The 57,671-nt window shown below is 35.5% G+C and carries 43 protein-coding genes, 3 tRNA genes, 3 rRNA genes and 1 pseudogene (2 of these 50 only partly in view); 18 read left to right on the plus strand and 32 right to left on the minus strand.

Annotated elements, in window-relative coordinates; genetic code table 11:
• Window positions 1-206 carry the beginning of an aldose epimerase family protein gene (locus tag CJF12_RS11060; RefSeq protein WP_034688258.1) on the minus strand. It extends 754 nt beyond the left edge of the window, so the window shows 206 of its 960 coding nt (coding positions 1-206); its start codon is at window positions 204-206; the stop codon falls past the left edge of the window.
• Window positions 207-311: 105 nt separating this feature from the next.
• On the opposite strand from CJF12_RS11060, the gene CJF12_RS11065 reads away from it, so the two are divergent.
• Window positions 312-1,310 carry a GntR family transcriptional regulator gene (locus tag CJF12_RS11065; protein WP_034688256.1) on the plus strand — a complete coding sequence of 333 codons (999 nt, stop codon included), beginning with the start codon at window positions 312-314 and terminating at the stop codon, window positions 1,308-1,310.
• 225 nt (window positions 1,311-1,535) lie between these two features.
• On the opposite strand, the gene rrf is transcribed toward CJF12_RS11065, so the two are convergent.
• The 8 genes from rrf to CJF12_RS11105 form a co-directional block, all read right to left on the minus strand.
• Window positions 1,536-1,643 (minus strand): 5S ribosomal RNA (rrf, locus tag CJF12_RS11070).
• A 147-nt stretch (window positions 1,644-1,790) separates the two neighbouring features.
• Window positions 1,791-4,553 (minus strand): 23S ribosomal RNA (locus tag CJF12_RS11075).
• A 208-nt stretch (window positions 4,554-4,761) separates the two neighbouring features.
• A tRNA-Ala gene (locus CJF12_RS11080) sits at window positions 4,762-4,835 on the minus strand.
• A gap of 91 nt (window positions 4,836-4,926) precedes the next feature.
• Window positions 4,927-5,000: transfer RNA gene (locus CJF12_RS11085), tRNA-Ile, on the minus strand.
• Between the two features lie 210 nt (window positions 5,001-5,210).
• Window positions 5,211-6,727, minus strand: a 16S ribosomal RNA gene (locus tag CJF12_RS11090).
• Together the 16S, 23S and 5S rRNA genes with 2 tRNA genes alongside form the textbook arrangement of a ribosomal RNA operon.
• Window positions 6,728-7,261: 534 nt before the next feature.
• Complete coding sequence (locus CJF12_RS11095; RefSeq protein ID WP_084675703.1) at window positions 7,262-7,672, minus strand: VanZ family protein; 411 nt, start codon at window positions 7,670-7,672, stop codon at window positions 7,262-7,264.
• Window positions 7,614-7,991 carry a glycine cleavage system protein GcvH gene (gcvH, locus tag CJF12_RS11100; RefSeq protein ID WP_034688313.1) on the minus strand — a complete coding sequence of 126 codons (378 nt, stop codon included), beginning with the start codon at window positions 7,989-7,991 and terminating at the stop codon, window positions 7,614-7,616. The genes CJF12_RS11095 and gcvH overlap by 59 nt, the downstream gene beginning before the upstream one ends.
• A gap of 134 nt (window positions 7,992-8,125) precedes the next feature.
• Window positions 8,126-10,729, minus strand: coding sequence for a T9SS type A sorting domain-containing protein (locus CJF12_RS11105; RefSeq protein ID WP_034688315.1), 2,604 nt, complete (start codon window positions 10,727-10,729; stop codon window positions 8,126-8,128).
• Between the two features lie 166 nt (window positions 10,730-10,895).
• Here CJF12_RS11105 and istA point away from each other — a divergent pair, with 166 nt between their 5' ends.
• Complete coding sequence (gene istA / locus CJF12_RS11110; protein ID WP_228423498.1) at window positions 10,896-12,554, plus strand: IS21 family transposase; 1,659 nt, start codon at window positions 10,896-10,898, stop codon at window positions 12,552-12,554.
• 41 nt (window positions 12,555-12,595) lie between these two features.
• The gene (gene istB, locus CJF12_RS11115) at window positions 12,596-13,339 is read left to right on the plus strand and encodes an IS21-like element helper ATPase IstB (RefSeq protein WP_034681199.1); all 744 of its coding nucleotides are present in this window, start codon (window positions 12,596-12,598) and stop codon (window positions 13,337-13,339) included.
• A gap of 312 nt (window positions 13,340-13,651) precedes the next feature.
• Here istB and sov read toward each other — a convergent pair whose 3' ends face one another.
• From sov to CJF12_RS11145, 6 genes are all read right to left on the minus strand, one after another.
• A complete protein-coding gene (sov, locus tag CJF12_RS11120; RefSeq protein WP_051887371.1) occupies window positions 13,652-20,695 on the minus strand; it encodes a T9SS outer membrane translocon Sov/SprA in 7,044 nt (2,347 codons plus the stop codon).
• 60 nt (window positions 20,696-20,755) lie between these two features.
• Entirely contained in the window at window positions 20,756-21,340 is a 585-nt protein-coding gene (gene ruvA, locus CJF12_RS11125; RefSeq protein ID WP_034687013.1) for a Holliday junction branch migration protein RuvA, read from the minus strand.
• A gap of 140 nt (window positions 21,341-21,480) precedes the next feature.
• Window positions 21,481-22,779 (minus strand): carbohydrate porin, encoded by a 1,299-nt coding sequence (locus CJF12_RS11130; RefSeq protein WP_084675679.1) that lies wholly within the window; start codon window positions 22,777-22,779, stop codon window positions 21,481-21,483.
• A gap of 501 nt (window positions 22,780-23,280) precedes the next feature.
• Entirely contained in the window at window positions 23,281-25,578 is a 2,298-nt protein-coding gene (locus CJF12_RS11135; protein ID WP_034686977.1) for an NADP-dependent malic enzyme, read from the minus strand.
• Between the two features lie 12 nt (window positions 25,579-25,590).
• Window positions 25,591-26,442: a BadF/BadG/BcrA/BcrD ATPase family protein gene (locus CJF12_RS11140; RefSeq protein WP_034686979.1), complete on the minus strand. Its 852-nt coding sequence runs from the start codon at window positions 26,440-26,442 to the stop codon at window positions 25,591-25,593.
• A gap of 80 nt (window positions 26,443-26,522) precedes the next feature.
• Window positions 26,523-26,789: a hypothetical protein gene (locus CJF12_RS11145; RefSeq protein WP_034686982.1), complete on the minus strand. Its 267-nt coding sequence runs from the start codon at window positions 26,787-26,789 to the stop codon at window positions 26,523-26,525.
• A gap of 231 nt (window positions 26,790-27,020) precedes the next feature.
• Between CJF12_RS11145 and CJF12_RS11150 the strand changes: the two genes are divergently transcribed.
• The 8 genes from CJF12_RS11150 (at window position 27,021) to CJF12_RS11185 (ending at window position 36,995) form a co-directional block, all read left to right on the plus strand.
• A complete protein-coding gene (locus CJF12_RS11150) occupies window positions 27,021-27,479 on the plus strand; it encodes a GtrA family protein (protein ID WP_034687016.1) in 459 nt (152 codons plus the stop codon).
• 3 nt (window positions 27,480-27,482) lie between these two features.
• Window positions 27,483-28,211, plus strand: coding sequence for a lysophospholipid acyltransferase family protein (locus CJF12_RS11155; RefSeq protein WP_034686984.1), 729 nt, complete (start codon window positions 27,483-27,485; stop codon window positions 28,209-28,211).
• Window positions 28,212-28,252: 41 nt separating this feature from the next.
• Window positions 28,253-29,698, plus strand: a complete 1,446-nt coding sequence (locus tag CJF12_RS11160; RefSeq protein ID WP_034686986.1) for an MFS transporter — start codon at window positions 28,253-28,255, stop codon at window positions 29,696-29,698.
• Complete coding sequence (locus CJF12_RS11165; RefSeq protein WP_316930831.1) at window positions 29,688-30,755, plus strand: DUF3810 domain-containing protein; 1,068 nt, start codon at window positions 29,688-29,690, stop codon at window positions 30,753-30,755. Before CJF12_RS11160 ends, CJF12_RS11165 begins: the two co-directional genes overlap by 11 nt.
• A 569-nt stretch (window positions 30,756-31,324) precedes the next feature.
• Window positions 31,325-32,830: a vitamin K epoxide reductase family protein gene (locus CJF12_RS11170; protein ID WP_034686987.1), complete on the plus strand. Its 1,506-nt coding sequence runs from the start codon at window positions 31,325-31,327 to the stop codon at window positions 32,828-32,830.
• A 348-nt stretch (window positions 32,831-33,178) separates the two neighbouring features.
• A complete protein-coding gene (locus CJF12_RS11175; RefSeq protein ID WP_034686989.1) occupies window positions 33,179-35,371 on the plus strand; it encodes a peptidase domain-containing ABC transporter in 2,193 nt (730 codons plus the stop codon).
• Window positions 35,372-35,419: 48 nt separating this feature from the next.
• Entirely contained in the window at window positions 35,420-35,626 is a 207-nt protein-coding gene (locus tag CJF12_RS11180) for a hypothetical protein (protein WP_034686991.1), read from the plus strand.
• A gap of 67 nt (window positions 35,627-35,693) precedes the next feature.
• Window positions 35,694-36,995 (plus strand): HlyD family secretion protein, encoded by a 1,302-nt coding sequence (locus CJF12_RS11185; protein ID WP_034686993.1) that lies wholly within the window; start codon window positions 35,694-35,696, stop codon window positions 36,993-36,995.
• Between the two features lie 256 nt (window positions 36,996-37,251).
• Here the strand turns inward: CJF12_RS11185 and CJF12_RS11190 are convergent.
• The 7 genes from CJF12_RS11190 to greA form a co-directional block, all read right to left on the minus strand.
• Window positions 37,252-37,325, minus strand: a tRNA-Met gene (locus CJF12_RS11190).
• Window positions 37,326-37,369: 44 nt separating this feature from the next.
• Window positions 37,370-38,656 carry a TlpA family protein disulfide reductase gene (locus CJF12_RS11195; RefSeq protein ID WP_034686995.1) on the minus strand — a complete coding sequence of 429 codons (1,287 nt, stop codon included), beginning with the start codon at window positions 38,654-38,656 and terminating at the stop codon, window positions 37,370-37,372.
• A 60-nt stretch (window positions 38,657-38,716) separates the two neighbouring features.
• Window positions 38,717-38,932: a hypothetical protein gene (locus tag CJF12_RS11200; protein ID WP_034686997.1), complete on the minus strand. Its 216-nt coding sequence runs from the start codon at window positions 38,930-38,932 to the stop codon at window positions 38,717-38,719.
• A gap of 5 nt (window positions 38,933-38,937) precedes the next feature.
• Window positions 38,938-40,917 carry a T9SS type A sorting domain-containing protein gene (locus CJF12_RS11205; RefSeq protein ID WP_051887372.1) on the minus strand — a complete coding sequence of 660 codons (1,980 nt, stop codon included), beginning with the start codon at window positions 40,915-40,917 and terminating at the stop codon, window positions 38,938-38,940.
• 77 nt (window positions 40,918-40,994) lie between these two features.
• Window positions 40,995-42,182: an ATP-dependent Clp protease ATP-binding subunit ClpX gene (gene clpX / locus CJF12_RS11210; protein WP_034686999.1), complete on the minus strand. Its 1,188-nt coding sequence runs from the start codon at window positions 42,180-42,182 to the stop codon at window positions 40,995-40,997.
• A 69-nt stretch (window positions 42,183-42,251) separates the two neighbouring features.
• Window positions 42,252-42,641 (minus strand): HIT family protein, encoded by a 390-nt coding sequence (locus tag CJF12_RS11215; RefSeq protein WP_034687002.1) that lies wholly within the window; start codon window positions 42,639-42,641, stop codon window positions 42,252-42,254.
• A 48-nt stretch (window positions 42,642-42,689) separates the two neighbouring features.
• Window positions 42,690-43,160, minus strand: a complete 471-nt coding sequence (gene greA, locus CJF12_RS11220; RefSeq protein WP_034687004.1) for a transcription elongation factor GreA — start codon at window positions 43,158-43,160, stop codon at window positions 42,690-42,692.
• A 109-nt stretch (window positions 43,161-43,269) separates the two neighbouring features.
• Between greA and CJF12_RS11225 the strand changes: the two genes are divergently transcribed.
• The 6 genes from CJF12_RS11225 to CJF12_RS11250 all read left to right on the plus strand — a co-directional run bounded on the left by CJF12_RS11225 (window position 43,270) and on the right by CJF12_RS11250 (window position 49,388).
• Window positions 43,270-43,728: a hypothetical protein gene (locus CJF12_RS11225; RefSeq protein WP_034687006.1), complete on the plus strand. Its 459-nt coding sequence runs from the start codon at window positions 43,270-43,272 to the stop codon at window positions 43,726-43,728.
• 4 nt (window positions 43,729-43,732) lie between these two features.
• Window positions 43,733-44,182: a D-aminoacyl-tRNA deacylase gene (dtd, locus tag CJF12_RS11230; RefSeq protein ID WP_034687008.1), complete on the plus strand. Its 450-nt coding sequence runs from the start codon at window positions 43,733-43,735 to the stop codon at window positions 44,180-44,182.
• Window positions 44,183-44,241: 59 nt separating this feature from the next.
• Window positions 44,242-45,936, plus strand: coding sequence for a S8 family peptidase (locus CJF12_RS11235; protein ID WP_051887373.1), 1,695 nt, complete (start codon window positions 44,242-44,244; stop codon window positions 45,934-45,936).
• A 322-nt stretch (window positions 45,937-46,258) separates the two neighbouring features.
• Complete coding sequence (locus CJF12_RS11240) at window positions 46,259-46,879, plus strand: hypothetical protein (protein WP_051887374.1); 621 nt, start codon at window positions 46,259-46,261, stop codon at window positions 46,877-46,879.
• Between the two features lie 93 nt (window positions 46,880-46,972).
• A complete protein-coding gene (locus CJF12_RS11245; RefSeq protein WP_051887375.1) occupies window positions 46,973-47,941 on the plus strand; it encodes a S8 family peptidase in 969 nt (322 codons plus the stop codon).
• A gap of 109 nt (window positions 47,942-48,050) precedes the next feature.
• Complete coding sequence (locus CJF12_RS11250) at window positions 48,051-49,388, plus strand: IS1182 family transposase (RefSeq protein WP_095591141.1); 1,338 nt, start codon at window positions 48,051-48,053, stop codon at window positions 49,386-49,388.
• 142 nt (window positions 49,389-49,530) lie between these two features.
• Here CJF12_RS11250 and CJF12_RS11255 read toward each other — a convergent pair whose 3' ends face one another.
• From CJF12_RS11255 to CJF12_RS11295, 9 genes are all read right to left on the minus strand, one after another.
• A complete protein-coding gene (locus CJF12_RS11255) occupies window positions 49,531-50,043 on the minus strand; it encodes a hypothetical protein (RefSeq protein WP_034688225.1) in 513 nt (170 codons plus the stop codon).
• A 48-nt stretch (window positions 50,044-50,091) separates the two neighbouring features.
• Complete coding sequence (locus CJF12_RS11260; protein WP_034688228.1) at window positions 50,092-50,631, minus strand: hypothetical protein; 540 nt, start codon at window positions 50,629-50,631, stop codon at window positions 50,092-50,094.
• Between the two features lie 5 nt (window positions 50,632-50,636).
• Window positions 50,637-52,010, minus strand: coding sequence for a DUF4153 domain-containing protein (locus CJF12_RS11265; protein WP_034688231.1), 1,374 nt, complete (start codon window positions 52,008-52,010; stop codon window positions 50,637-50,639).
• Window positions 52,011-52,017: 7 nt separating this feature from the next.
• The gene (locus CJF12_RS11270; protein WP_034688234.1) at window positions 52,018-52,503 is read right to left on the minus strand and encodes a Coq4 family protein; all 486 of its coding nucleotides are present in this window, start codon (window positions 52,501-52,503) and stop codon (window positions 52,018-52,020) included.
• A 13-nt stretch (window positions 52,504-52,516) separates the two neighbouring features.
• Window positions 52,517-52,816 carry a hypothetical protein gene (locus CJF12_RS11275; RefSeq protein ID WP_034688237.1) on the minus strand — a complete coding sequence of 100 codons (300 nt, stop codon included), beginning with the start codon at window positions 52,814-52,816 and terminating at the stop codon, window positions 52,517-52,519.
• 6 nt (window positions 52,817-52,822) lie between these two features.
• On the minus strand, window positions 52,823-53,662 hold the full coding sequence (locus tag CJF12_RS11280) for a metallophosphoesterase (protein WP_034688240.1): 840 nt from the start codon (window positions 53,660-53,662) through the stop codon (window positions 52,823-52,825).
• A gap of 62 nt (window positions 53,663-53,724) precedes the next feature.
• Complete coding sequence (locus CJF12_RS11285) at window positions 53,725-54,015, minus strand: winged helix-turn-helix domain-containing protein (RefSeq protein WP_034688244.1); 291 nt, start codon at window positions 54,013-54,015, stop codon at window positions 53,725-53,727.
• A 51-nt stretch (window positions 54,016-54,066) separates the two neighbouring features.
• The gene (locus tag CJF12_RS11290) at window positions 54,067-54,684 is read right to left on the minus strand and encodes a hypothetical protein (RefSeq protein ID WP_034688248.1); all 618 of its coding nucleotides are present in this window, start codon (window positions 54,682-54,684) and stop codon (window positions 54,067-54,069) included.
• Window positions 54,685-54,794: 110 nt separating this feature from the next.
• The gene (locus CJF12_RS11295; RefSeq protein ID WP_034688249.1) at window positions 54,795-55,559 is read right to left on the minus strand and encodes an enoyl-CoA hydratase/isomerase family protein; all 765 of its coding nucleotides are present in this window, start codon (window positions 55,557-55,559) and stop codon (window positions 54,795-54,797) included.
• 379 nt (window positions 55,560-55,938) lie between these two features.
• Between CJF12_RS11295 and CJF12_RS11300 the strand changes: the two genes are divergently transcribed.
• The gene (locus CJF12_RS11300) at window positions 55,939-57,276 is read left to right on the plus strand and encodes an IS1182 family transposase (RefSeq protein WP_034681241.1); all 1,338 of its coding nucleotides are present in this window, start codon (window positions 55,939-55,941) and stop codon (window positions 57,274-57,276) included.
• Between the two features lie 135 nt (window positions 57,277-57,411).
• Here the strand turns inward: CJF12_RS11300 and CJF12_RS11305 are convergent.
• Window positions 57,412-57,671: pseudogene (locus CJF12_RS11305) on the minus strand (SMUG2 DNA glycosylase family protein) (its annotated part continues 412 nt past the right edge of the window); the annotation flags it as partial.

Consider the following 57,671-nt stretch of genomic DNA (forward strand, 5'->3'; position numbering starts at 1 on the left):
CCAACCACTGCACCCAGAAATGGTTTAGCATGAAGATCAAAAGATCTTTGGTAATCTTCAACGTTATCAAAACCCAATACAATATCAAGTTTATCTTCGTTGACCGGAATTTTAAATGAAGAAATTGCAGCACCAAAACTACAGAAGGTAACTTCAAAACCGTGAGTATTGGTTAATGTCCTGAAAAATGACTGATCATGGCTCATATCAATAAAAATATAGCTATTTAAAAATTATATTGGATAAGATATAAAGATTGAATATATTTAACCTACTAATACCTACCAGTTTTTAATTATATACTACCAGTTTTGAAAATTATTACGATTAATAAAGAAAGTACTGTTCCCATTTATAAACAGATCGTAGGAAGTATAGAGGAAGCCATAATTACAAAAAAACTATTTCGAAATGACAGACTTCCTTCGGTGAAAAAAATATGTATTGAACACCAGATTTCCAGAGACACTGTTTTAGTGGCCTATAGCCTATTGAAGCAAAAAGGTATTATTCATGCCATCCCGGCTAAAGGATATTATGTACGCACTGAAGACTTCAGCTATGATACACGATATTTTTTATTATTTGATGAACTTAACTCATTTAAAGAAGATATACTCAATTCATTTCGGAAACACATTAGCTCTAAAGGCCATGTTGATGTGTTCTTTCATCATTTCAATTATTCTATGTTTAGAAAACTGATATATGATTCTAATGGAAATTATTCAAAATATATTATCATGCCCGGAAATGTAGAAGGCATTGAAGAATTCCTTACTATATTACCTCAAACAGATGTATACATTATTGATCAGATGCGAGATACTTTAAGACATTATTCCGGAGTGTATCAGAATTTTGTAAGAGATATTTTTGAAGCAATGAATTCCTATGCCCATCTACTGGAAAAATATACACATTATATCATTGTCTTCCCCGGAGAAAAGGAGCCTATTGATATGGTTAACGGTTTTGTAAAATATTGTCAGGCTTACAATAAAAAATATTCGATAATACCCAACTTTAAAACACATGATTTTACAAAAGGACAAGTATTTTTGATTCCTAACGATCGAGATTTGGTAGAGGCTGTAGAGAAATGTAAAGAAAATGATCTAAAGCTAGGAGAAGATATCGGAATTATATCCTATAATGAGATTCCATTAAAAAAAGTTGTTGAGAATGGTATTACTACCTTATCAACAGATTTCTCACTGATGGGTAAAACACTTGCAGAAATGGTTTTGAAAAATGAAAAAATCCAGATTGAGAATCCTTCACATTTATACTTAAGAAAGTCATTATAAATTAACTGAAAAAGTTGAGTGTTGCTAGTTTTTAGTTACATTCATTTATTACCTAAATCCTAGGCCCTAATCCCTAATTCCTCCTACCTGATACCTATTACCTATGATCTGCCACCTACCTTTTTCTAGTATATAGTATTACTAATAGTAGTGGTGGTAGTAGTTCGTCTATGTCAATAACAAAAAAAGTCTCATACAAATAAATGTATGAGACTTTTTAATAAAAACTGGCGGCGACCTACTCTCCCGCTTTCGCAGTACCATCGGCGCTGGTGGGCTTAACTTCTGTGTTCGGAATGGGAACAGGTGAGCCCCACCGCTAAAACCACCCTAAAGGCTTTATATAAGAGGTTAGACTTTAGTCATTAGAGGTTAGATCATTCTCTAACTTCTAAATTCTATTTGCTAACTTCTGGTTTTAATCGATAAAAACGTTCACAAAGACAAAACCTTTACTGCGCAACTAAGTGCTGCCAATTAGGCTATAAATCTACGGGTAATTAGTACTACTCGGCTATGCTGTTACCAACTTTACACCTATAGCCTATCAACGTGGTCATCTCCCACGACCCTTAAAAGATGTCTCATCTTGAGGCGAGTTTCGCACTTATATGCTTTCAGTGCTTATCTCTTCCAAACGTAGCTACTCAGCGGTGCACCTGGCGGTACAACTGATACACCAGAGGTTTGTTCAATTCGGTCCTCTCGTACTAGAATCAAGCCCTCTCAAACATCTAACGCCCGCAATAGATAGAGACCGAACTGTCTCACGACGTTCTGAACCCAGCTCGCGTGCCACTTTAATGGGCGAACAGCCCAACCCTTGGGACCTTCTCCAGCCCCAGGATGTGACGAGCCGACATCGAGGTGCCGAACCTCCCCGTCGATGTGAGCTCTTGGGGGAGACTAGCCTGTTATCCCCGGAGTACCTTTTATCCTATGAGCGATGGCCCTTCCATACGGAACCACCGGATCACTATGTCCTGCTTTCGCACCTGATCGACTTGTAGGTCTCACAGTCAAGCACCCTTATGCCATTACACTCTACGCACGGTTACCAAGCGTGCTGAGGGTACCTTTGAAAGCCTCCGTTACTCTTTTGGAGGCGACCACCCCAGTCAAACTACCCACCACGCAATGTCCTTCTAAAAGAAGTTAGGCTCCAAGTAAGTAAAGGGTGGTATTTCAACGTCGACTCCACCAACACTAGCGTGCCAGCTTCATAGTCTCCCACCTATCCTACACATTACTTACTCAAAGTCAATACGAAGTTATAGTAAAGGTTCACAGGGTCTTTTCGTCCCATTGCGGGTAATCGGCATCTTCACCGATACTACAATTTCACAGAGCTCATGGTTGAGACAGTGCCCAGATCGTTACACCATTCGTGCAGGTCGGAACTTACCCGACAAGGAATTTCGCTACCTTAGGACCGTTATAGTTACGGCCGCCGTTTACTGGGGCTTCAGTCAAACGCTTCGCTTACGCTAACGCCCTTCCTTAACCTTCCAGCACCGGGCAGGTGTCAGACCCTATACAGCATCTTTCGATTTAGCAGAGTCCTGTGTTTTTGATAAACAGTCGCCTGGGCCTCTTCACTGCGGCCACCATTGCTGATGGCGTCTCTTCTTCCGAAGTTACGAGACTATTTTGCCTAGTTCCTTAACCATGATTCACTCTAGCACCTTAGGATTCTCTCCTCGACTACCTGTGTCGGTTTTGGTACGGGTTGCTTCACTTCGGCTTTTCTTGGAAGCACTTTCCCTGCAGCAGCTTCGCCCGAAGGCTAGGCCTTGACTATTCCGTCAGTCTCCAGCAAGTACGGCACTCCGTCCCCTTTTTAGTGTGAGCAAGTATGGGAATATTAACCCATTGTCCATCCACTACCCCTTTCGGGTTCGCGTTAGGTCCCGACTAACCCTCAGCTGATTAGCATGGCTGAGGAAACCTTAGTCTTTCGGTGAGGGGGTTTCTCGCCCCCTTTATCGTTACTTATGCCTACATTTTCTTTTCTATCCGCTCCACAATACCTCACGATACTGCTTCGGCGCAAATAGAATGCTCCCCTACCAGATATAATTCTAAATTATAAATCCATAGCTTCGGTAATATGTTTATGCCCGATTATTATCCATGCCGGACCGCTCGACTAGTGAGCTGTTACGCACTCTTTAAATGAATGGCTGCTTCCAAGCCAACATCCTAGCTGTCAATGCAGTCCAACCGCGTTGCTTCAACTTAACATATATTTGGGGACCTTAGCTGTTGGTCTGGGTTCTTTCCCTCTCGGACATGGACCTTAGCACCCATGCCCTCACTGCCGTAGAACATTTATTAGCATTCGGAGTTTGTCAGGAATTGGTAGGTGGTGAAACCCCCGCATCCAATCAGTAGCTCTACCTCTAATAAACTTATATACGACGCTGCACCTAAATGCATTTCGGGGAGTACGAGCTATCTCCCAGTTTGATTGGCCTTTCACCCCTACCCACAGGTCATCCGAAGACTTTTCAACGTCAACCGGTTCGGTCCTCCACTCTGTGTTACCAGAGCTTCAACCTGCCCATGGGTAGATCACAAGGTTTCGCGTCTAATCCTACTAACTATGCGCCCTATTCAGACTCGCTTTCGCTCCGGCTCCGGACCTGAAGTCCTTAACCTCGCTAGTAAAATTAACTCGTAGGCTCATTATGCAAAAGGCACGCCGTCACCCAACATGTGGGCTCCGACCGCTTGTAGGCGTACGGTTTCAGGTTCTATTTCACCCTTCTATTCGAAGTGCTTTTCACCTTTCCTTCACAGTACTTGTTCACTATCGGTCTTTCAGGAGTATTTAGCCTTGGAGGATGGTCCCCCATATTCAGACAGGATTTCACGTGTCCCGCCCTACTCATTTATCATCAAAATATGCCTTTCAAATACGGGGCTATCACCCTCTATGGCTGTTCTTTCCAGAACATTCTTTTAAACATATAATGACTTTTGGGCTAATCCGCTTTCGCTCGCCACTACTTACGGAATCTCTTCGATTTCTTTTCCTCCGGGTACTTAGATGTTTCAGTTCTCCGGGTTTGCTCTCTAAATAAATTTAGAGTGACATGTCTTCAACATGCCGGGTTGCCCCATTCGGACATCTGCGGATCAATTCGTGTGTGCCAATCCCCGCAGCTTTTCGCAGCTTACCACGTCCTTCTTCGCCTCTGAAAGCCTAGGCATCCGCCATACGCCCTTAACGATTTCTTTCCTAATTATTAATTAGTTTAGTTTTTTTTATGACATATTACTATGTCAAAGTATTTTTGTAAACTCAAACGCTTAGTTGCGCTCGGTTTTCTCTTTGTGATATTTTTACCGTTAATGTCAATGATCTTAATGTCTTTCTGCTTGTATGATAAATGGATATTTGTTTTGGCTCTATCCATTATACTTTTAAATCAAACGCGCAAAACTGTGGAGAATAAGGGAGTCGAACCCTTGACCTCCTGCGTGCAAGGCAGGCGCTCTAGCCAGCTGAGCTAATTCCCCCTCTAGTTGAGTTGGTGAATGATTGTGTTAGAAAGTCCCGAGCGTTAACTCATTCTCTCTAATACTCTCAAACTCCTATACTCAAAATTAGTAGTCTCGGGCAGGCTCGAACTGCCGACCTCTACATTATCAGTGTAGCGCTCTAACCAGCTGAGCTACGAGACTCTTTATGAGTGATGGGTAATGAGTAATTTAGTAATCTATATACTGCCTTATCATTGTTCTCTCTATCGCTCCCTTCCCGTTTACTAATTTCTAGTGGGTTTGTATTTTTTTATATATAATCAACCAAATAAAAAACTAAAGCTTCTCTTTAAGTAAGTACATGGTACATTGAAGTACCTTAATTTTGTTTATCGTCTTTAAGACGCTCTAAAATGAGATGTTCCAGCCGCACCTTCCGGTACGGCTACCTTGTTACGACTTAGCCCTAGTTACCTGTTTTACCCTAGGCAGCTCCTGTTACGGTCACCGACTTCAGGTACCCCAGACTTCCATGGCTTGACGGGCGGTGTGTACAAGGCCCGGGAACGTATTCACCGCGCCATGGCTGATGCGCGATTACTAGCGATTCCAGCTTCATAGAGTCGAGTTGCAGACTCCAATCCGAACTGAGACCAGCTTTCGAGATTAGCATCCAGTCACCTGGTAGCAGCCCTCTGTACTGGCCATTGTATTACGTGTGTGGCCCAAGGCGTAAGGGCCGTGATGATTTGACGTCATCCCCACCTTCCTCTCTACTTGCGTAGGCAGTCTCACTAGAGTCCTCAACTTAATGGTAGCAACTAGTGACAGGGGTTGCGCTCGTTGCAGGACTTAACCTAACACCTCACGGCACGAGCTGACGACAACCATGCAGCACCTTGAAAATTGTCCGAAGAAAAGCCTATTTCTAAGCCTGTCAATTCCCATTTAAGCCTTGGTAAGGTTCCTCGCGTATCATCGAATTAAACCACATAATCCACCGCTTGTGCGGGCCCCCGTCAATTCCTTTGAGTTTCAAACTTGCGTTCGTACTCCCCAGGTGGCTAACTTATCACTTTCGCTTAGTCTCTGAAGCCGAAGCCCCAAAAACGAGTTAGCATCGTTTACGGCGTGGACTACCAGGGTATCTAATCCTGTTCGCTCCCCACGCTTTCGTCCATCAGCGTCAGTTAAGACATGGTAACCTGCCTTCGCAATTGGTGTTCTAAGTAATATCTATGCATTTCACCGCTACACTACTTATTCCAGCTACCTCTACCTTACTCAAGACCCGCAGTATCAATGGCAGTTTCATAGTTGAGCTATGAGATTTCACCACTGACTTACGAGTCCGCCTACGGACCCTTTAAACCCAATAAATCCGGATAACGCTTGCACCCTCCGTATTACCGCGGCTGCTGGCACGGAGTTAGCCGGTGCTTATTCGTATAGTACCTTCAGCTTCCCACACGTGGAAAGGTTTATCCCTATACAAAAGAAGTTTACAACCCATAGGGCCGTCGTCCTTCACGCGGGATGGCTGGATCAGGCTCTCACCCATTGTCCAATATTCCTCACTGCTGCCTCCCGTAGGAGTCTGGTCCGTGTCTCAGTACCAGTGTGGGGGATCACCCTCTCAGGCCCCCTAAAGATCATAGACTTGGTGAGCCGTTACCTCACCAACTATCTAATCTTGCGCGTGCCCATCTCTATCCACCGGAGTTTTCAATATCAAATGATGCCATCTGATATATTATGGAGTATTAATCTTCCTTTCGAAAGGCTATCCTCCTGATAAAGGTAGGTTGCACACGTGTTCCGCACCCGTACGCCGCTCTCAATTATCCGAAGACAATCTACCGCTCGGCTTGCATGTGTTAGGCCTCCCGCTAGCGTTCATCCTGAGCCAGGATCAAACTCTCCATTGTATGTTTGTCTGACTCACTCAAAGTTTTGACGCTTTAGTTTTTCCTTACTTGGTTGTTATATTGTATGTCAATGATCTTTATATCTTCCGCTTTTTAATGAAGCAATCTATCTGTCAGTGTCGCTCCATATTTGCGAGTGCAAAAGTAATTAATTATTTCCAAATGACCAAATGTTTTTTAAAGAAATTTTAAAGTCTTTTTTTCTAACCCTAAACTCTTTCTAAACCTTAACCACTCTTCTTCTGCGCTCCCTTAATTGGGATTGCAAAGATACAAACTTTTTCTTATTATCAAAATAAATTCTCATTTATTTTTTAAGCCTGCTTCCTAATGTTTACCGTTCTCTGCGCTACCTACTATCTCTCGTTTTCAGTGGTGCAAAATTACCACTATTTACCCCACCCCTCCAAATATATTTAACATAAAGTTTAGGATTGGGGAAAAGTATTCTGGTAAACATCTGATATCACATGGGTTGAATAGCATTTGTTATTTATCCACATTAAGGAAGCGGATATAAAACGTAAGCTAAAGCTATAAATAAAGCTTTTTAAATACCTTATATATATAGTATCCTAATAAGCATCCAATGATATCTGCTACAATATCCAGGGATTCCATAGATCTTCCTAAACCCATCTCTTCCTGCAGTATTTCTGTAAGAAAGGCATATATAAGGATGATTTGAAAAAAATAAGAAAATTTAATTCTCGGGAACGCTGCAATAAAAGAAAATCCCAGCGCTGCAAATATACTTATATGAACAATTTTATCGATTCCATTGAACATAAACCAGTATTCATGGTTCTCTTCTCCCGGTTTGAGAAGCATATAAGTAAGAAATGCCCAATAAATGGGCAAGATCTTACTAAATATTTTTGAAATTTTATCCAATGATTGCTTGGTATTCTTCTGCAGAAAGCAATTCAGACTGGTCAGCACCATCAGCAATCTCTACTTTGATGATCCATCCATTACCATAAGGATCAGTATTTAATAATTCAGGTTGATCTTCCAATTCTGAATTAAATGCTGTAACCTTTCCCGCTACAGGTAAGAATAGATCAGAAACAGTCTTTACCGCTTCAACACTTCCAAAAACAGCTCCGTTATCAAGATCATCATCTACAGTATCTACATCTACGTATACGATATCTCCCAATTCTCCTTGTGCAAAATCAGTAATCCCGATTGTAGCAATGTTTCCTTCTATTTTGATCCACTCGTGATCTTTAGTGTACTTTAATTCTGATGGTGTGTTCATTTTTTAATTTTTATATTCTACAAATTTATTCAAAATTCTATAAGGTTCAAAGGTTTAATAGACATCTTAAGTAAATTTTAAAATCCTAAATAAAAAACCACTAATATGGTAGGATTTTTTTTATAAATGCTGACTTATTTTTTTATGATTTTATAAGGGTATGATTTCCCATCTTTATCTATTACTTTAAGAATATATATTCCGGTAGGATATTGTGATAAATTAACTTCAATCTTGCCCTTATTAGCAGAGGATAAGCTTTTTGTTATGACTTTTTTAGCATCTACAGAATAGATTTCTAGGCTATTAAAATCCTTTACATTACCATTAAAGTCTACGTACAAAATATCTTTAGTCGGATTTGGATATACTTTTATATTTTTATTTATTGTATTTTCCACATTGGAGTTCTCTTCTCCACCATTTATAGTAATTTCACCATAGTATGGCTGGTCTTTTATTACAGCTTGCCTCAAATACAATGAATTATTAGGTGTTTCTGTTATTTTTGGATTGAGCATGTCATCAAAAGTAAGAGAACATTCTGGAATATTCGATGGTAGAGGTTGTTGTGCTATTGCATGAAACTCTATACCAGTTGCAGAAGAAACATGAAAGCCAGATTTCATGATAACAGAGTATTTTCCATAGATAAATACATTTTTATTTCCAGTCAATTGCTGTGTTTTATTATCCAGGATAACTGTTTTTACATCATATGTTGTAGAATTATAATCATTTCCAAGATTAAGAGATCTAAATAAAAATTTGTTTAAACTAGTCCCTGCTAAATTTTTAAATACTTCTTTTCCGTTTACAACAATACCTTCACTAAAATAATAATTATCCAATTTCTTTGGACGATGGTATGCAGATGAATACATTACCATTTCATCGTATATAGTGTATGGATGCGCTAAATAATCAACTTCTCTTATACTGAATATTCTTCGTCTAGTATTATTCCCATAGTAATGATAGTAATCCGCACTTATTATAAATTGATCATTAAACCCTCCAATATCATTCCATTTAAGAAAAGTTATTTTATCCTTCATCCAATTTCCATTAACGTTCTTCTTAAAATTTGCATAACCATAATTTCCATATTCACTGCCCGGAGAACTTCGCCAAGGAAATTTACTTAACTTAATAATTTCATCATTTTTTATAATAAAATTCGAAGAATACTGAATATTCTTAAAATCGTTAGGCATAGTAATGTGGGAAGAATTGATAGAATTATTAGATAAATCCAATTGCATAAGCTCAAAAGAACCTATCCCGTTCATATTTTTATAAATAATATCATATAAGTTATTAGATCTTTCAGATATAAATAAACGATCATAAGAGCCATTTCCTCCAGGGACAGATAAAAATTGATTTGACAATGATCCCCTCAAACCAAGAGTAGGTAAATTTGAAGCAATGTTATAAATATCAATCTTATTTTGCCCTAGCGGTTGTATAAAAACTTTGTTACCAACAATTTTTGTAAATACATTTGAAACTCCATATGTTATTGGATTTGTATCCATTAACCAATTACCATTCTGTTCATTATAATAGCACGAATATATTTTGCTAGAATTACCTGAATTTTGACCTACAGATAGCATTAAGTGCCCATTATCAAAATCATAATACTTTCCCATATTAATATTCTGCTGATTATAAAAAAGTGTTTTATAGCTTTCAAATACAAGTTCATTATTTATTATTTTGTAGGTTTGAATCTCATAGGTTTTATACGTACCATTTCCGTTTTTTCTCCATTCTTCAATAAGAATATGAACTCTATTATCACTTACCCCTACAACATCTATCACATAGTCACTAACCTGACCAATTGTTCCAGGATTCTGGATTGTTATTTTTGCAGGTTTAATGTACTTAATTTTATTGCAGTCAATTATTTTATATATTCCCCAAAGTTGTAAATTAGATAAATAATTATTTATATTATAGTTGTATATATTGTATATGTTTTCACTAATAGCAAATGTACTTTTATTAGGTGCAATGATTGATCTATAATAATTAAAATTCATGTCTATCTCTTGCGGATAATTTGCCGACCCACTATATTCGTTCAAATAAAGTTTTTTGCCCCATGTATTAGCAGGGTGAACAACTTCTCCATTTATGTCAATAGGTACATCTTCCCAAACCGTTGGTTCAGGGTTACCAGTTCCAGGATTAGTAATACTTATTGGTGCACCAATTTGAATAGAATTATTTGGACAATATGGCCCTATAGATTGTACGTTAGAGCCATTGGGGTTTAGCCATGGAGACATCGTAAAATAATTATTAGAAAACCTTGAATAATAAGTAAACCATTTATTATTATAAATATCTGGATTGTCACAATTAAAATAATTTGGCTTCGGGCCTGTTGATAAAGACCCAATTAATCTATCGAAACTATTAAATAATGGAGATCCTGAAGATCCCTTCTCCACTATACCACTTCTCCATGAGTTTTGTAAGAATGTTCCTTGTGAATTTAATTGATGCGCAATACCATAATATCCGAACAATCCTGATTGTATCATTGGTTCGTTACTCATTACAGGATATACTGTATCTACATAAGATATTTTCTTTGTATCGCCTTTAGGATGATGAACACCATATGCATTAGTAGAATTTACAGAATATGAGTTGGGATTATTATCCCAGCCTGCATAGCAGACTTTATACTGAGCTAAAGCATTCGGAGTAGTGCTCAATTTTAATAAGGCAAAATCATTTGCATTCTGTGAACTCTCAGTTAATACAGAGCATCCTTTAACAGAATTATTTGATGGAGCATCAGTACCCTTACTTGTACATGTTCTAGCTTCATAGTGTAGAATCCTTCAAAATTGACCATCTCAATCCTGTGAAAATGATCAGTTGATTCCTGAGCAAATTGACCATGGTATTCCTGAGCAAATTGACCCCCAAAAAAAAGTCAGAAAACGTGTCTTGAATAACTTAGCCAAAAAATACCAAATGGCTAACAAAAGAATAGACATGTTGAACATTAAACAATTATTACGATTATACACCCAGGGGGTAAGTAAATTGCGGATAAGCAAACAACTGGGTATCTCACGCAATACTGCTAAAAAGTATATCAGCCTGTTCCATGAACACCAGCTTACATATGACGAGCTGATAGAGCTGAGTGATGAAGATTTAGATGATTTATTCGAGACTCCGCCAACCGATATAAGGGATAAGGACAATATTAAAAAACAACTTGAATCGTTGTTTCCTTACATATCCAAAGAACTAAAACGTGTTGGGGTCACCCGTTATCTGCTATGGGAAGAATACATAGATAAATACCCTTCAGGCTACCAATATTCCCGCTTTTGCCATCATTACCGGGAATGGTGTAAAAAGGTGAACCCTTCCATGCATATTGAACATAAGGCTGGGGATAAACTTTTTGTGGATTATACAGGAAAAAAACTTCACATTATTAATAAAGAAACAGGAGAACAACAGGAAGTTGAGGTCTTCGTATCCATACTTGGAGCCAGTGGCATGACCTTCGTAGAAGCTACAAGAACCCAGGGGAAAGAAGATTTTCTTGGAAGTCTTACCAAAACCCTGCATTATTATGGAGGAGTTCCCGCAGCTATTGTTACCGATAACCTGCGTACAGCCGTAAAAAAGAGCCATAAGTACGAACCTGTCATCACTGATTCTCTTCTGGATTTTGCTTCCCACTATAGCACTACAATACTTCCTACGCGTACCTATCATCCCAAGGATAAGGCTTTGGTTGAAAATGCGGTACGCATTGTGTATACCCGCATTTTTGCTCCATTGCGTAAAGATCACTTCTTTAGCCTGGAAGCATTGAACAAAGCTATAGAAAACCTGCTGGAAGGATATAATGAAGCTCCCATGAAAAGAAAGAAGTATTCCAGGGCTGATGTTTTCCGTGAGGTTGAAAGACATGCATTATCCCCACTACCAGCTATGATGTACCAGCTCAAGCATTCTGCACGTGCTACCGTTCATAAGACCAGCCATGTATATTTAAGTAAAGACCAGCATTATTACAGTGTTCCGTTCAGCTATATTGGTAAAAAAGTAAACATTATTTTTAGTAAAAATACAGTCGAGATTTACTATGACCAGCGCAGAATAGCATTCCATAACAGAATCCTGGCTAAATATCAGTATACGACTGTAAAAGAACATATGCCTTCATCTTATCAGTTTATGACTGAATGGAATCCCTCCCGGTTTATCTCTTGGGGAAGGTCTGTCGGGGAATATTGTGAGCAGTACATCATCAAAATCCTGGAAAAGAAACAGCATCCTGAGCAGTCCTATAAAACCTGCCTGGGAATCCTTTCATTATCAAAAAAGATCGGCAACATAAGACTTGACAATGCCTGTAAAAGAGCGTTGGGATATGAAAAATACAGCCTTGCCATGATTAAAAGTATTCTGGAAAGAGGGCTGGATAATCTAACCGATGACGATGCATTTTTTGAAGAAAAGAAACTGCCTAAACACAAAAACATAAGGGGCGGAAAATACTATCAGTAACATCTACAATCATTAACAATTAAATCATTAATACAAAACCTATGAATCAGGCAACATTAGAAAAAATGAAACATTTAAAGCTCCACGGGATGCACAGGGCGTTTTCCACAACAATGGAAACAGGAAGTATCTCCTATACCAATGATGAACTTATAGCCTACTTGATTGAATCCGAGTATGACGACAGGGAAAGCAGAAAGGTAGAAAGATTGATTACCACAGCTAAGTTCAGATACAGGACATTTATGGAAGAGATTACGGCCTCTTCTTCCAGAAATATTGATAAGAATACTATTGGAAGATTATCTTCCTGCGATTTTATATCACAGAAACAGAATATTCTTATTACAGGCAGTACAGGAGTTGGAAAAAGTTTTATCGCAACTGCCATTGGATACAAAGCCTGTACAATGGGATATAAAGTCATGTACTTCAGCATCAACAAACTCTTCTCAAAGCTTAAGATGGCTAAGGCAGACGGATCTTACCTTAAAGAGATAGACCGAATAGAAAAGCAGGATCTTATTATCCTTGATGATTTTGGATTACAATCCCTGGATAATCTTAAACGTCAGGATTTTATGGAGATTATAGAAGACAGACACGGAAAACGTTCCACTATTATTGCTTCGCAACTGCCTGTAAGTGCCTGGCATGAAGTCATTGCGGAACAAACAATAGCCGATGCAATACTTGACAGAATGGTTCACAACTCCCTGAGAATAGACCTTAAAGGAGAATCGATGAGAAGAAAAAAAGCTGATCAGAAAATCAGCTCAGAGTAAAGATTTATTTTATATTTTTAAACCATCTTTTAGACACCTTTTTTGACTTCATTCTTAGTGGTCAATTTAATCAGGAATTAGGTGGTCAATATCACTGGAATTTACAAATAAATTAAACCGAGTTTAGACCTGTCATTAATGAGGAATATTTTTATAAAAAGATAGTCCAACATTATTATCTCCCATTTTTTCCTTTCATTGGCTAAAAAGGCTACCCTGCCAAATTAAAAAATCAATATTTTGATCCAATTCATATAAATTAAAATCCCCCTCCAATAAGGAAAGGGATCATATAATAATTATTTTACTATTTTAGAAACCTCCGGAATCTCCGAATGTAAATGTAGCAGAAATCCCAGCTCTGACTGTTGATAATGGGAATGCTGTAGAGATTTTATATTTAGAAGTCATCTGTTCATAAAATACTCTTAGGTTTAAATTATCTGAGACATTATAATCTGCTGATATTTTAACATTCAATAATCGTTGTCCGCCTGTAATCTGGGAATCCTCCAACAATATATTCGTTATACTTGTTTGGCTATCTCTTAAAGAGAAATCTCCCCTGATATTAAGATCACTTCCTTTTCCTTTTCCTCTTCTTCTTACATCTGTCATTCCCAGTCTAAAGTTACGGATAATATAACCCAGTCTTACTACGTATTCTGTGTTAGCATCTTCAGTAAGTGTTTGATTGAGTAACCCCAATAACAACATTCTGTTTCGGTTATATTGTACCCCAAACTGCATATTATTTCGCATAGTAACATCTACTCCAATCAATGGTGAAAATGATTCAACATACCCTACCTGAGAGAATGTAAACGGATTGATCCGATTCCCGTTAATATCCAATGGATTATCCGCTCCTAGTGAAATTGCATTAAAATAATCAATACTCGATTGAATCCCAGTTGCTGTATAAGTTGCATTATAGCTGTGTAAAATATCGAACTTCGCGAACTGACCATTAATAATAGGAACATTTCTTAATCCTGAATAGATGACTTTCCAATTAGGTATAGGTAATCCCGCTTTTTTGGCATTACCAATATCCTTAGGAGACTTACCTTCAACTGCAGCCCTAAATGCGGGTATTAAAACGTAAGCATTAGCAATACCATACCCTTTAGTAAACCCTTGGTTATCTATAGTTGAAATATCACCCAGCCTCTGAGAAATTGCTCTTGCATTCTGTCTGATTGTCTGATATACTGCCTGTCCATCTTTGAAAGATGTTTTAAGAAGTACAACCGAATTAGAATAAGTCGTTAAATCATTGGCAAAAGTATAATCATGATTAGGTCTATTTAGATTAAATCGATTATTAAATCCAGATTGTGAGAAGTTTCTATTATAATTCTGCAATACACTTATGTCTATTCTCAAATCATTCATTGGGACTACTTGCAAATTAGCCCGCAATTCTCTGGTTGACATTCGCACATATGGATCTGTCATATAATCGGAACCACTTACCCAACCATTTTCTATAACCGTTCGTCTGATATCAGCCTGTGATCCTAATAAGAATCCTATACTCGGACCTCCTAAGCTTTGGCCATATCCATACCAATTAGGGGCAGACAATAACCCTGGAAGTACTGTCCCGTTATTTTCAGAGTAGTTAACATCTAATTGTTTGAAAGAAGTCAGGAAAAATGCGGCACTTTGTAAAACTGTTAATCTATTTTTAAATTTATAATTCTTAAACTTAAATCTTTTCTTTTCCCATTGCTGAGTATATACATTGTTTAATGAATCAATTTCCTGCTTACGTTTTTGAAGTTTGGTCGAAATATTTTTGAAATATTTAAACTGACTAAAGAACTTAGGAAAATCAGCTGTGGCTGTTGCTTGAATAACATTGGTATTTTGGCCTATTGACCCCAAGCTTTCAATTCTCTGACTTAAAGGATCAACAAAGTTATATAAAGCAGTACTTCTTGCATTCCAGTTATAAGTAAATCCATAGCCTAATTCTGCATCGATAAAGTCGAGATAAGGCAAATACTGGAATGGAAGCTTATAATTCAGCTGTACCCTGTGATTATATAATACAGGTCTTCCTGCTCTGAATACATTTCCAAATATTGAAGAGTTGTCCATCGTATTCACATCAATATTATCATTTAATGTTCTCGTTGCGGAGTTGATTTCAAGTTTCAGTGATTTTGTAAAATTAAACCCTAAGCCATACTGCCATCCAAAAAAGAAGTTCCTATTTCTTATAGCTGCAAAGTCCTCATTAAAAGTACCATTGATAATAGCATCAATATTTCTGAACTCAAGCTCATTATAATTTCTGTCCACTTCTGTTCTGAATGAGAATCTCGTTGGAACAGGGTTAATATTAAACTCTTTTACCCAGCGTAGATATTTCGTTGATTTTGCTGTATCACTGATCATCTTATTAAAAGGTTTGATGACCCATGGTTTAAATGTATAGTTATAATCTATGTATCCTTTAAGGTATTGCCTGTAATTTCTTTTGGTATAAATATCTCTAAAGAAATCATCATTATATACTGCTGTAAGGGAAAGGTTTTCTACATCATAAAATTTAGGTTTCTTATTAGGATTCATCCTTTCTTTATGCATATTAACCACCCCTAAACTTCTTTGCTGAGTATAAGTCCTTGCTACTTTTTTTAATTCTTCCCTGTTTGCCGCTTTCTTAAACTCAACATCGGTATCTAACGGATTATATTTCGGATCTTCTATCGTTTGGGAATAAGAGTAGTTGACAGGAATTTTAATACCACTCTTTTCAGGAAGAAATTTATCTAAATTGATTGAAGTATTAATACTCAATGCCGATTGTGTAGACTGATTTCTCTCTGCCGGTTTAGAATCAATATTTCCAAATCCAACAGACGTGTAGGATGCATTAGCATTGACTACTGCAAAATCACCAAGATTAAAATTTAAGCTTGCATTTCCAGCATACCCTCCTTTATTATCAATTTCAGAGAGACGAATTTCATTCACCCATAATACCCTGTCAGGAATAGGTGCTCTCGCATCCCCATTTCTAATACCAATTACTATCGTTGTAATATTTCCTAAACTAGGACGCCCTTTGATATAAATATTTTTAAGATTATCTGCCTCTCCAAATACAACATCTCTAATTCTTTTTGAAATCTCATTAGGTGTACTTTTATCTCTTCTAATTTTTGCATCTACAAAGTTTTGAATTTCTAAATCTACATTATTCTCCATTGGCCATATTTCCATTGGAGTAGTGGCTGTACTTGGTGTTAACTTCATTGACGCTTCATATTCATAATAATTGTCTGTAGCATCACTTCCAAAACGAATAAAAAATTTAGTTTTTGGATCCATAAACCCTGAAGGGTTTCTTATATCTGGATCTTCAGCATGTACAAAAAGTTTTAATTTTTTGTACCTTCTCATATCCAATGTCGTATTCTTAAACACTCCTCTCGACTGGCCAGCTGGAAGTCGATTGGCTCTTAAATATAATGAACTTTCATTTTGTCTTTGTACTCCTGCGTTTCCGCTTAAAACCTGTCTGTCAATTCCTGGAGGTAACACATAAGGAGGCTGATTCAAAGCATTTTCTTCAATATTCACACTACCTACTACAAAATCAGCTAGCTCAGTATTAGTTAAATCTTTAACCCCTTCATCCCCAAGATCTGAGGCACCCTCTTCCCCAGTCGCAGCAATCTTCTTGGGGTATTTTCTCCAGTCTGACCTTACCAAATCAAATGTTCCAAATCTTAAAGTAGAAGTCTGATCAAAACCAGTCAACAACATTCTTGCAAATCTTACATTATTAAGAATTCCAGCCTCTTTATCCCCCCCATCAGCTTTAGCATAATCGGCAACAGGAATTCTGAATAGATACCATTTTACCTGAGACGTCTGCCCGTTCTGGAACTGAGCCTGAACCGTCTTCATATCAACGATATTATTTTGTCCTAATGTTAAACTTCCCGGATCAAGTTTGATCTGGTATTCATTGTAGTTTTCAGTTTGGTCAAGATTGTAATCTTTATTGATGTCTTCAACATCTGGAGTCTGGGAGGCTACCTCTAATGAGTTACTTTGTGAATTTCCTTCAGGTCCCCTGAAATATTTATATCTCTGAACAAGTGATGATGCCTGACTTCCTGTAAATCTTGCAGACATATAGAATACAAAATCATCTACCGCAGGATCCGCAATATTGGTAACCGGATTAACGAATGTATTTCCAAATCTCATGGATTCCTGATCAGAACTCAATCCATCATACCCAAGATCCTGCATCGTTCTTTCCTGCCCTTCACTTGAAAAAGCATATAAAATAGGAGGTTGCTTAGGTTGTACTCCCCAATTAGAATTAGTCGTTGTAGATGGCGCAGATGGTGTTGGTAAACCATTCTCATACTGCATGTATCCATCTTTTAAAATATCTTCAGACACATTTCCTAAATGAAGCAATAACTTGGGATCAGTTCCTAAATTATTTCCATCAGCATAGGGGTCCATCATCCAGAATTCTACATATTCAATATTTGAATTTACGAAATTGGAAACACTGATAGGCCTCATAATCCCAGCCCATCTTTGTTGTGTAGCTTCATTATTCGGGTTGACATTGTAAGGTCCCTTTTCTTGCGGATAATAGGAAATATCGAATGTATTAGTGAATGTTTGTTCACCGGCAACAAAGTCTCTGTTATTATAAATTTCAGAGTATTGTACTCTTCTGGAGGCGTGATTAGAAACCGATTGTGGGGTAATTCCTGCTGGAGCTCTTCCTCCTACACCCCAGAATCTAGGGTCAATATTATACCATGATAATAATCCCCTTCCATATCCATTGGTAATATCATTGCTTGCACCAGCTCCCTGAAATACTCCACCTGACTTTTCCGGTTTAGAAGCTAAGCTCCATGCCGCAGGCTCTTTTAATGATATTTTTGAGGTAGTCTGTTCAAAGTCATCAATATAAGACTGATCATTAGTCCCTTTATTAAGCCCTGGAAGTAGATAAGCACCTTCCATTTTAAAGTTCAGATTAGAAGGGGCTTCAGTTTTTATTAAGGGGATCTTATTCGTTAATCTTGTCAAAAATGGAAGTTGGTTATTATACATTAAATTAACACCTGCCATGGTATTATTAATCGCTTCCTGTCCATAATTCACTTTCTGGGTCAACGGAGATTCTGAATAATTAACAACGGTTCCTCCTAAAATAAAGTTCTCATTGAACCTTCGTTCTAGGTTTAATCCCAAAAATCTTTTTCTTTGGGTATTAAAAGTTAACTGATTTTCTAATGAAATATTGATCGCCTGCCCTGATTGCTTGACATTTTCATTAATAATAGTAACAGTCCCCAGCATGTAGTCTACCGTATAGTCTATCCCTTCTGTTAATTGCACACCATTGGCAGAAACCTTTACAGAACCTTGCGGAACATTAACTGCCCCCAAAGAGATTCCTTGTCCGGCTGTCCCTTTATAACGTCCTTCTAGGGTATATCGTTTAGGAATAGGTGTTGGAAGTGCCTTCTGTCGATCATAAATATCTTTTTGGACATACTGTGGATCACTACTTCCCAATACACTTTCCATATATCTACCAAAGGGTTCTGTTTTTGTAAAAATAATTTTCCCAGCTTCAGGCCTGATGGTAATTCCATTAACAAAGTCAAAAATACCGTCCCCCCTAGTTCCACCACTATTATTTTGTAAATCCCCATTCATATTCAGACGATCCCAGTTGAGTAATTTTAATAAATTTGTGTCCTGAACAGGAGTGTTTGGAAGATAATTAACCTTACCTCCTGTTTGGGCATCTCTAAAGAATACGTTAAGGATAAATCCATCCTGATTGACCTGCCCCGCATCTAATGAATAAATATTTTTCATCATTAATTGCCACATAGGAGAGGACACATTTACCCTGATATTAGATCTCAACATCTTAGTTACCAAAACCGGACTTTCTTCCGAAAACTCCCCTACTTTATAGACTCTATTAGATCCATCTGTATAAGAATAAGAAACTGCTAATAGTTGATTATCATTCAATTTCTGGTTTAGGGAAATATACCCTAGCTGCGGCTGTAAGGTATACTCACTGGCATTTAATCTTCTTGCTTTTTTATTATAAATATATTGCTCTCCATTATCATAGATTTCTGTACCTCCTGATGCATTAGGAAGTGTTTGTCCTTGGATTAGGTCCGCATAGTTGACACCCGGATCACGAGGTATCGCCCCCATAGTGGTAGAGATTGTTTGATAAAGGTTGTTATTGGGATTATTCGGAAGTGCTCCTGCTTGATCTCCCAAATCTCTAACCCCTACAATACTTTTCTGTGCAGCCAGGTTACTGTTTCCCTGATCCAATACCCATACTTCTAATCTTGTAATATTAATCTTTGAGTTAATCTGAGGATAATTGATAAGTGCCTGATCGTAATTATCTAGAAAATAGTGCCCCAAAAAGTAGTGTTGGTTATCCTCATAATCTATCGCATCTATCTTAAAGGTATTAACAGCTCCTCCACCCTGAACAACAATATTACGGGCTTCACCCTGTTGTTGGGAAAGCACTACTGTTCCATAAGTTTTTCCTAATTGAAACTCCGTTTTAACGCCGAATAATGATTGAGAACCCCGGATCAAACTGGTCGAAAGAGGCATATTTACGTTACCGAATTCTACTCTTTTGATAATTTTATCCTCAGAGCCTGCTCCAGGTGAGTTGACATCTCCAAGTCCTTTTGTCTGGAGGTCTTTCCAGCTTCCTTTAGACTGCCAGACTAAATTCATTCTATTCTCAAAAGCAAAACCACTCTGGGTATCATAATTTGCTTTTAACTGAAGATTCTCACCCACTTTACCCAATAATCCAAGCTGAATCCTTTGGTTGATATCAAAGGTAAAGCTTGTTCTGTTTTGAGGTAAAATCAAGGGATTATCTATCTTCTGATAGAGTCCTGCAAAGTCAAAGGATGCATATCCGTTAGGAATGATTTCAATCTTATTGCTTCCGAAAATAGATTCAAAAAGCTTGTTGCGGATCGTTAATGCAGGAATTAGCCCTTTTCTTTGGGCATCACTTTTATCCTTTCGGAAAAGTAAATTATATTTATCGGATTTATCTTTATAATAGGCTTTTGTCTGACTCGCCAGCATAAATTCCTTATACTCTTGCGGAGACATTGCTGTAGGTGGTCCTGTTACTGTATTTCCAATTTTAGGATATACATAATACATTCCGGTTTTTATATCATAGAAGGCTTCATACTGAGTGGGGTCAGCCAATTCATAGTCTTTCTTGATAATGGCAGTATCCCGTACCTGTTGTGCAAAAGTACTTACTGACATACATAGGAACGACAGGAACAAAAATATATTGAGATACTTATTATTATTTGCCACCAAATGTTAAAGGTTTTTTAAAATTTGTTTCACCAGTTCTTCTACTGAAATACCTGGATTTTGTTTTATCATGCGATCCGCTGTCTTCTCGCTCATGCGTTTTGGAATTCCCAAAACTTCTAATGCAGATAACGATTCTTCCTTAATTTTATTATCTACGAACGCAGAAATATTTTCTTCGGGATTGCTGAATTTTTGGACTTTATCTTTTAAATCAACAATAATTCTTTCCGCTGTTTTAGTCCCGATTCCTTTAGCCTTCTGGATCAATGCACTGTTGCTTGAAAGGATAGCTGAAGCAATCTCATCAAGACTTAAGGTCGACAATAAAATAAGTGCAGAAACAGCCCCAACACCATTAACGCTTATTAACAAATTAAACATTTCTTTTTCTAAACGAGTGTTAAATCCGAAAAGCAAATGTGCATCTTCACGGATAATTTGCTGGATAAAAAGGAAAGTTTCCTTTTGAAGTATAAGGGTTTGTGAGGTCATTAGGCTAATACCTACATAGTAACCAACTCCATTGACGTTGATTACAGCATAAGTCGGCGTAAGTTCTTGAACAATGCCTTGTAAAGAAAATATCATCATTAATTTTTAAAACTCCCAAATATAGTAATTTAAACTAATTAATGTTTTCATTTCACGCACTAATGATTTTTAACTTAATTTTTGAGTTGATATCCAATCATTTGCTTAAAAAATAAAAAACTTTGAAATAGAGCCCTTTACCACCATACCTCAAGCTGTATCCCAAATGACAGCCCATTATTTTTATTTAAAAGCCTTGTATTAAAGTTCGATTTTCCTGTAATTCCTCTAAAACTGTTTGACCAGTGAGCATAGGTAATGAATGGCCTAAGAACAGGCCTCGAATAATAACCATAATCCCAGGTAATCTGAGGGGAAAAAGTAATTTTCTGTAAACTCCCTTCCAGTCCCGATCGACTGCTTTTCATGTAATCGTTTCCTGCTTCCAGAGCAAGATTAAAATGCCTATTGATATAATACAAATATCGGAATCCTATGCTGAACCAGTTTTGAGCCACTTTATTATCCATCGGGATATTTTTCTCCGTTACATTTCCAATTCCAAAATCTTTATATCGATAGCTTAAAGAAGCTTGTATTGCATGTCGTTGTTTATCGTCGTATACAAAATTATTAATAATATTAAGTGAGCTTGCTTTATCCAGATCGTATACTTTTCTCCCATCTACATATTCTGACACGGTATTTCCAGCATAAGTACTTTCAACCAGAGCGCTCCCCTTCCTATACAGTACGGTATATGTATTCGTTATATTTTTCATAGAATAGGTCCACCAGCCACCCAATGTAAAACCAGGATGTCCGGATGATTTTAAAATCTCATTTCCCGTTTTATAACTATATTGACCAATCAGATTAAGTTTTGAATGTTGAGAAACCGGAATATCCAAATATCTTGCATCAACCATATAAGAATGAGAATGATCTGTATCATATTTGAACTGCATCACAGCCAGATTTAAATTTCCAGCATGTTTAATCTCATAATTCTCTATTCCTAATCCGATCTGAGAATTTTGGGCAGCATTGATCCAAAAGTAATCCAAGGATTCCACATTTCTACGATCATAGTATCTTTTCCCGATCCAAATACTGGAATTTTTAACAACTTTATTGATTTTCCCAAATAACTGAGCTGTTTTAGGAAACTCATCAAGGCTATTGTTATCGCCATATGCTACATATTTAGACATCATATATGTAATTTCATACAGCTTTACTGAATCTTTATTTTTATAATGGTAATTAAACTGAAGTTCTCCGTACTGGTCTGCTTCATTTCCCATTCTGAATTTATGAACATTTTCCGGGGTTACAAAATTGACCAACGCTCCTCCTTCAGTCCATCCGATTCCAGTTCTTACATATCCATTCGTAGTCAATTCATGAGCATTAAATTTCTGTGCATACAGCTGAGTCAGCTTTGAATCTACAATCACGAGTATGGTAACCACATAAATAATTTTTCGCATCATTAGAGTATAAAGAATCAACTAAAACAACATCAATCCCTTGTTAATCAATTCAGATTCAAGGAATATATAGCCAACTGAAAAATGTGGACGAAAATTATGGTTATAAAATGATCAGTAGATTTTGGAAAGGGAATCTTTATTCATCATAAAGGTTTAGCTTGATTATAGGAAAATAATCAAACCTAGACCGAAAATAGGATTGCCGGTATTTTAAAATCATTTTTCATCACCCTTATTTTTTGTGTTTTTGTTTTTAGCTTGTTTATATTTTTCTTTTCGGGGCTAATATATTAAAATAATTCAATATTCACTTCATTGTGAATAAATAAAAAGCAATATTCTTAATCACTTCATACCTAAAATAAAATCAACACCAGAAAAGATTTCCATAGTGGCTCACTCCTTTCCGGTATTGATTTATTATGTTTATTGGAGCAGCGAAAAGTGATTATCTTATCGCTCATCCTTATTGTTAAAAACTAATTTACAACCTGTAATTAATTACTTCCCATTTTCTTTTTTCTCTCTTCTCTGAGCATCAAGAACAGCCACTGTAGCCAAATTTACAATCTCATCAACACTTGAACGCATTTGTAAAACGTGTACCGGTTGTTTTAATCCCATCAAAATTGGTCCGATAACCTGAGCTACCTTCATTCCTCTGATAATTTTATAGGATAAATTAGCACTTTCCAGATTCGGGAAAATAAATGTATTAGCAGGCGTTTCTCCTAATTTTGAGAAGGGATAGTCGCTTAAATGATCTGCATTCATTGCAAAATCCGGCTGAATTTCACCATCTACAATCATTTTAGGATATTTCTCATGTAGAATACTTACTGCTTTTGCCACTTTTTTAGAAGTTTCAGATATAGCCGCAAAATTTTCAAATCCAAGCATAGCAATTCTTGGCTCAATAGCAAAGGATTTCACTGTAATCTCAGCCATTTTAGCTATGTTTACCAAGTCTTCAGCAGTTGGATTATTGTGTATGGAAGTATCAGCAAAAAAGATAGGTTTCTTTTCAGAAAGAATCATCATCATGGCAGCCACCTTATCTACTCCTTTTTCTTTTTCGATAATTTCTAAAACAGGACGCAATACAGAGGCATAGTTTTTAGAAAAACCGACAATAAGTGCATCAGTATCTCCATGCTTCAACATTAAAGGTCCGAAATAATCTCGCTGACGGACATATCTTTTCGCCTTGTATTCATTCATTCCTTTTCTCTGACGAAGCTTCCAAAGGGTCTCTCTGTATATCTTTCTGTTTTCTTCCTGATCATCATCATTCGGATCAATAATAGGGACGTCCAGACTGATACCGTAACGCTCCATTTGCTCTTGAATGAATTTTTTCTCACCTAACAGGCTTGGATATGCAATTCCTTCTTCATAAAGAATCTGAGCTGCTTTCAATACATTATATTCTTCTGCATTCCCCAGGGTAACTCTCTTAGGATTAGATTTAGCACGACTCTGCATCATTCTTACCAGCTTTTCATCCCTTCCCATTCTGTCAAGAAGCTGATTTTCATATTCATCAAAATCTGCGATACTTTTACCCGCTATTCCACTTTCTATCGCTGCTTTTGCAACGGCACTTGAAACTTTAGTAATCAACCTGTTGTCAAATGGCTTTGGAATAAAATATTCTCTCCCGAACTGAAGGTTCTGAAGGTTATAAGCCAAAATAACAGCCTCTGGAACAGCTTCTTTTGCTAAATTAGCAATAGCGTGAACAGCCGCTAATTTCATCTCTTCATTAATTCCTCTCGCCTGAACATCAAGCGCTCCACGGAAAATATAAGGGAATCCCAATACATTATTAACCTGATTAGGATAATCACTTCTCCCTGTAGCCATAATTACATCCTTACGGGTTTCTAAAGCCAGGTCATAAGCGATCTCCGGATCAGGATTTGCCAATGCAAAAACAATAGGATTCACATTCATACTGTTTAACATTTCCGGAGTCATTACATTTCCTTTGGATAATCCAACGAAAACATCAGATCCTTTTACGGCATCTTCCAGTGTTTCGATATCAGTCTGAGCAATAAAATCAAGCTTCTCAGGAGTCAGGTTTTCTCTTTTATGATTAATAACTCCCTTACTGTCACACATCAAAACATTTTCAGGGGTCAGACCTAGTGATATATATAGTTTTGTACATGCAATCGCTGCTGCTCCTGCACCATTCACTACCATTTTTACCTCCTCAATCTTTTTATTTGCAATCTCCAAAGAGTTGATCAATGCAGCGGCAGAAATAATAGCTGTTCCATGTTGGTCATCATGCATCAAAGGAATATCCAATTCTTCTTTCAGCTTTTGTTCAATATAAAAGGCTTCCGGAGCTTTAATATCTTCAAGGTTGATCCCTCCGAAAGTTGGTGCAATTCCTTTTACAATCTGAATAAATTTATCCGGGTCTTTTTCATCAATTTCGATATCAAAAACATTAATATCTGCAAAAATCTTAAACAAAAGCCCCTTTCCTTCCATGACAGGTTTTGAAGCTTCAGCTCCGATATCACCCAATCCCAGAACAGCTGTTCCATTAGAGATTACAGCTACCAGATTCCCCTTTCCTGTATAATCGTACACCGTTTCGGGCTTATCATGAATTTCCATACAAGGAACCGCCACTCCCGGAGAATATGCCAGAGACAAATCTCTTTGAGAAGAATGTGGTTTTGAAGGAATAACCTCAATTTTCCCTTTAGGTTCAGATTTATGATAATCTAATGCGGCCTGATTAAAGTTCTTTTCGTCGCGATGAGTTTTATTTGACATAGAATTTATTTTTTAAAGTATATATTTAATGTGGTAATCAACTAAACTTTCGATCGGTTTTTGTACAATTTTACCAACATTTAAATGAAGTTCTGCTGCTGCAGAACGAAGAGTTTCTTCATAATAATAAGCAATAGAGCCGATAAAGTTAATTTCGGCTTCTTGTGATTCTTCATAAGGAAGAACTTGATATTCAAAAAAGTTTTTCATTTCTTCGAAAACCATTTTTTGAAAATAAGGATGTTCCTTTCTTTCCACAACAAATTTATTGAAATTCGCTAAATAAGCATTAGGTCTTGAGGTGTGATACATATTTTTTAATGCTTCCTCAATCGTTAAATGATAGGTTTCCTCAAACTGTAAATGTAAATCTTCAGGAAGTTTTTGCATAAAAAATCTGCGTACCAGTTGCTTACCAATGGCACTGCCACTTCCTTCATCTCCGATAAGAAATCCAAGAGACGGAAGCTTTATTTTTAAATGAGTTCCGTCAAAATAGCAGGAATTAGATCCGGTTCCTAAGATACAGACAATAGCAGGTTTTCCCGTATAAGCAGCATAAGCAGCAGCCATAAGATCTTCTTTAGCAACTACCTCTGCTTTTGTGAAAAATTTTGATAATTCTCTTTCTATAGTAATACAGTTTTCGGGTATTCCGCAACCGGAACCGTAGAAAAACACTCTTGTAATTGAGTTTTTTACAGCACTAAGGTTAATATTTTTTTCAATTTCAGGGACGATTAACTCAGCTGCAATGTTATTGGGATTAAAACCGATGGTCTCAGTTTTCATGAAGACCTTTTTGAAATCGTCTAAAATTACCCAATCACATTTGGTAGAACCACCATCAACAATAGCAACCATATTCACATTTTAATTTAAGGATGCTAAATTATGAATTTATCTTTAAATAGCTTTATAAACAAGCCAGAAGGTGCTGGCAATTACGAATGTTTTATATCAGGTTTTTTTTCATTGAACTGTATCAGCCAATCCTCTATTTCATCTTCCAGATATGAAGTCTGTAGTATCATTGCATTAATAAAATCATCAGGGACTGGTTCCTGATTAGAATTTTCAAGATCCCAAAGCTCATTGGACATATTTTCATATTCAGAATACACTCTTTTGAAACGAGAATTCTCTCTCTCAAGAGCCTCAATATTTTTCTGTTGAAGCTGGAATTTCCTGTATTTGTTTTGACGTTTCATACAAATATTGTTATAAAATGAGGTTATAAAGTTCTGGAGTATGCATTGAATCACGCATTACAAGATAGAAAAAACCATCAACCCAACTCGTTGACAATGAATTTATTATCAGGTGCTTTTTTTCATGTTTCTAGAATTAAAATTAGAAATATTTTTGATTTAAAAAAAATATTTAACATCTTTTTTTACTGTTTAACATATAGTTATAAATTTGCACATCAGATAAATTCGATGAGAGAATTAATACTACGTCAAAAACAAATACTCTTCTTCATACTGGCAGGAGGGCTCAGTGCTATTATAGAAATAGGGAGCTTTAAAATCTTCAGCACTTACCTTCCTCAATTTTTAAACTCGGAAACAAATTTTCATGGGATACATTATCCTTTGAGCAATATTTTTTCTACCAGCTGCGGTATTATCAGCAACTATTTCCTAAGCATCTGGTTTGTCTTTGAAAGAGGAAAACATTCTAAGAGAAAAGAGTTTGCCTATTTTATGGTTATTTCTTTTATCTCGACTTTATTGAGTCTTAGCTTCTTCCAGATATTCTATAGTTTTATATTTAAGGACAATATCAATTTAATTTTTTATACCTTGAGTCCGGAAATACTCAGTAAGATTGCTGCAATTTTATTAGTTTCCATCCTTAATTATTCTGTTAAGAAGAAAGTAATTTTTAATGGTTAACCTGTGGTAAAGATTTTAAATTATATATGGAGATTCTGGCTCCTGATATTAGCCTTTGTATTAACAATTGTTTTTGGAATTCCTGTTTATATTTTATCCTTTAGCAAAAAGCATTACAAGTACGCATATCGATTCATTCGTTTTTGGTGTTTTGGGATGTTCTACGGAATGGGGCTCCGGTATGAGCTCATCAACCTTACTGACAAAAAAATTGACCGTAATAAACAGTATGTTATTATTTCAAATCATACATCTATTATGGATATTATGCTTCCTTGTATCTTATTTCCTCACCATCCTCTATGCTACGTTGGAAAAAAAGAACTGGTAAAGATTCCTATTTTCGGGACTATTTACAAGAGGATATGTGTTATGGTAGACAGAAGCAGCCCAAGAAGCCGTGCAGATGTTTACAGAAGATGTGCCGAGAAAATGGAAGAAGGAAACAGCATCGTTATATTTCCGGAAGGAGGTGTTCCGGATGATACCTCTATTATTCTGGATGACTTTAAAGATGGTGCATTTACTTTATCAAGCAAGCATCACTCTCCTATTGCCGTATATACCTTTATAGGCTTAAAAGAAATGTTTCCTTTCGACAATTCAAAAGGGTATCCCGGCAAAGTAAGGGTTTATTTCAATGATATTATGGAACCTTCTGACTCTCAGAAAGAGATGAAAAGCCAAGCTTTTAACGAAATAAAAAAAACCTTGCTAGAACGCTCTATTTAAAAGAAATAATTATATTTGTTATTAAGAAATCTTTAACAAACATGTCGAATTATTCTAAACAAACTAATTGGGGACAATTTATCCCATTAGTCACTGTATTCTTTTTCTGGGGATTTGTTGCAGCAAGTAATGATATTTTGATCCCAGTTTTCCAAAAAGCTTTTAATTTAACTCAAACCGAAAGTATGCTGGTACAGATTTGTTTCTATGTTGCCTATACTGTCGGTTCTTTAATTTATATGGCTGTTTCAAAAGGATTGAAACAAGACTTAGTCAACAAAATAGGGTATAAAAACGGTCTTATAGTAGGACTCCTTATTTCAGCAGCAGGTACTTTATTGTTTTACCCTGCGGCTAATCTGGGATCGTTCCCACTCATGATCTCCGGATTGTTTATTGTGGGACTTGGTTTTTCTTTACAACAAATTGTAGCCAATCCATTAGCAATTGAAGTAGGACCCGCTGAAACAGGGTCACAAAGATTAACAATGGCGGGAGGGATTAATAACCTGGGAACCACTATTGGTCCATTGATCGTTTCTTTTGCCATCTTTGGTTCTGCAGCGGCTGCCAATACAGAAGCCAGTATCGAAAGTGTTAAAATACCGTATCTAATACTGGGAGCTGCATTCATTATGGTTGCTATATTACTTAAGTTCTCTTCACTTCCTGCTATTACTCCTACCAATCTTGAAGACACAGATGATGCTGTTCCAGGAGAGCATAGAAAATCTGCTTTTCAATATCCACAGCTTATTTTAGGAATGATCGCCATTTTTGTGTACGTAGGAGTAGAGGTTTCTACAGCAAGTAATCTACCTGCTTACATGGAAAAGAATTTAGGATTCGAAACAAAAGAGGTTGCCCCTTATATTTCTTTATATTGGGCTTCCATGATGATTGGACGTTGGACTGGTGCTGTAGAAGCATTTGACTTTAGTGCCGGATTTAAAAAAATATTACGTTTCCTGGCTCCTTATCTTGCCTTTAGCGTTTTCTTATTAGTGAATGCCATCGCAAAACACGATTTATCTCATTTTTATGTTTATGCATTTGTAATCATAGCAATGATTATTTGTGATATTATGAGCAAAGGAAATCCTGCAAGAATGCTTCTTATCTTCTCTTGTGCCGGGATTACAGCATTACTGATAGGAATGTTTACTACGGGAATGGTATCTGTATATGCATTTACTAGCGTAGGTCTATTTTGTTCTACATTATGGCCATGTATTTTTGCTCTTGCTATCAACGGTCTTGGAAAACACACCAATCAAGGTTCAGGATACCTGATTATGATGATTATGGGAGGAGGTATTGTAAGTGCTATTCAAGGATATGTAGCTGACCTAACCAATATTCACTTTAGTTATATAGTAGGCGTTATATGTTTTGCTTATTTAGCATTCTATGCAATCCGTGTAAGTGGTATTTTAAAAGCTCAGGGAATTGATTTAGATAAAATTTCGAAAGGAGGTGGACACTAATATTATACATACATATAAGAAAAAAAGATTTTGGGCGGGTATATTACTTGCCCAATTTCTTTTGTTTTTTCTATTTTCAAAATCGAAACTGATTATCTCTGCTTTCGAAAAATTCTTCGAGTTCCAAAAAGGATTTCACCAGATCTTGTTTTCATGGATTCCTTTCTCCTTTGGGGATGTCTTATACATCTTGTTGGGGATTGTTTCTCTGTATCTTATTCTTCTGTGCTTTAAGAAAAAAAGCAGAAACGTTGCTTTGCTAAAGTTATTATTGATTATTAATTTATTCTATTTTACCTATCAGGTTTCCTGGGGAATGCTATATTTCCAGACTCCAATAATCAAAAAATTAGAAAAGCAAGAAAAGCCTTCTTTAGATAAAGCTAAAAAACTAGCCCTTATCTATTTAGAAAAATGCAAAGTCACCAGAAAACTGGTTCCTGAAGATAAAAATGGAATTTTTGTAGTTAAGGATGTAAAACCCATCGAGCAGCAAATCCTTTTACAGCAGCAAAAACTGCCGCAATACATTTCTGATAAAAAAGCAAGCTCCATTAACTCTATTAAGCCGAGCTTATTTAAACGTGTGATGAACTTTACAGGTATACTGGGATACTATAATCCTTTTACTGCAGAGGCTCAATATAACTCACAGCTACCATCTTCATTTATCCCTTTTACATTGGCGCACGAAACTTCACATCAATTGGGTTTTGCCAGAGAGCAGGAAGCTAACTTTATTGGTTATTTGGTAGGTATTCATTCTGAAAACTTAGAATTGAGATATAGTACCGAATATTTTACATTAAAAAGCCTATTAAGGTTTATTGTTGAGGATGATCCCAACTTCGTAAAATCAGTAATAAGAAACTATTCTGAAGGAATGAAAAAAGACAGATTATACGAAAAGAATTTCATTATGAGACACCAAGGATGGCTAGATGATTTCTTTGGTTTCACCAATAATCTTTTTCTTAAAAGTAATCAACAAGAAGGTGCCATAACCTATTCTTATTTCATTGATTTGTTACTGAATTATGAACAGGATATTATATAACAAAAGAATCGTATCAGGCGATACGATTCTAAAAACACAAATGATGAAAAAAAATTTATTACCTTGACTTGTTCCCTCATTCAAGGCGATGTAAAAGTACAACAATATTTATAAAAACAAAAACATTTGCCCCCTTTTTTAAAACTTTATGAAAACTTTAAGATTTTTTAAGTTCGCACACGTTTGTTTATTAATTCATGAAGTTATCGCAAAACCACAAAATATATGGCAAAACACCCTATTCTAGTACATTTTTGGGCATAATCAATAAAAAAACTAAACACATGTTTAACACCAGGATATTTCCTGATCATTAAATTAATATTTTTCGCAAATCGATTCGAATCTCCAAGGTTCGAATTTCGCATTTACTAATGCCACTCTGAATGGTAGCTTTGTACATTTATTTTCCTAATTACTTCAATTGACATAAGACATTCATCATTATTACAACGAGGGTTCTGTAGCCTTATAGATTGTAATTGTAGCAAAAGCAATATAAATCACGTGGAGAGGAAGAAATATTTGTTTTATTGAAACATCTTTGTATTTTAGTTAAAAAAAATAACATGACCTTAGACAAACTAATCAACTACTTAAAACTAGATAAACAGGAGTTTCTTTTCCAGTTTAATTCTCATCCCAATTATCCTTCAGCCCTTGCTTTTAGTGATACTTTAAATTTTTTGGGAGTAAAGAATGATGCTTACGAACTGGATAAGGAATATTGGGATGAACTTCCTGAGGAGTTTATTGCTATAGTAGATAATTCCTTTTCTTTGGTGAAGAAAGCGGGAGCCCATTACTCTGTCTACTCTGATAAATCCAAGACATTAAACAAAGAAGAGCTTCACAAGAGTGCAACCGACTTTGTTTTATTATTCGAAAAAACTCAAAATTCTGAACAGAAAATATCTAATTACAAACCTTTTATATATGCTATTCTAGGAGTTATTTGTCTATATACAATCATCAACCATTCATGGTATGAAATCATCTTTAATATATTATCCCTGGCAGGAGTATATATTTCCCTGGAGATTTTCAATCAAAAATTCGGGAATACTTCTGCAGTTATAGGAAGTATTTGCGGAGACACTTCGGCCCATCAGGCTATAAACTCTTGCAACAAAATCATCAATGAAGATAAAACGAGTATTTTAGGACTTAAATTTTCAGATTTTTCACTGATCTATTTCATAGGCATTGCTGTATTAGGATTATTCTTACCAGCTACTGCCTATATCATTAAAGGATTTACCATTGTTTCACTTATTGCTATTGGTTACTCTCTTTATATACAAGCCTTTGTTGAAAAAACTTTTTGCCGTGTATGTCTTCTAATCATTTCCATTTTAACAGCTCAATTAATACTAAGCCTTTTCTTTTTTGAAAATCTATATTTTAATTCAAGTATCTTACTACTAAGCATCCTATTATGGGGAATCGTATTTTTTGTAGTCTCTTATTTAAATAATACTCTTAAAGAACAAGAAACTCTTCAGAAGTCAAATGCAAAAAACCTAAGATTTAAAAGAAATTACGAGCTGTTTAAAAGAGAGCTTTTGGATCATGAAAGAATAACATTCAGCGATAATCAAACTTTTTCATTAGGAAACAAAGAGGCAAGGATTCGTATTTCTGTAGTTTCAAATCCTTATTGTGGTTTTTGTAAAGGGGCTCACGAAATTCTGGAAGATTTATTAAAAAAATATCCTAATGATATTTCTGCCCAAATACGCTTCAATTACTTTTCTGAAAAATCTAATGAAAAATCAACAGGCCTGTTATCAGACTTTATGAATATTTATAAAAACAAGCATGAAAGCGAATTCCTTAAAACTGTAGAAACCTGGTTCAAAAACAGGGATGAAACCCAAATCACTCAGATTGCCGGCTCAAATGGTCAATTGGAAGACCTTAGTGCTCTTGAATCAATGTCAAAAGAAAATGCTGCAGCTGGATTAAATTTCACGCCCATTTTCATTATTAACGGATTTCAGTTTCCGGATAAATATGACCGGGAAGATATCCATTATTTCATCGATGAACTGATTGAAGATGAAGAAATATAAAATATACGATAATTTAACAAAATTCACTAATTTAGGAAAAAAATAAGCCTGATTAAAGACTACCATAAAACTAAACTTAATCTAAAGCTATTATTACCATGAAACAACTAAAAAAACTTCCACGACAAAGCTTGAGAAGCATTAGCGGGGGCACTTTGGTAACATGCTCACTTCCTAATGGAGGTACCGCTTTATGTCCTGATTATTGCCCATTGGAGATTTGTCATGCAGTACCCGCAAGGTGTTTAATTACTGACGATAGCTGTTGGTAGCATCAAAAATTGTTATTAATAATATATTAATAAAGAATGTCGTCAAAAATGACGGCATTTTAAATGATTATAAATTTTGAAGAAATTTCCTTTTTACAGGCAGCCGGATGCCAAAGACTGTGGCCCCACTTGTCTCAGAATCATCAGTAAATATTATGGTAGAAGCATATCATTACAACAAATACGCAGTCTTTCAGAAACTACCCGTGAAGGGAGTAGTTTATTAGGATTAAGTGATGCTGCTGAAGATTTAGGCTTCCGTTCACTAGGAGTTCAGATCGACTTTAACACACTTACTGAAGAAGTTCCTTTTCCATGTATTGTACATTGGAACAAAAATCACTTTGTCGTTGTATATAAAATAGATAAGAATAACAAGGTATATATTTCAGATCCAAGCTATGGGCTCATTACCTACAGCAGAGATGAGTTTATCAAATTATGGATCGGTGAGAATGCTAATGAAAAAACTGAAGAAGGGATTGTTCTTATTGTAGAAACAACGCCCGCCTTTTTCCAGACTGAATTCGATGACAAAGAAAGCAAGGCAAGCTTTTCTTTTTTATCAAAATACCTGCTCAAATATAAATCACTGGTTATCCAACTTGCAGTCGGACTTTTAGCAGGCAGTTTACTGTCTCTTATATTTCCGTTTCTTACTCAAAGTATCGTGGATATCGGGATACAGAATCAGGATCTGAATTTCATTTATATCGTTTTGCTTGCTCAGATCATGCTCTTTTTGGGAAGAATGGGTATTGAGGTTATCCGAAGCTGGATTTTGCTCCACCTTTCTGCCAGAATTAATATTTCAATCATCTCTGACTTCTTTATTAAACTGATGAAACTTCCTATCAGTTTCTTTGATACAAGAATGGCGGGAGATATTATGCAGAGAATTAATGATCACCACAGGATAGAACAACTTCTGACGAGTTCATCTCTTAATACCTTATTTTCTCTTGTTAATCTTATTATCTTCAGCATCGTATTGTTGTTCTATGATTACAGGTTATTTATCGTCTACTTAGTTGGAGCGATTTTATATGTGGCATGGATTAGTTTCTTTTTAAATAAAAGAAAAGAACTTGATTATAAAAGATTCTCTCAGGTTTCTCAGGAACAGAGCAAGGTAATTGAGCTGATCAATGGAATGCAGGAAATAAAAATGCATAATGCTGAAAAACAAAAGCGTTGGGATTGGGAATTTTTACAAGTCAAATTATTTAAAATAAGAATCAAATCTCTCTCTTTAGAACAATGGCAATCCGTTGGTGGAAATTTCATCAACCAAATGAAAGATATCCTGGTAAGCTTCCTTTCAGCAAAATTGGTTTTAACCGGAAATCTTACCCTTGGGATGATGCTTTCCGTACAATATATTATCGGACAGCTGAACAGTCCATTATTACAGCTTATTGACTTTATAAAGCAGACTCAGGATGCTAAAATCTCGCTCGAAAGACTGGGAGAAATCCATGATAAAGATGATGAAGAAAATAAAGATGAACAGTACGCTTCCGAACTTCCGGAAAAAGATATAGAAATAGAAAACCTTTCTTTCAGATATATTGGTTCTGATGCCTATGTTTTCGAAAACCTTAATTTGACTATCCCTTATCAGAAAACTACTGCAATAGTAGGTTCCAGCGGAAGCGGAAAAACTACTTTACTTAAATTACTCATGAAGTTTTATGAGCCTAATAGCGGAGATATCAGGATCGGAAATACCAAACTGACCAACGTTTCTCCAAGGTTCTGGAGAGATCATTGCGGAGTGGTGATGCAAGAAGGCTATGTTTTCAATGACACGATTGCTAATAATATTGCTGTAGGTGAAGACCATGTAGATAAGAAAAAATTAAGAAAGGCTGTTGAAATTGCTAATATAAAGGAGTTCATCGAAGCACTTCCTCTTAGCTATAATACCAAAATAGGAAACGAAGGTGTGGGTGTCAGTGGTGGACAGAAACAAAGATTATTTATTGCACGGGCCGTTTACAAATCCCCGGAATATATATTCTTTGATGAAGCTACTTCTGCATTGGATGCCAACAATGAAAAAACAATCATGGAAAATCTGGAACAGTTTTTCAAAGGAAAAACAGCTATTGTTATTGCACACAGACTTTCTACGGTAAAACATGCTGATAAAATTATTGTTTTGGATCAAGGAAAGGTAGTGGAAGAAGGAAGTCATGGTGAGCTGGTAGCGCTAAGAGGAGAATACTACAGGCTTGTGAAAAATCAATTGGAACTAGGAAATTAGTATTTTATTTTTTGTTAACTTCACTAACCAATTCTTAAAACCCTAACCATGAAAGACTTAAGAAAAATTAAAAGACAAAGCTTAAAAGAAGTTTACGGTGCTGGTCCTATCCCGGCCTATCCATGTAACTGTTTTTGTTATATTAGCAATAATAAAATATGGAATGCATGCAATCAGTATTGCCCCGGAGGACAAGTAATCCCTGGTGTTGAACTGGGTAATGATCCCAATTGTGATTATAAACTCCCTCTGTAGTTATTTATAGAGAAATCATACCTAAATCCTCATATGGAGGATTTTTATTTTCATTTGTTTATGTAATATGGAAAAAGAAATTTTAGATAATATAGAACTTCGTTCAGAAAGCGTACAGGACATTCTCACACAGCCCCCTCACTGGATGATTCGCTGGGGAAACAGTATTATATTTATTATTCTCATACTCATTCTAATTATGAGCTACATCATCAAGTATCCAGAATTCGTTCCGGCCCCTATTGTAGTAACTTCACAAAATCCACCGGAAAAACTAGAAGCAAGAACCAACTCTAAAATTGAAAAAATATTTATCAAAGATCATCAGCAGGTAAAGAAAAATGATGTTCTTATAGTGATGCAATCTGCTGCAAATTATAAAGACGTTCTTTTATTAAAAGAGCTGGTCGATTCCATTACCCCTAATAAATTGTCTTCCTTTCCCATCTATGACGCTTCACATTTCAAACTGGGAGAATTACAGGGTGATTATAATAATTTTGCAAAGGCATTTCAGGATGAAGAGCTCTTTACCAGACTTCAACCGTATGCACCTGAAAATCTCGCAGCCAACCAAAGCATTTCTGAAAACCGTTTGCGAATCAATACCCTTAAACAACAAAAAAACCTTGAAGCTGCAAAGTATGAACTAACTAAGAAAAATTACCAGAGATCCCAGGAATTATTCAACCAAGGGGTTATTGCTGCAGTAGAACTTGAAAATGAAAAAATAAAATACCTTCAGGCACAACAGAACCTGGAAAATATCACGATCTCCCTTTCTCAGATAGAAGAAGCGATCTTAAACCTTAATAAAACAAGAAGCGGAACTGCAATCAATACAGAAAAGGATAAAATCAACTATTCTTCACAGACTTTACAGCTATTTGAGCAATTAAGAAAATCATTGAAACAATGGGAACAAAACTACTTGATTATTTCTTCTACAAATGGGGTTGCCAGTTTCCAACAGTTTCTGGGAGAAAATCAATTTGTAAAAAGTGGCGATGCTATCTTATCCATACTTCCTGAAAATAAGGAAAGGTTGGTAGGAAGGATGTCTGTTCCGGCAATTAATTCAGGTAAAATCACCCCTGGTGAAAAAGTTCTGATTAAGCTAGACAACTATCGTTTCCAGGAATATGGTATTGTAGAAGGTAAAGTTCAGAATATTTCACTTTCCCCGGACGATAAAGGAAATTACTATGTTGATGTAGTACTTCCTAAAGGATTAAAAACATCCTATAACAAACATCTTGTGTTTGATAAAGAACTTAAAGGTAATGCAGATATTGTAACCCAAGACCTGAGGCTTATTGAGCGCTTTTTCTATCAGATCAGACAGCTTCTGGGCTATCAAAGCAGCTAGAGCTAGAACAATAAAAAAGATTAAGCCATAACAGTTGTTGCGGCTTTTTTTATTTAGACATGAAAATCAGATCCGACCATCCATAAGAAGAAGAATGGCCTTATTAGTGAGATCAGCTCTAAAGACATTTTTAAAGATGAAAACAGTAAAAAATTTTCTTTACAAAAAAGTCTTCTGAATCTGTTTTTGACGATTAAAAATTAAGAGAACTATAGAAATAAAAAAAGGAAAAGCAATCAAATTACTTTTCCTTTTGTAGCGAAGACGGGAATTGAACCCGTGACCTCAGGGTTATGAATCCTGCGCTCTAACCAACTGAGCTACCTCGCCTTTTTGGTGGTGCAAATATATAAAATATTTTTATTCCTCCAAAACTATTTTAGCTTAAAATATTCCAAAACATTGCCCACGTGGTCTGGTTTGTTGATTATCTTATTGTTAGCATCTAAAATAAAATAAGTAGGTGTTGCATGAATATTGTAGGTTTCACTATACGTACTATTCCACCCTCTTAATTCAGAATCATTGATCCATGGAAAAGCGGCAATTCTTTTAGTATAAGAATCCTTGTCAACGTCTAGCGAAAGCCCTATTACCTGAACATTTTTTGCTTTTAAATCGTTATACTTCTCCAATAATTTTGGAAGCTCTGATTCGCAATGAGAACATGTAGAAGACCAGAAAACAATCACTTTTTTATCGGCTTTAACATCGTAAATAGATTTAGCTGTTGTATTTACAGGAGACTGGAATTTATAATTAGGGAAAGCCGCTCCTATCTGTACATTCGCATTCGATTTAAGTGTTGATGCTAATCTATCATTGATTGTACATTTAAGGTTTTTAGCCAGATCAAGATACTTATTCTTGAATTCTGTCATTTCATATACATCAAAAATATCAATCAATTCAGACAGTACAGTCTGCCCTCTTGGAGTTTCTACCTTTAACTTATCTAAAAGCTTATCTACAGAGCCAGGGACGTTGGCATTTCCTCCAGAATTAAGATATGCCACTAGTATAGGTCTTAATAGAGAAGATGATTCCAACATGTCATTAGATTTATCAATAAAATTGATTATCTCATCATTAGACACTTTTTTAGAAGGATCATTGGACAGGAATTTACTATAGTTGGTATTATAAAAGTTAATAAAAGGATGCTCAGCTGAACTAATTTCATTCACACCACCTGACAGTCTCGTAATTTCTGTTTTCAGCGCTTTACCAAAGTCAGTATTATCTTTATAATATTCTTTGATCTGAGTCAATGCCGGTAATATCAATTCTTTTTTCTGAGAGCCTTCCTGCTGCTTGCTCATTAAATTATTTGCCTCATCCTGGTAAATAACATCTTTAATCTTATTATTCTGAGTATCCAGCTTAATCATAACATCCTTATTTTCAGAAATAAAATTGAATGTATTATTGGTATCTGGAAAGTACATTTTCATCATCCCCATATAATGGCTGGGATATTTAAATGTCCATGTATTATTTTTACTCTGTTCTTTTGTAAAAATAATGTCTTTAGAACCATTTAATGTATATAGAATTGCGTCTTGATTTTTAAAATCAGCTGGAGCCTGAACGGTTACCGTGAATTGTGCCTGTAAAGAAAAAGCAGATAGAACTGCTGATAGTATAAATATCTTTTTCATAATGTAAAAATAAAAAAACTCTCTGAGTAATCAGAGAGTTTTTTTATTTTAATAAAATTTTTATATTTTTTGGCTTTTGTATTTTTTTGTGAAAAATACAATAAATGTCACTGCAACAATTGAAAGTGCATATACATACATATCAATTGGTGATGCCGCTCCTCCAGGAGTTACTCCACCTCCTCCACCTTCTTCACCTGGTCTAGGGGGTTGTGCATTAACTAGGAAAACAGCGAAAATAAAAAGAGGGTATATTAGTTTATTAATAGTCTTCATATGTGTTATTTTAGGATTTTGGTATTAACAGTTTCTCCTTTATCAGAAATAATTTTTACTATATAAGAATTTTTAATAGAATTATCTAATTCAATAACAAAATCTGAAGAGGTATTAACAGCTTTTTTAGAGATAACCTGCTTACCACTCATATCATAAACTTCGATATCTGCTTTTTTCCAATCTGGATCAAACCTTACAACATAATTGGTGATATCTGGATTGTATACTACCATTGTTCTTGAAGGCTTCACAGAAACTTCTGTAGCAGCTAGACTTCTTGCTGAAGAAATATTAGGTGCTCCATAATATAGACTGTATTCTGTATTTTCAACTGGAACAATTTCTCCTTGTTTAGCTTCTTTTACACTTCCGTTAGTAGCTTTATAATAAAAACCTACTCCAGAAGATAATTGGTGTGTTCCATTATCAACTACTTTACCATTTTCCCTTACTTCAAATCTAAGTGATTTTATAGTATTGCTGTAAAGTGCCATCATAACATTTTTCCCTTGGAAATCATTTTCATTAGCTTCGTTAATATATAACCAATACTTAGAAGAGAAATTATTATCATAACCTCCATTAAGACTTTCTTCAAAAGTACCTATAATATTAGAAGAGGCTGCTGTACTCTGAGCCATAGCTGTTAAAGAATTCCCTGTTGTTGCAGTAGGAAATACGGCATAATATGTTCTACCGATTTCATTTCCGGCCGCATTAAGTGCAATAACTCCTAATTGTTTAGTAGTTCCTGCGCTAGTATTTCTAGCCATACTTCTGCTAGCTGTAACATTATAATCTGTGGTAGCAGCTCTACCATTGTAGTTAAACCTTCTAAGGTTAGCAAGATTCAATACATCAGATTGGGTATTATCTTTCAATTTAATGGCAAAAGTTCCCATTGGTCTGATCACAGTATAATCAAGATCTCCTACCGGACCTCCATTAGTATCAAAAGTAATAAATTTATAACTTGTAGAACCCCCACCTGAATTAGGATTATACTGAACCCCAGAAACTTCGAGTCTTACTCCTTGAATATTAGTTAAATTAACTCCATCCCCATTAGCTCCTTCATTACGTGCAATATTGGTTAGGTCTAGATTTGTAAAAAATGGGTTTGAAAACTGATACCAGTTCTTACCAAAACTTCCTGTCCACGCTGTACCAACATGGAAGCCATCTTGAAGATAAGAGTTGTATCTTTCTCTGTAGCTATTGGTATTGGTACCATTGGTACCAAAATTTTTATTAGCACCAGCGCCATTTAACGTAAATGACATATTTTGATCACTCAATGGAACTCCTTTTACAGTACGTGTTTGAGTTAAATTAAGGCTACCCCCTCCCGCTCCAAAGATCCAGTATGCTGCTCCGGAAGTGATTTGACCAAATTTATCGGCACTAATATTTGTTAAATTAACAAACTGTACGTTAGTATTATCCCAATAAAGGATATCATTCTCTAAACGTCTGGTATTACTAAAACCTTTTCCTAATTCACTATTTAATGTATTAGCTGTCTTCCCAAAGAAAGGCATCCCTATTTGTTGATATTTTCCATGACTAACTTGTCTGAACTCTTCATCAACAAAACCTGTGATATTAGCTTGAGGAACACCGGTAATAAATAACTGCCCATAAGTGTATACTGGTGCATCCGTGGTGTTATTCGGATTTACAGATGCGTACGCGTTGGGTTCGTTAAGCTTGTTAACAAAGTTGTTTCCCGCGTTAGCTTCTGTTTTGTTAGAATTTGATGCATCTATCGTTCTAAATGCATCTGTAGATGATCCTGAAATCATGAAATTACCATGGTTTTCAATAGCACCATTAGCTTTCATTTGAACTCCTCCACCACTATAAACTAGCGTGCCCTTACTTACATACATATTAGCATTAGTGTCTACGTGACATAATATCTGCGCCTGAACAGAATAACTAATTGCTAAAAGACCTATAGCAAATAAACTTTTTCTCATTGTATAAATTATTTGTGTGTGTTAATACAATCTCACCCGCAAAGGTATGATTTTTTTCATAATAAAAAAAAATATTTCTATTTATTAATAATAATATTATCTTCTGTTAATATTATTTCTTTTTCCTCTCCGATTGCAAACATGTAGTCTTCAAGGACTTTTTCGGTAGTTCCTCTAAGACCTCTGGCCCCCAATCCTTTTTCAAGAGTCTCGTCTACAATTTTTTCAATTGCCCCGTCCGTGAATGCCAAATCCGTGCCATCCATTTTGAAAAGCTCCACAAATTGATTCACAATTGAGTTTTTAGGCTCTTTCATTATACGAACCATAGTTTCTTTTGTGAGCTTTTCAAGATAAGTTATGATTGGAAATCTTCCCAAAAGTTCGGGAATTAATCCGAAAGAACGAAGATCAATTGCATTAATGTTTGTTAATACATAATCATCTTCATCTACTTTATTAATTTTTTCAGAACTGAAACCAATTGCCTGTTTATTCATCCTTCTTTCAATGATCTCTTTTATTCCGTCGAAGGCTCCTCCAGCAATAAATAATATGTTTTGTGTATTGACCTGAATGTATTTTTGATCAGGATGTTTTCTTCCTCCCTGAGGTGGAACATTAACAATACTTCCTTCTAATAATTTTAATAATCCTTGCTGTACTCCCTCTCCTGAAACATCTCTTGTAATACTTGGATTATCTGATTTTCTTGCGATCTTATCGATTTCATCTATAAACACGATTCCTTTTTCCGCTTTCTCCACATCATAGTCAGCTACCATCAACAATCTGGATAAGATACTTTCAACATCTTCACCCACATAACCTGCTTCTGTTAAGATGGTAGCATCTACAATACAAAACGGAACATTCAGCTCTCTTGCAATTGTTTTTGCCAGTAACGTTTTTCCGGTACCTGTCTCACCAATCATAATAATATTGGATTTCTCCAGCTCAACTTCACGGTTTTCATCCTGAGCATGAAGTAATCTTTTATAATGGTTATATACAGCAATGGAAAGTTGCTTTTTTGCCTGATCCTGACCGATTACATATTGATTAAGAAATTCTTTAATCTCCTTAGGCTTTTTAAGAGCATCTATATTTTCTGCAGGTGAAAAGTCAGTCTTAGAAGCACTGTCTTTAACTATGGAATGAGCTTGCTCTATACAATTTTCACAAATAAAGCCGTTCTGACCAGAAATAAGCATCTGTACTTCATTTCTCTTTCTACCACAGAAAGAACACTGGTTTGAATTCATACTATTCTATAAATATATATATGTTAAAGAAAATCGTAAAAAATTTCTTTTTTACGATCTCTTATTTTGTTAAGAATTAATAATTGAGTTTTGAATCTCTGTATACTCTTCATGGGTTAATTTTAATCTCTCATTTCTGAAATTCATATCCTCCATTTTATTTAAAGGAATCAAATGAATATGGGCATGAGGGACTTCCAATCCTACTACCGCTACCCCAACTCTTACACAGGGAATAGCTGTTTTGATCTTTTTTGCGACTTCCTGAGTAAATCCCCATAGGTTTTTATACTCTTCACTTTCCAAATCAAAAATAAGATCTACTTCTTTTTTAGGAACTACCAAAGTATGTCCTTTCACTAAAGGCATTGCATCTAAAAAAGCAACAAAATTTTCATCTTCTGCAATTTTATATGAAGGAATTTCACCATTGATGATCTTTGTGAATATTGTACTCATTGTATTCTATTTTTTAGTCATGAATTAGAAGCAGTAAATCACATGATATTACAATGTAATTTCTAATACCTCAAAAGATAGTTTATTCCCGTTTGGTAAAACAATTTCAGCAGTTTCACCTACTACTTTACCTAATAGTCCTTTTGCAATAGGAGTATTTACGGAAATCCTTCCGCTTTTTAAATCACTTTCATTATCGGGAACCAAAGTAAATACCTGCTGTTGATTAGTAGCATTATTTTTAAGCTTCACAGTTGTTAAAATGGAAACTTTTGAAGTATCTAATTGGCTTTCATCTATAATTTTAGAAGTAGAAATAACATCTTTAAGTTTAGAAATTCTCATTTCAAGCATTCCTTGAGCTTCTTTAGCCGCATCATATTCTGCATTTTCGGACAAATCACCTTTGTCTCTTGCTTCTGCTATCTGCTGAGTAATCTTAGGTCTTTCCACAGTTTCTAACTGTTCCAGCTCAGCTTTCATTTTATCTAACCCCTCCTTTGTAACATAGCTTGCCATAATTTTCAAAATTTAGTTTTAGTATAAAAAAATAATCCGACATTTGTCGGACAATGTTTTCGTGTTGTAATCGTTTAATTTTTACAAATATATAAAAATTTAAATTGAAATGAAAAAAACTTTTTCAATCGTATCTATTTTCACACTATTGATAATCAGTGTTTTAAATATAAATTCTTGTGGAAGTCGGGAAGATACTGTCAGCTGTTTTCCCAGAACCCCTATCAACGTAAGTTTAAACCTTAATCTTCCTGCTTACTTTAATTTAACCCAACCTCAGGGCTGGATATATGTCAATGAGCAACAGTCGGGAACAAGAGGGCTCATCGTAGTCCGCAGATCAGATACCCAATTTATGGTATATGATAGAAACGCACCTCATCTTTGCCCGGATAGCAACACTACTCTTGAAGTAAAAGACAATATCAGTATTGTTTGTCCTAAAGATAATGCAACATGGATTTTACTTACAGGAAATCCTACCAACACTTCTGTAACTTCTCTTCCTCCAAAGACGTATCCTTATAATTATGACCCTGCAACCAGAGTTTTAAATATCTATTTTTAAAAAAATGAAAGTTGTTATACAAAGAGTTTCTGAAGCACAAGTAAAAGTAGAAGGAAAAGTTGTTGGTGAAATCAGCAAGGGATTTATGCTTCTCATAGGTATTGATGAAAATGATGAAAAAACGGATGCGGACTGGCTTGTGCAGAAAATTCTAAATCTTAGGGTTTTTAGTGATGCTGATGACAAACTTAATCTTTCGATAAAAGATATTACTGGTGAAATACTTTGCATCAGCCAGTTTACATTAATAGCTGATTATAAAAAAGGAAATCGCCCTTCTTTTATAAAAGCGGCAAAACCTGATCAGGCAATTCCTCTTTTTGAGTACTTTAAAGAAGAAATAGCCCAATCAGGATTAAAAACTGAAAGTGGTATTTTCGGTGCAGATATGAAAGTTTCCCTAATTAATGACGGCCCTGTAACGATTGTAATGGACAGCCACACAAAATCATAACGTATATTAATATTTGTTATATTTATTTAACCAAATACAACAAATATTAATATAAGCTTATGAAAAGAACATTCTTTATCTTATTGATTTTCTCTTTTGTGCTATCTTTTGGACAAAACAGAAAAGGACAATTTCAACTACAGAAAAACTCAAAATCGCATGCACTGTACGTTTGTTTTTCTTCATCTTCCAACTCTGATGACATTGTTGCAAATGCATTGAACACTAATCCTGCATTGAAGGAATTTGTTCAAAAAAACAATCTGTCATTTGTTTATGATCTCGGCTTTGATGATAGAAAGCTGAGCGAAATGACTGAGACAAGCAGAAAGAACAAAAATTCAGGAGAGTCGATAAAAAAGTTGAAGCGTATTTATAAGGTCGAAACAACACCTATAAAAGACAACGAAGGTATTTTAAAGTTAGCCCAAGGCTTTGAAAGGTTTCCAGAACTTGAGTATGCTTCGATATTAAGTAATGAACCTATTGAGCCACCATTCATTAAAACTTTTGTTGCAACTCCTGACCTGGAAGCTTCTCAAACGTATTTACTGAGTAATCCGGGAATCAATGTTAATTATGCATGGTCCAGAGGAATTAACGGTCAAAATATAAGGATTCGGGATGTGGAATATGGATTCCATAAATCTCACGAGATGTTGGTCAACAGAAATCCTATCCAGTTCGAAACCGGTATCCTACCAAATTCATCACTCACAAATCCCAACAGTAGTTATTATAACTATTTAGATCACGGAACAGCAGTGATGAGTATTCTAGGTTCTGCAAAAGATAATGTAGGCCTTTCCGGAACAGCTTACGGTGCGACAGAAATGAAGGGGTTCCTAGAGTGGACTACTTCATCATATAATAGGGTTGCTGCCGTATCAAGATCAATCAATGCTTCTCAGGCAGGTGATATCATTCTATATGAAATGCAGACCGGTGGTCAAAACTCAAATTATGTCCTTGCAGAGTATGATAACCTTATCTGGGATTTGACAAAGGCGGCAACCGATTCTGGAATTATAGTCATTGCCGCAGCCGGAAATGGAAATGAAAATTTAGATCATTCATTTTATTCTGCTTACAATGCAAGAGGAAATAGTGGAGCTATTGTAGTAGGTGCAGGAACCAATACGACTCAGCACTCAAAACTAAGTTTCAGTACCTATGGTTCAAGAGTAGATGTTCAGGGTTGGGGACAAAATGTTCTAGCTGCAGGCTATGGAGGTTGGGCTAAATATGATAATGACAACAACAGAACTTATACGATGTTTAGTGGAACAAGCTCAGCTACACCCATTGTTGCTTCAGCTGCTATACTGATTCAATCTTTTAATTTGCAACAAACAGGACAGTACCTGACTCCTTCTGAAATGAGAAGTCTTTTAATCAATACGGGAATTCCACAGGGTGGCAATCTATCGACAAAGATAGGACCTCTTCCTAATATCAAGGCGGCAATAGAGTTCCTGGAAAGCAAACGAAATGTTCTTTCATCAAAGAATTTGATTTCAGCACCATTAGAAATTAAAATATACCCTAATCCGGCATCGAATTATATTTCTGTTCGAAATTCTGAAAATAAAGATATTAGTTTTGAAATCTTTACTATAACGGGACAACAGGTTTTAAAAGGGGTAACATCAACCGATAAAAGATTAGACATTTCACATCTGCCTAAGGGTAATTATCTCATTAATGCTTCCGACGGTAAAAGAAGAATTGTTGAAAAGCTGATGAAAAAGTAAAATAAAAATGTCTCTCAAGTTTTTGAGAGACATTTTTATTAATAGAAGCTGACCTACTTTAAAAGCTTAATAAAGAACTAAACAAACAACCTACTAAAGCGTAGTATTTTTTGTGATCATCTTTTTTGACTTTGATAACCAATACCTTAAACAGAAAATTATGAACCTAACATTCAAGATATTTACGAAATAATTTAAATTAACCTCAAAAAAACCATCAATCTTTAAACGCAAACAAACAATTATTATGAATAATTTATAAAAACAGCTAATTAAATGTTATTTTCATTAGTTTTACATTAAACATTAAATAAAAACACTTATGAAAGAAAAAATCTTTATCCTATCGATTTTCTGTTTCCTACTATCTTTTGGACAAAGTAGAAAAGGACAGTTTCAATTAGAAAAAACATCAAATTCTCACTCTCTCTATGTTTCTTTTTCTAAAAAACAGAATACCAATGATATCATCAATGATGCATTAAAAAACAACCCTGCATTTAAAGAATTTATTAGTAAAAATGAAATATCATTTGTTAGTAATCTTGGTTTCAGTGACAGAAAAATAAATGAAATGATTGAGGCCAGTAGAAAAAACAAAAAATCAGGAGAATCAATTGAGAAATTGAAACGAATTTACCGGGTAGAAGTCCCAATAAAAGACAATGAAGGCATTTTACGGCTTGCGAAAGGCCTGGAAGCCTTTCCTGAAGTAGAATATGTATCCATCATAAGCAATGAGCCTATCACTCCTCCGTATATTAGTAATTCTAATACTACACCTGATTTAGAAAATCAACAGACCTACCTGTTAGATAATCCAGGGATCAATGTCAATTATGCATGGTCAAGAGGAATTACCGGCCACAATGTAAGGGTACGAGATGTTGAATATGGCTTTCATAAGACTCATGAAATGTTATTTGACAGAAATGCTATATAGTTAGAGAATGGAATACTACCCAACCAACTATTAACTGACTCAACTAGTGCTTATTATAACTTTCTTGATCACGGAACTGCAGTGATGAGTATTATGGGCTCGGCAAAAGATAATATCGGGATTTCCGGAACAGCATACAATGCCAATGAATATATAGGCTTCCTTGAGTGGACGACTAATGGATATGACAGAGTAGCTGCTGTAACCAGATCCATTAACGCTTCTCAGGCTGGTGACATCATTCTGTATGAAATGCAAACTGGAGGACAAGGCTCCAATTTTGTACCTGCAGAATATACCAACGTTATTTGGGATTTAACAAAAGCTGCAACCGATTCTGGAATTATCATCATTGCAGCTGCAGGAAATGGAAATGAAAATTTAGACGATCCATTTTATGCAGATTATAACGCAAGAGGAAATAGCGGGGCCATTATTGTAGGAGCAGGAACGAGCTCTCCTCAGCACTCAAAATTATCTTTTAGCACTTATGGATCCAGGTTAGATGTTCAGGGCTGGGGGCACAATGTCTTATCTGCAGGTTATGGATTCTGGGCTAAATATAATAATGATAAGGACAGAACCTATATGATGTTTAGTGGGACGAGCTCAGCAACCCCCATCGTTGCTTCTGCTGCTATACTCATTCAGTCTTATTACTTTCAAAAGACAGGACAATATATGAGCCCTGCTGAAATGAAAGCCCTGCTGATTAATACGGGAATCCCTCAAGGGGGTAATCTGACAACAAAAATAGGACCTCTCCCTAATATTAAAGCTGCAATAGAGCATTTGGACACTACTCTCTCTATTAAGAACACTACTTTAAAACCTTTAAAAATAGAAGTGTATCCGAATCCATCTTCCAATTACATTTCTGTACGAAGTCCGGAAAACAAAAACATCAACTTTGAGATCATTAGTATGACAGGCCAATCTGTTTTAAAAAGCACGACTTCATCTGATAAAAAAATAGATATTTCTCATCTACCAAACGGGACTTATCTTATTAATGCTACTGATCAACAGAGAAGAGTGGTAGAAAAATTCATCAAGGAGTAAATGAGCCAACTCAATAATAAAAAGAGGCTGTCTCAAAAGAGATAGCCTTTTTTATGCAAAAAGGAAAGCTTTCGCTTTCCTAATAGTTGCAAATTGATTAATTTGCATTGTGTTAAGTACGTCAAAAGTAGTCTTTAAAGATTACACCCCCAAAGAAAATCTGCTTTTTCCTCCCAATTTATCGGAGTTGATTGATGAGCGACATCCTGTGAAAATTGTTTCAAACATTATTGATGGCTTGGATATCAAAAGCTTAATTAAAACCTACAAACCTGGCGGAACATCTTGCTACCACCCGAAAATGCTTTTGAAAGTTTTGATTTATGGCTATTTAAGCAATATCTATTCAAGCCGCAAAATGGAGCAGGCCTTGAAAGAAAACATCCATTTTATGTGGCTCTCTGCAATGAGCCGTCCCGATCATAACACCTTAAACAGGTTCCGTAGTGAACGATTGAAAGGTGAGATTAAAGCTATTTTCACACAAATTGTTCTTCTTTTGGAAAAGGAAGGTTTGGTAAGTCTGAAAACCACTTTTGTAGATGGCACCAAGATAGAAGCCAATGCCAATCGCTATACTTTTGTTTGGGGAAGAGCTGTCAAAAAACACAAAGAAAGGATTGCAGAGCAATTAGAAGAGCTTTGGAACTATGCAGAAACAGTTGCCAAAGACGAGCTTGAAAATACAGAAAGTATTGATTTTAAAGAAGTAGATTCTGAAAAAGTAACTCAAACCATCGAAAAGATCAATGAAGTTTTGAAAGATAAAAAAGTAGCTTCAAAAGTTCGTCAGAAACTGAATTATGCTAAGAAAAACTGGGCAGATAATTTAGAGAAATATAAAAAACAGCAAGAATTATTAGAAGATAGAAATTCCTATTCCAAAACCGATACAGACGCTACTTTTATGCGAATGAAGGAGGATCATATGCGAAACGGACAACTAAAACCCGCTTACAATCTACAAATTTCTACCCATAGACAATTCATTTTACATTATTCAATTCATCCCAACCCAACAGACACCAAAACATTAGCGACTCATTTACTGGGTTTTGAAGAAAGCTATCATAAAGCTCCCAAAGAGCTTGTTGCTGATGCTGGTTATGGCTCAGAAGAAAATTACAACTTGTTAAAATCTAAGAAAATAAAAGCTTATGTTAAATATAATTACTTCAGAAAAGATCAGAAATCGGGACAAATAACCACTTCACAAAACAATCCTAAATTGGCAAAAATCAGAGAAAAGGTTTTCAAACTTCTTAATACCAGCAAGGGCATCAAACTCAGAAAACAAAGATGCCATGATATTGAACCTGTTTTTGCAGAGCTCAAACACAACAAAAATTTTAAACGATTCATGCTTCGGGGAAAAAATAAAGTCGAGGTAGAAATCGGCATACTCGCAATTGCCCACAATCTAAAGAAAATGTCAAAAGCAGCCTAAAACAGACTGCTTTTTTGACTTAGATCTTCTTTTTTCCAAGATATTTTTTTTATTCAAAATATCGAAATCTTTTTTCAATGAAATACTAAAAAGAGACTGTCCTTTTGAGACAGCCTCTTTCTTTAAATAAACTTTTATAAAACTAATTCGCAGGAATACTGCTGAAATTAAGTGCAATTTTAAGGTTCATATCTGAACTTGTCTGATTTTTAAGTTCATAAACCGTTCTTACCGTTACTCCGTTGCTTTTCACCACTTCATCCAGGAAGCCATTATTATTTAAATCTAAATTTAAACTTGAACTATTGGATGAAATATTTGAACGGGAAGCCACCAGCTTTTCTCCTGTTCCATTTGAGGAAATATATACTTTAATCGTTTTCAAAGCGCTTAAATTACCACCTGCCGGAGAAACTACGGAAATTTTAGCATCCGCAAGCCGTACATCTTTAATCTTTGCATTATTATTCCCCCCAAACCAGGTCTGTACATTAGAAGCTGTAGCTGTAGAAGAAACTTCTTTATCAGCAGGCACTCCTGTGGATATCAAAACATTGGCTGTATAAGGAAATGTATTCTGAACTAATGACTGTACTGTTCCACAACTTACCAATGCGGCTGAACCTATTATGGCTGTTAAAAATATATTTTTCATAACTGTAAATCTTATTGAATAGATACCTTACAGAAACTATACCAAAGATTATTCTACACTTACTGAAAAACTACCCTTCGTATTTCCCGAAGCCATATTGCTTTTCCCTATAATTAGCCAAACCTCTCCTTTTTCCGGAATCTTGTATGATATATCTCTGCCAAACGGGCCGTCATATTCTCCATTCGGTAATTTAATCTGATTAAACCGGATATTAAATTCTTTTTCTTTAGTAGACAAAGAGGCTTTAAGATCAGGTTTATCATAGTTGGTAATTTTTAAAACTAATTCCTGATTATCTTTTGTAAACTGCTCCCCAACAGTAAAAGGAAGCTGAGAGGCGTCAGCAGTTCTTATAATCTGTCCCTCTTTTACATTTCTCATCACACCTTTTTTTAAAACATGTTTGGTAACAGGAGAATTGTTAATAAGGGAATCTTTTTTTCTTATTGCGGCAGAATCTATTGATGATTCAGCACTAGGTTGTTCAGTAACCATGATCGAATCTTTAGGAGCTGTTTCAGTGGTATTTGGTTCTTTTTTACAAGAAATAATAATCAATGGGATCAGCAATAAGGACTTTTTCATAATAGTTATTCTTTTAATGTTTCGTAGTAAAGTATTTTAGAAAGAAAAGTCTGTGACTTTTGTTCTTTTAATTTATTTATAATCTGTTTTTTTAATACTAAATCACCTTTTTCTTTGGCATATTCAAGCATACATTTTTCATTGAAATTAATTTCGGTCATATGATAATCAACCATAAAATTATTTCGTTTCATATTCTGAGTCGTTATAAAACCGCCCCAGTTGATATAACTACAAGCCAAAATTGTTCCATAAAGATACCATACCATCGTATTGAACAGGAATGCATTTCTCTTTTTTCTCTGAATTTTAACAAAGGTCATTGCCAGACCGATGAATGATAAAACCAAAAAGCCGTAAACTCCCAGTCTTTTGTACGTAAATCCATAATGGATAATATATTCTGAATTTTTCAATAGAGCTGAAAGGATCAGCACTCCATTAAGAAGAATCCAAACCTTGGCCAAAACTTTAAGCAAGCCTGCTTTAGGATCAAAATTGAAACCGGATTTAAAATAAAACATAATCACCAGGATTGCCATTATGATGGATATGATTACAGCATTAACTCTTTCGTGAGTTTCTTCCGATAACTGGCCTGGCGTTTTAGTGACCTGATAAAACTGCTCATAATTGTAAGTAGCAATGAAAAAAATCAATAAAATATTCAGAGAAAAAAAGGAAATCACCCCGCTCATTCTTTCCACGTCTAAATCAAGAAAGGAATACGTAGCCCTAGGCACCTTATTTCTATCCTGAAATTGATCATCCAGAATATAATTTTGCTTATAAACGAGTTTTTCTACTGAATAATTCCAATAATTGAAAGCTATAAAAATTCCTAAAACCGTTATACAGAACAATTGCCAAAAATTAACATCCCATTCAAAATCTGTAAAAAGACTTGCGAAATGGTCACTTCCCACAGAATAGATTCCAAAGAAAACTGAAATCAGCAATAAGGGAATGAATACAAAGGCTAAAATTTTCTGCCATAAACCGGAGACACTTCTTTTTGGAAGCCATTGATCAAAACTGAAAAAACGACAAAGAAATGTGAAGCTGTTGATTATAAAGACCGGAATCAGTAAAAGGATTTTCATTCTTTTATTCTTTGATCTGTAGGATAATAACAGCAACGAACTCGTTATTGCCAGAAACGAAGGGAAATCCCCATACCAGGCAAAAGCCACACTGGATAAAATACTGGTTAAGAACAAGGCCTGAAATATTCTGGTTCTATTTTTTTCAGGCGTTTTGTATCCTGTAAGCAAGGTATAAATAATTCCTAAAATTCCTAGATTCAATCCTACATCTTCGTTGTAAAATAAAATGATAAACAAAGCTGTAGTGGTAAGTATATAATGATGTGTTTTCATAAGAGTATTAAAAATGAGTTATTGTATGTTTTTGTTGGATAAAATCTTTCAAATGTTCAAAATTCTGCCATAGCAAAGATTCAAAGTCCCAATGATAAAAAGGCCTCATATCTTTTCCTTTCTTAAATGCATTCACATACATTGTGATGTACTCAGGAAGAATTAAGGTTCCTAAAATGATTGCCGCAAGGAGATGGGCGTTGGTTTTTCCATTTCCAAGCAGTAAATATTGCATTGCAATTTCCTCTTCGAATTGAGTTCCACATCCAGTAATCAGATGATGCACATCGTGATTTTCCATTTTGGGAATCATAGTAAAGCCATTACGCTGATAGAATTCACCCAATTTCCTTCCCAAAGAGTCTGATTGAAATTCAAGCAACTGTTGCTGACTAAATTGCCACTGCCTTTTTTTCTTTTTAAAAAATTTTCGATAGAGTTTTTGCGTTTTTTCATATACAAAAAGTAAGAAGCGTATCCGTAATTTTTTCATAGTTTATATTATTTTAATTTTGAATAAGATGTATTCCGATGATGGCATAAAGAATAGCAGCCGGGATATTGATCAGAAGAATACCAATTGACTTCAAGCAGACATTAAGTTGAGATTGATGTATAAAGCCATAAATCAACAATCCCAGTATTACTAAAAGGTTAAGCACAGAACCAAAAAAGAGTAGGGTAAAGCCTGTCGCAGCAAACACCTCTTCTTTTGTTATCATATAACCGAAAAGACATATATTTCCTAATAAAAATGAACATCCGAATACACACTTTCCCAGGTTTAAAATCTCTTTATCTTTCATTCTTATTTAGGCTTGGGTTAAAGTAAAAACAGTTATTTCCGGACGAACCATAAATCTAACCTGATAAGAATGTCCGATAGCCCTGTTAATGTAGAGCATTCTCCCATCCTCTAAATCGATTTCTCCGGAAACATATCGTTTGTTTTCCACCGGGAGAATAGGCGTAATTACTCCGGGAATTCTGCATTGTCCACCATGGGTATGCCCGCTGAGAATCCATCCCTGATAATGATTCCAGATGTCGATATCGCACACATCAGGATTATGGCAAAGAACAAGATTCGCTTTAGAAGGATTATAGTCTTTCATAACCTTCATAGGATTAAAATTGGGAGAACATAGGTCTTCAAATCCTATAAAGTTCAAGCCATGTATTTCTTTCTGCTCATTATTGAGCATCTCGATTCCAAAATCTTTTAAAATGCTACAGATTCTCCGGGAAAGTATAACATCTTTCCATTGTGGACCGTAATCATGATTTCCTAAAATCCCAAACGTTCCCAGACTACCGTAAACAGCCTCCTCCATTACTGTTCTCAGGTCATTTTGTTCCTGAAGAGTTCCATGATTAACAAAATCTCCGGTGTACACAACAAAATCAGGATTATAGCTTTTCGCTTTTTGAAAAGACTCAATGAGAAAGTTCCAGTCAAAACGGTTTCCAACATGCAAATCTGAAATCTGCATCAGCCTCTTTCCTTCCAGATGATTCGGAAGATTTTTGACAGGTAGTTTCCTTTGAACAAATTCTACCCAAAACGGTTCTACTTGCCAGGAGTATAGTGCAGGAAAAGCTCCCAACACTGAAACCTGAAATAATCTTTTTAAAAAAGTTTTTCTATTCATTATATTCCTATTAATACAAAGAACTTTGAATTACAAAGTAAATTTTCAAAAAAATATAGAGACTATCTCCCTATTAATTTTTCTAATGCATCCAGATGCTCTGTAAAAGCCTGCCTTCCGCTTTGAGTAACCCGATAAGAAGTCTTGGGCTTCTTGCCTACAAATTCTTTTTTGATTTCAATATAAGCAGCTTTCTCCAAAGCATTGCTATGACTGGCCAGATTACCATCAGTAATCTCCAACAAGTTTTTCATCTCTGAAAAATCAACCCAGTCGTTCACCATAAGAACAGACATAATGCCCAATCTTACACGACTTTCAAATTCTTTGTTAAGTTGATTTATTTTAATCATAGCGAGATAGTAATTGACAGGAGAAGGATTCCGGCCTGCAAATTTATATTTTTATTTATACTTTTTATGCATAATCAGTCCGTAAACAATGTGTAGAACACCAAAACCTATACTCCAGGCTATCAACCCCCACCCTAGAAAAAATAATGAAAGCAACCCTAGCACGATTTGGCAATATCCTAAATATTTGACATCCGTCAACGTATACCTTTCAGCATTCACCAGTGCCAATCCATAAAAAATCAGAGTAGCGGGTGCAATCAGTGGAAAAAGATGATGATATAAAAGCCCCAGACACACGATACCTCCAGTTACCAAAGGAATTGAGAATGTTATCAAAAGACGCCTTGTCGTCGCATCCCATATTTTCAATCCTTTCTTTTTACTTTTATTTGCCGTAAAAAAATAGCCACTAAGCAGTGCAACAAATAAAATCAAAGTTCCTACAATCATTAATTCTCGTACCAAGGAAGCACTATAAATATTACGATCGCCATCAAAATAATCAATGCCCTCCCTTTTAAAAACAAAATAAACATACACCGCTCCACTGAGAGCCGCTAACCCCGCAAAAACACCGGATAGTCCACTTAATGAGATAAATCTAGAGGAACGCTCCATCATAGAACGAATATGTGATAGATCTTCGTGATAATTTTTAGTATCCATATAAAGAACTTTGAAATACAAAGTTATAAATTATTTTCAATTCTCAAAATTTTTCACAAAAAAAAGCTACTGAAAAAATCAATAGCTTCATTTATTATCCTTTTTTAAACTTATTTTGCTCTTAGCCTTTCTTTAATAGATTCTATATTCTTTTTTGCAGAATCTTCCAGAATCAGGCTGGCACTCATATGAATTCTGGCAGGCATTAATTCATTAAAATGATCGGTTCCTTCCCAGGATACTTTTTTAATCAATGCTAAGGCATCACTACTTCTGGAAGCCAATGTTTGTAAAAATTTATCCAGCTTAGCATCCATTTCTTCAATATTATCAGAAACAGAATGGTATATATTATGTTGTTCTGCCCATTCTGCTGATCTGAAATCAGCATCAATTGCCATTGCAGAAAACTGAGATTTTCCTATTTTCCTTTCTACATAAGGCCCTATAACAAACGGACCAATCCCTAAGTTAATTTCTGTAAGTGCTAATGCTGAATCTTTTGTTGCAAAACAGTAATCAGCTCCACAGGCAATTCCTACGCCGCCGCCTGTTGTTTTCCCCTGGACTCTTACTACCACTATTTTACCGCAATTTCTCATCGCATTCAAAACCTTCGCAAAACCACCAAAAAACTGAGTAGAAGCTTCTAATTCTTCAATAGCTAAAAGCTCGTCAAAACTTGCTCCGGCACAAAAAGCTTTCTCTCCTTCACTTTTCACCAAGATGGCTTTTACTTCATCTTTTGCTCCCTCTTCTAAAAGAGTCTTAGCCAGTTTCTCTAAAATCACTCCTGGAAGAGCATTACTTTTAGGTGTTCCGAAAGTAATTACGGCAATATTATTTTTAAGTTCTGATGCTACAAATTCGTTCATTTTTAAATTATATTGGATTTACACAAAAATACTAAATAAGCTTCTTTCAGAGAAAAATAAAACCAATTATTAAAACCATAAAAATCATGAATACGTAGAAATACGGAATGAACAATTTGGTACTTTCTACGCTACCCTCATTCTTCTTGAAATTGTTACTTTGAAACATCATTAAAAACTCTTCCCGATCTTATGTAAGATCAAAAAAGAAAAGGTACGATGTCCAACTCATAACCATGAAAACTTTCTTACATGATCGTACCATCAGATAGATTCTAATACACGAATGGAAAGAGGCTGTCTCAAAAGAGATAGCCTTTTTTATGCAAAAAGGAAAGCTTTCGCTTTCCTAATAGTTGCAAATTGATTAATTTGCATTGTGTTAAGTACGTCAAAAGTAGTCTTTAAAGATTACACCCCCAAAGAAAATCTGCTTTTTCCTCCCAATTTATCGGAGTTGATTGATGAGCGACATCCTGTGAAAATTGTTTCAAACATTATTGATGGCTTGGATATCAAAAGCTTAATTAAAACCTACAAACCTGGCGGAACATCTTGCTACCACCCGAAAATGCTTTTGAAAGTTTTGATTTATGGCTATTTAAGCAATATCTATTCAAGCCGCAAAATGGAGCAGGCCTTGAAAGAAAACATCCATTTTATGTGGCTCTCTGCAATGAGCCGTCCCGATCATAACACCTTAAACAGGTTCCGTAGTGAACGATTGAAAGGTGAGATTAAAGCTATTTTCACACAAATTGTTCTTCTTTTGGAAAAGGAAGGTTTGGTAAGTCTGAAAACCACTTTTGTAGATGGCACCAAGATAGAAGCCAATGCCAATCGCTATACTTTTGTTTGGGGAAGAGCTGTCAAAAAACACAAAGAAAGGATTGCAGAGCAATTAGAAGAGCTTTGGAACTATGCAGAAACAGTTGCCAAAGACGAGCTTGAAAATACAGAAAGTATTGATTTTAAAGAAGTAGATTCTGAAAAAGTAACTCAAACCATCGAAAAGATCAATGAAGTTTTGAAAGATAAAAAAGTAGCTTCAAAAGTTCGTCAGAAACTGAATTATGCTAAGAAAAACTGGGCAGATAATTTAGAGAAATATAAAAAACAGCAAGAATTATTAGAAGATAGAAATTCCTATTCCAAAACCGATACAGACGCTACTTTTATGCGAATGAAGGAGGATCATATGCGAAACGGACAACTAAAACCCGCTTACAATCTACAAATTTCTACCCATAGACAATTCATTTTACATTATTCAATTCATCCCAACCCAACAGACACCAAAACATTAGCGACTCATTTACTGGGTTTTGAAGAAAGCTATCATAAAGCTCCCAAAGAGCTTGTTGCTGATGCTGGTTATGGCTCAGAAGAAAATTACAACTTGTTAAAATCTAAGAAAATAAAAGCTTATGTTAAATATAATTACTTCAGAAAAGATCAGAAATCGGGACAAATAACCACTTCACAAAACAATCCTAAATTGGCAAAAATCAGAGAAAAGGTTTTCAAACTTCTTAATACCAGCAAGGGCATCAAACTCAGAAAACAAAGATCCCATGATGTTGAACCTGTTTTTGCAGAGCTCAAACACAACAAAAATTTTAAACGATTCATGCTTCGGGGAAAAAATAAAGTCGAGGTAGAAATCGGCATACTCGCAATTGCCCACAATCTAAAGAAAATGTCAAAAGCAGCCTAAAACAGACTGCTTTTTTGACTTATATCTTCTTTTTTCCAAGATATTTTTTTTATTCAAAATATCGAAATCTTTTTTCAATGAAATACTAAAAAGAGACTGTCCTTTTGAGACAGCCTCTTTTTTTTTTAAGGCTAAAATATATTTATCAATATACAATTGTTTTTCTTTCGATTTATACTGCTGTATATACCTCGGATGTTCCAACACTGTCATCCTATCAAAAAGCTTTGCTTCTTTATTAAGTTTTGAAATAAAATCGGCATTTTTCTTTCCCATGATAAAAACTTCTGAAGTATCCAGATTTAAGCTGATGTGCTTTTTTAAAGAATCAATCATAAAATCTTTTACATCTTCAAATAGTCTTTTATCATCATAATAATTGGCATTCAGCCAAC

This window comes from Chryseobacterium piperi, from assembly GCF_002285635.2.
GTDB lineage: Bacteria > Bacteroidota > Bacteroidia > Flavobacteriales > Weeksellaceae > Chryseobacterium > Chryseobacterium piperi.

Bases quoted from the DNA above. Each gene is read 5' to 3' on its own strand.
- CJF12_RS11095 (WP_084675703.1), bottom strand. From the start codon at position 7,672: ATGGTGCTGACCAGTCTGAATTGCTTTCTGCAGAAGAATACCAAGCAA.
- gcvH (WP_034688313.1), bottom strand. From the start codon at position 7,991: ATGAACACACCATCAGAATTAAAGTACACTAAAGATCACGAGTGGATC.
- istB (WP_034681199.1), top strand. From the start codon at position 12,596: ATGAATCAGGCAACATTAGAAAAAATGAAACATTTAAAGCTCCACGGG.
- sov (WP_051887371.1), bottom strand. From the start codon at position 20,695: ATGTCAGTAAGTACTTTTGCACAACAGGTACGGGATACTGCCATTATC.
- ruvA (WP_034687013.1), bottom strand. From the start codon at position 21,340: ATGATATTTTCTTTACAAGGCATTGTTCAAGAACTTACGCCGACTTAT.
- CJF12_RS11130 (WP_084675679.1), bottom strand. From the start codon at position 22,779: ATGATGCGAAAAATTATTTATGTGGTTACCATACTCGTGATTGTAGAT.
- CJF12_RS11135 (WP_034686977.1), bottom strand. From the start codon at position 25,578: ATGTCAAATAAAACTCATCGCGACGAAAAGAACTTTAATCAGGCCGCA.
- CJF12_RS11140 (WP_034686979.1), bottom strand. From the start codon at position 26,442: ATGGTTGCTATTGTTGATGGTGGTTCTACCAAATGTGATTGGGTAATT.
- CJF12_RS11145 (WP_034686982.1), bottom strand. From the start codon at position 26,789: ATGAAACGTCAAAACAAATACAGGAAATTCCAGCTTCAACAGAAAAAT.
- CJF12_RS11150 (WP_034687016.1), top strand. From the start codon at position 27,021: ATGAGAGAATTAATACTACGTCAAAAACAAATACTCTTCTTCATACTG.
- CJF12_RS11160 (WP_034686986.1), top strand. From the start codon at position 28,253: ATGTCGAATTATTCTAAACAAACTAATTGGGGACAATTTATCCCATTA.
- CJF12_RS11170 (WP_034686987.1), top strand. From the start codon at position 31,325: ATGACCTTAGACAAACTAATCAACTACTTAAAACTAGATAAACAGGAG.
- CJF12_RS11180 (WP_034686991.1), top strand. From the start codon at position 35,420: ATGAAAGACTTAAGAAAAATTAAAAGACAAAGCTTAAAAGAAGTTTAC.
- CJF12_RS11185 (WP_034686993.1), top strand. From the start codon at position 35,694: ATGGAAAAAGAAATTTTAGATAATATAGAACTTCGTTCAGAAAGCGTA.
- CJF12_RS11195 (WP_034686995.1), bottom strand. From the start codon at position 38,656: ATGAAAAAGATATTTATACTATCAGCAGTTCTATCTGCTTTTTCTTTA.
- CJF12_RS11200 (WP_034686997.1), bottom strand. From the start codon at position 38,932: ATGAAGACTATTAATAAACTAATATACCCTCTTTTTATTTTCGCTGTT.
- CJF12_RS11205 (WP_051887372.1), bottom strand. From the start codon at position 40,917: ATGAGAAAAAGTTTATTTGCTATAGGTCTTTTAGCAATTAGTTATTCT.
- clpX (WP_034686999.1), bottom strand. From the start codon at position 42,182: ATGAATTCAAACCAGTGTTCTTTCTGTGGTAGAAAGAGAAATGAAGTA.
- CJF12_RS11215 (WP_034687002.1), bottom strand. From the start codon at position 42,641: ATGAGTACAATATTCACAAAGATCATCAATGGTGAAATTCCTTCATAT.
- greA (WP_034687004.1), bottom strand. From the start codon at position 43,160: ATGGCAAGCTATGTTACAAAGGAGGGGTTAGATAAAATGAAAGCTGAG.
- CJF12_RS11225 (WP_034687006.1), top strand. From the start codon at position 43,270: ATGAAAAAAACTTTTTCAATCGTATCTATTTTCACACTATTGATAATC.
- dtd (WP_034687008.1), top strand. From the start codon at position 43,733: ATGAAAGTTGTTATACAAAGAGTTTCTGAAGCACAAGTAAAAGTAGAA.
- CJF12_RS11235 (WP_051887373.1), top strand. From the start codon at position 44,242: ATGAAAAGAACATTCTTTATCTTATTGATTTTCTCTTTTGTGCTATCT.
- CJF12_RS11240 (WP_051887374.1), top strand. From the start codon at position 46,259: ATGAAAGAAAAAATCTTTATCCTATCGATTTTCTGTTTCCTACTATCT.
- CJF12_RS11245 (WP_051887375.1), top strand. From the start codon at position 46,973: ATGGGCTCGGCAAAAGATAATATCGGGATTTCCGGAACAGCATACAAT.
- CJF12_RS11255 (WP_034688225.1), bottom strand. From the start codon at position 50,043: ATGAAAAATATATTTTTAACAGCCATAATAGGTTCAGCCGCATTGGTA.
- CJF12_RS11260 (WP_034688228.1), bottom strand. From the start codon at position 50,631: ATGAAAAAGTCCTTATTGCTGATCCCATTGATTATTATTTCTTGTAAA.
- CJF12_RS11265 (WP_034688231.1), bottom strand. From the start codon at position 52,010: ATGAAAACACATCATTATATACTTACCACTACAGCTTTGTTTATCATT.
- CJF12_RS11270 (WP_034688234.1), bottom strand. From the start codon at position 52,503: ATGAAAAAATTACGGATACGCTTCTTACTTTTTGTATATGAAAAAACG.
- CJF12_RS11275 (WP_034688237.1), bottom strand. From the start codon at position 52,816: ATGAAAGATAAAGAGATTTTAAACCTGGGAAAGTGTGTATTCGGATGT.
- CJF12_RS11280 (WP_034688240.1), bottom strand. From the start codon at position 53,662: ATGAATAGAAAAACTTTTTTAAAAAGATTATTTCAGGTTTCAGTGTTG.
- CJF12_RS11285 (WP_034688244.1), bottom strand. From the start codon at position 54,015: ATGATTAAAATAAATCAACTTAACAAAGAATTTGAAAGTCGTGTAAGA.
- CJF12_RS11290 (WP_034688248.1), bottom strand. From the start codon at position 54,684: ATGGATACTAAAAATTATCACGAAGATCTATCACATATTCGTTCTATG.
- CJF12_RS11295 (WP_034688249.1), bottom strand. From the start codon at position 55,559: ATGAACGAATTTGTAGCATCAGAACTTAAAAATAATATTGCCGTAATT.